Below are 57,671 nucleotides of genomic sequence, written 5' to 3'. Positions count from 1 at the left end.
GCATCATGCGCTCCGTCACTGACCTGCCTCCGTCCGGGTGTTGAGAATGTTGATGCCGCGCACCAAGATCGACGGGCAGCCGTGGCTGACCGCAGCGACCTGGCCGGGTTGGGCCTTACCGCAGTTGAACGCGCCGCCGAGGCGCCAGGTGGACGGACCGCCGACCGCCTCCATCGCACCCCAGAAGTCGGTGGTGGTGGCCTGGTAGGCGACATCGCGCAGCTGGCCGTCGAGTTCGCCGTCGCGAATGCGGAAGAACCGCTGGCCGGTGAACTGGAAGTTGTAGCGCTGCATATCGATCGACCACGACTTGTCGCCGACGATGTAGATGCCGTTTTCGACCCGGGAGATGAGTTCGGCCGTGCTGGTGTCGTTTTCGGGGTCCGGCTGCAATGAGACATTGGCCATGCGCTGGATCGGCACATGGTGCGGGGAGTCCGCGTAGGAGCAGCCGTTGGAGCGTGCCAGGCCCAGGCGCGGGGCGAATACGCGGTCGAGTTGGTAGCCGACCAGCACACCGTCGCGCACCAGATCCCAGCGCTGTCCGGCGACGCCGTCGTCGTCGTAGCCGACCGAGGCCAGACCGTGCACCTCGGTGCGATCACCGGTGACGTGCATGATCGGCGTCCCGTACCGGAGTGTGCCGAGCTGGTCCGGGGTCGCGAACGAGGTACCCGCATAGGCGGATTCGTAACCGATGGCCCGATCGTATTCGGTGGCGTGGCCGATGGATTCGTGGATGGTCAGCCACAGGTTGGTCGGGTCGATCACCAGGTCGGTGGGGCCCGCCTCGACGCTGGGCGCCTTCACCTTCTCCGCGAGCCACCCGGGGATCTGCGCGAGTTCTTCGTTCCAGTTCCAGATTCCGTCCGCGCCGGTGACGTACTCCCACCCGCGCCCGGCCGGGGCGGCCAGGGTGCGCATGGTCTCGAAAACACCCGCCGCGGAATCCACGGTGGTCGCCTCGAGCTGCGGGTGCAGGCGCACTCGCTGCTGGGTGATCACGGAGCCGGCGGTATCGGCGTAGAAGGTCTGCTCCTTGACCTGCAGCACCGAGGCGGTGACATGGTCGACGCCGTCGGCGGCGGACAGGCGGCCCGAATAGTCCTGCAGCAGTGCGACCTTGTCGGCGGTCGGCACCGTGAACGGATCCACCGCATAGGCCGAGACCCAGTGCGCATTGTCGTAGCGCGGTTCGTCGGCGAGTTCGACACGCTCGCGGTTGAGGGCGCGCAGCGTCGTCGCAACGGTGACCGCCCGGCGCGCCACCTCGGCTGCGGTATCCGGGGTGAGCGCGGCATGCGAGGCGAAACCCCAGGTCCCGTCGACGATCACGCGCACGGCGAAGCCGAGGTCGGTGGCATTGCTGATCGCCTCGACCCGGCCGTCGCGCAATCGGATCGACTGGGTGACCAGCCGATGCACCCGCAGATCCGCATGTTCGGCACCCGCCGCGCGCGCCGCGGACAGGGCGGCGTCGGCCAGCGCGTGCAGCGGTAACGCAAGGAACTCGGCGTCCACATCTTTGGAAGTCGCGATGCTCACCCGACCAAACCTAGTCGCTCCGGCGGGCGAGCGCCGCTCCCTGCGCACTGACGCACACCATATCGCTGCCACGCCGCACGAAATGCCCAGCGGCGCCGTGGCTTACACCATGGCCGCAGGCGTGGCGGCGACGAGGCCACCGTCGACGAGCAGGTCCTGTCCATTGACGTATGACGCCTCATCGGAGGCGAGGAAGGCCACCGCGGCGGCGACGTCCTCGGAGGTGCCGATGCGGCCCGCGGCCACCGATGCCACCGCGGCGGCCTGGACCTGCGCCGAAGCCTCGGCGTAGAACGCCGGTGTCGCGGTATAGCCCGGGCTCACGGAATTGACCCGAATTCCCCGTGGCGCCAGTTCGGCCGCCAGCGTGCGCGCCAGGTTGTGCACGGCCGCCTTGGTCGCCGAGTACAGGGCCGCGCCGGGCCCGCCGCGATGCAGTGCGAACGATGCGTTGATCACGATCGCGGCACCATCGGTCAGCAGCGGCAGGGACTTCTGGATGGTGAAATACGCGGCTTTGAAGTTGATATCGACGACGCGGTAGAACTCGGCCTCGGTGACCTCGGTCAGCGGCTGGAACGCGCCGACGCCCGCATTGGCGAACACCACATCCAGCCGTCCGAATCGGTCCTGGATCGCGGCCGTGAGCGCGTCGAGATCGGCCAGATCTGCGACGTCGCCCGGCACCGCGAGGACGCGGTCCCCGCTGTTGAGCTCCTCGACGGCGGCGTCTAGCCGGGTCTTATCGCGCCCGGTGATGACCACCCGCGCGCCCTCGTCGAGCAACCTGCGCGCGGTGGCCAGGCCCATACCGCTGGTGCCGCCGGTGATCAGCGCGATCTTGTCGTCGAATCGGGAATTGCTCGGCATGACACGACCTCTCATACAGTTGGATTGTTCAAATACTTACGTACAGTTCGACTGTATGTCAACAATCGAGCTATTCTGGTCCGTGTGATGACGGCACACCCCGAGCGGGATCGGATCCAGTTGGCGAATGTTTTTGCCGCCCTGGGGAACCCATTGCGACTGCAGATCGTCCGGGTGCTCGCCGACGGGGCCGAGCACACCTGCGGCTCGATCGTGGACGGTGTGCCCAAGTCGAATCTGACCCATCACTATCGGGTGCTGCGCGACGCCGGGATCATCTGGCAGCGACCGTCCGGTCGCGAGACGCTGCAGTCGTTGCGTCGCGACGATCTCGACGCCCGCTTTCCCGGCCTACTGGACTCGGTGATCGACGCGGCACGCCGCGATATCGCCGCGGACCAGCCCGGGGCGAGTCGGATTTGATCACGGTTCGGCCGCGCGGCGCGCGCGAAAGTGGTGCTTACCGTACCCAAGTCGCGTTATGCCGTACTGTGCCCGCGTGCCGCCATCCGCCCTCCGCGACCGCAAACGCGAACGTACCCGCCGTGCCCTCCTCCAGGCAGCCGTCGAACTTTTCGAGGGCAGAGGTTATGAGGAGACCACGGTGGCCGACATCGCCGCCGCCGCGGACGTGGGTACCCGAACGTTCTTCAACTACTTCGCCAGCAAGGAAGAATTGCTGTTTCCGGCGCAGGACGAACGGGTGCGCGCCGCGGTCGCGGCGATCGCCAGCCGTCGGCCCGGTGAGCGGCCGGTGGAGGTGCTGCTGCGGGCATTGCGGGCGGCCGGTGACAATCCGGGCGAGCACCTGGTCGACGATCTGAACGCGCGCATAGCCGCACTGCGCGCACAGGTTTCGCGCACGGTGCCCGCGGTGAGCGGACGTGCCGCGCACGCGCAGTTGGTGGCGCAGCGCGAGATCGCGCGCCAGTTGCATACGGCGTTTCCGGCCGAACTGGACGAGGTCGGCGCGGCCGCCCTGGTCGGTGCCGTGGTCGGCGCGGTATCCGGTGCGCTGACGGTGCTGTTCCAGAGTCCGGTGGCCGGAGTCGACGGTGAGCGACTGCATCGCCAGATCCACGAAACCACCTCGCGTGTGCTGCAGCCCTGGCTCGCGTCGAGTACCAAGATGCAGGTCGGACCCATGCATTGAGCGATCAGCCGAATTGCTGCCACCCCAAACGAATCACCATCCCGACGACCACCACCAGCAGCACGACCCGCACGAACCGCGCGCCATTGCGTAATGCCATGTGCGAGCCGAGAATCGCGCCCGCCACATTGCCGACCGCCATGGCCGCGCCGAGCGCGAACATGATGTGACCGGTGACGCCGAAGAAGATCAGCGCGCCGAAATTGGATCCGCAGTTGATCACCTTCGCCATCGCGGCCGCGCGCACGAATTCGGTGCCGAGCAGGGTGGCGAAGGTGATGATCAGGAAGGTGCCGGTGCCAGGGCCGAGCAGTCCGTCATAGAAGCCGATCAGCCCGGCGGCCATGGCGATCACGAGGACGACCTTGCGTCGCGTCGGCGGGTGCGTCGCCATGGTGATACCGATCGACGGGCGCAGCGTGACGAAGACGGCGACCCCGACCAGCACCACCATCACGATCGGGATGAACAGGTCACGGTCGATGAGCGATACCGCGGCCGCACCGGTCGCGGCGGTGCCCGCCGCAATCGCGGCCGCGGGCAGCAGCGTTCGCCATTGCATCGGGACCTTCCGCGCGAACGTCATGACCGATGCGGTGGTGCCCGAGACCGCGGCGAGTTTGTTGGTGCCGAGCGCGGTCTGCGGGGCGATGCCCGGCGCCACGAGGAACAGTGTCGGCAGGATGATCAATCCGCCGCCGCCGACCACCGCGTCCACCCAGCCTGCCGCGGTCGCGGCCGTCAATAAGGCCGCCCAGTCTGCGAAATCCACCCGGTCAGCCAACCAGACGGTTGGGTTCCGCGCCGGCGGCGGGTGCGGCCACTGCCGGTCCGGATCACACCTAGGCTGATGTCCGTGCGCCGGTTCAGTCTGTGGCTTCGCGGCAAGCCCCTCATCGCGGATTCGATCCTGGCCGCCGCGCTCATGCTGCTCGAGGTGCTCGGGGTCGGCAACTCCGATAGCAAGCTGGCCTATCTGGGAATCGGTGTACTGCTGCCGGGACCGCTGGCATTTCGGCGGCTGTACCCGCGCGCGATGGCCGCGGCGATGCTCGGACTCTCGATCGCATCGACGCTGGTGAGCTACGCGTCCGAGGACAAGGCCGACCATATCGGACTGCTCGGGCTCGGCATCATGCTCTATACCCTGGTCGCCTACGTCGGCCGCAAGGAAGCGCTGTGGTATGCGCTCGGATTGGTCGCCGACGGCACCATCTCATTGCTGCTGCTGCACAAGCCATCCGGTTCGGACCTGATCTTCATCGCGATGTTCTACGCGCTGTGCTGGACACTGGCCGAATTCATCGGCGCGCGTCACGCCTACGACCAGGAGGTGGCGGCACGGCTGGCGGTCGCCGATTACGACCGGGAACGCCGCGCACACGATGCCGTGGCCGCCGAACGCACCCGCATCGCCCGCGAACTGCACGATGTCGTCGCGCACGCGGTCAGCGTGATCATCGTCCAAGCCGACGGTGCGAAGTACACGCTGCGGCGCGATCCGGACGCCGCCGAACGCGCGCTGGCCACCATCGCGGGCACCGGCCGGGAGGCACTGCGCGAACTGCGCAGGACCGTCGCACTGCTGCGTATCGAACACGCACCGGATCAGTTGCCGCAGCACGGAACCGCCGGGCTGGCCAAGGTGGTCGAGATGATGCGCGACACCGGCCTGGCCGTGGAACTGGAAATGACCGGCGAACTCGACGACATCAACCCCGAGGTGAGTCTCGGCATGCACCGCATCGTCCAGGAATCGCTGACCAATACGCTCCGGCACGCGGGCTCGCATCCGAAGGCATGGGTGCGCGTGCAGCGCCGCGCGACCGACGTCGTCATCGAGGTCACCGACACCGGCGGGGTGCCGGTGCGGGCACAGGCCGCGAACCCGATCGAGGGCGGCGGCATGGGATTGGTCGGCATGCGCGAACGCATCGCCGTCCTCGGCGGCACGCTGGAGGCGGGGCGCACATCCGATGGCGCATGGCGGGTGTACGCGACCATTCCATTGCTGCGTGGCAACGAAACCTGTTAGCCGAGATGTCGTTTCGACCTCGCGCGCACGGTATCGAAAACGCGCTGGACGGTGCCGATAGATTAGGGACGTGCCGATTACCGTTCTCGTTGTCGACGACCAGGAACTCATGCGTATGGGATTGAAGATGGTGCTCGGCGCGCATCCGGATATCGAGGTGATCGGGGAGGCCGAGAACGGTGCCACCGCTATTACGCGGGCCAAGGAGTTGCGCCCGGATGTGGTGCTGATGGATGTGCGGATGCCAGTGGTCGACGGTGTCGCCGCGACACAGCGCATCGTCGAGGCGGGCGACGGCTGCAAGGTCCTGGTGATGACAACCTTCGATCTCGACGAACACGCACTCGGCGCGCTACGGGCCGGGGCGAGCGGATTCCTGCTGAAGGACACACCGCCCGAGGATCTGGTCTCGGCGATTCGGAGCGTTGCCGCCGGTGATGCGGTGGTGTCGCCCAAGGTGACCAAGCGACTGCTGGACCGGCTCATCGCCGATGATCCCGGCGGTATGCGGGATCCGGTGGTGCTCGAGGTATTGACCGCGCGCGAGCGCGAGGTGCTCGAGCAGATCGCCGCGGGGCGGTCCAATGCCGAGATCGCGGAGCAGTTGTATCTGTCCGAGGCGACCGTCAAGACGCACGTTGGCCGGGTACTGACGAAACTCGGTCTGCGCGACCGGGTTCAGGCGGTGGTGCTGGCCTACGAGACCGGGCTGGTTCGACCCGGCGGGTGAGATCTCAGCGAGCTATCAGGCTGGTTCGGGAGAAAAATCCGACCGCACGACGTTGAACCGGGTAGATCGTCCGAAAGGATCGCCATGCCCGCCATACTGTTCGTGCTCTACGTCATCGTGGAGATCGCCGCGCTGATCGGCGTCGGCCATCTCATCGGTGTAATGCCCACCATCCTGCTGCTGATCGCCGGATCCGCCGCGGGCATGCTGCTCATCGGCGCACAGGGCCGTCGCGTCTTCGAACAGTTCCGCCGCGCCGGTCGCGGGGAAATCAATCCGGGCACCGCGGTCGCAGATGGCGCGCTCGTCGCCGCTGGCGGATTCCTGATGTTCATCCCGGGCCTGGTCACCTCGTTCTTCGGGCTGCTTCTGCTGCTGCCGCCGACCCGCTTCCTGGTCCGTCCGCTGGTCGCGGCCTTCGCCGCGCGGCGGTTCAGCCGTCTGGCGGCCGCGATGCCCTATCGCGGCGTGGTCATCGATGGTGACGATGTGGTCGACGGTGTCGTGGTCACCGAGTGGTACGACGACCCGCGCCCGTCGACCCGACCCGCCCTGCCGTAGCAGTTGATCGCAGACCGATCGGGACCCTCGCGCATAAACCGTGCGAATTCTCACGGCCGTGCCCATTTCGTACGACGCCGCAAAGGACTAGGGTGGCCGGATGGCGACCGAAGAGCTCACCGTCACGGTGAGTGAGGAGCTGGCGGCGGCGGCCAGGCAGGCCGCAGCCGCTGCGGGACAGTCGATTTCCGGTTTCACGGCAGCGGCGCTGCGGCTGGAACTGATCGCGGTGGAGGCGGGCATGCGGGCCGCACCCGATCGCTGCGGAGCACCGCCGAGATATGCGGAGGTCATGGCGGTGCTGGCACAACCGGCGGACGTATCCCCGGCAACGCGGCTGTCCGACTCGAAGGACTGAAACGCCCATACGGCAGACTGGTCTCTCGTGAGTACCCAGTTGCTGATCGGCGGTCGTTTCTACAGCTCGAGTTCACCCGACGCGACGGCAATGGCCGTGACCGACGGCACCGTGGTGTGGCTGGGCGCCGAACAACCGGGACGCGCGCTGCATCCGGACGCGGAGATCATCGACTTGGCCGGGGCTTTCGTCGCGCCCGCGTTCGTCGATCCGCACGTCCATGTGACGGCGCTGGGGTTGAAGCTCACCGGACTCGATCTGTCGGCAGCGCGGTCGCTCGCGCACTGCCTGGAGCTGTTGCGCGCGTTCGCGGTGGCCCATCCCGATGGCGCGATCCTCGGCGACGGCTGGGATGAGACCGGATGGCCGGAGGGGCGGCCGCCGACGATCGAGGAGATCGATGCGGCGGTGCGGCCGGGCCGACAGGTGTACCTGTCGCGGGTGGACGCGCATTCGGCGGTGGTTTCCTCGGCACTGCTGAACGCAGCGGTCACTGCTGCGGACGGGTTCACCCGTGGTGAGCCGCTGCGTGCCGCGGCACACCATCTGGTGCGCGCCGAAGTTCTGGCGGGATCGGATCGCGCACAACGGGATCGGGCCCGCAAGGCGGCACTGGACGCAGCGGCCGCACGCGGCGTCGTCGCGGTGCACGAATGCGGCGGACCGGAGATCGCCGGGCGCACCGATATTCGTGAACTGCTCGAATTCGAGCACGGCGTCGAGGTGCGGGCCTATTGGGGTCAGGCCGTGCGCACCGCGGACGAGGCGCGGGCGCTGGTCGCCGAACTCGGGGTGCACGCGTTGGGGGGCGATCTGTTCGTCGACGGATCGATCGGCTCGCACAGCGCGCGGCTGCGCGCACCCTACGCCGATGACGGTGGAACCGGCCTCGGCTATCTCGATGCCGATACGATTGCCACGCATGTGCGCGCCTGCACCGAGGCGGGCATCCAGGCCGGGTTCCACGTCATCGGCGATGCCGCGATGGACGAGGTCATCGCAGGTTTCGGACAGGTCGTCGACGCACTCGGCGGGCCGGCCGTCGCGGCGCGCGGACACCGCGTCGAACATGCCGAGATGATCGACGCCGACCAGATCGCCCAACTCGGTGCCTGGGGTGTAATCGCCAGTGTCCAACCGGGTTTCGACGCGACCTGGGGCGGTCCCGACGGTATGTACGCCACCCGCCTCGGCCCCGAGCGCGCCGCCGCTCTCAATCCCTTCGCGGGAATGGCCGCCGCGGGTATTGCCCTGGCCATCGGCTCGGACGCCCCCGTCACCGCCCTCGACCCCTGGGCCGCGATCCGCGCTGCGGTCCACCATCGCACCCCCGGCCACGGCCTCTCACCCCGTGCCGCCTTCGCCGCCGCCACGCGGGGCGCCTGGCGTGCCGGTGGCATCCGCGATGGCCTGGCGGGCACGCTGGTCCCGGGAGCCCCCGCCTCCTACGCGATCTGGGACGCCGACGACCTCGTCGTCGCCGCAGCCGCCGACACCGTCCAACGCTGGTCCACCGACCCTCGCTCTCGGGTCCCCGGCCTCCCCCCACTCGACCCGGATGCGAAGCTGCCCACCTGCCTGCGCACCGTGCACCGCGGAGTGACCATCCATGAGGCCTGAAGCGTCCCGGATTCCCGGCCTACCCTCGCAGTCCTGGCGGGGCGAGGCCGAATTCATGCCGAAAGCGCCGAAAATGGACCTATTCGGGCGAGCGGTCGGGGAGCACCGATGACCGACGGTTCAACCGCGACGGCGCTTACCCGGATAGCCGCCGCGCTCGATCGTCATCCGGTGCTGAGTCGCGTCGTGGCGGCGGTGATCGCCGGGTTGCTGATCTTCGGGAGTTTTCCGCCGCGGCCGCTGTGGTTCCTCGCGCCGATCGGAATCGCGGTATTGACGCTGACCGTGCGTGGCGCCGGGCGGCTGCGGAGTGGATTCGGATACGGCATGCTGGCCGGGCTCGGATTCTTCGTGCCGCTGCTGCCGTGGACCGGGATCTATGTGGGGCCGGTGCCGTGGCTCGCGCTGTCGACGGTGTGTTCCTTATATATAGGACTTTTCGGGCTAGTGGCTGGGTTGCTGTTCGCGCTGCCGGGGTGGCCGCTGTGGGTGGCGCTGGCCTGGACGGCTACCGAGTGGCTGCGGTCGAGTTTTCCGTTCGGCGGATTCCCGTGGGGACGGCTGGCGTTCGGACAGGCCGACGGGTGGTACCTGTCGCTCGCCATGGTGGGCGGTGCGCCGCTCATCGGATTCGCGGTGGCGCTCACCGGAACCGCGGCGGCGGCACTGCTCGTACGCCTGTGGGTCCGGATGACGGCCGCGTCGACGACGGGCGGAAAATCCGGTGGTCCCGTCACCGGGACGCGCCTCGGAGTCATAGCCGCGGCAGCGACTCTGGCTGTCATCCCGATGACCGGGGTGATCCTGCGGGCGGCGCTGCCCGGCCCGGAGGAGGGCGACCGGACGATCACCGTCGCCGCCATCCAGGGCAGCGTGCCGCGGCTCGGTTTGGATTTCAATGCGCAGCGGCGCGCCGTGCTGGACAACCATGTCCGGCGCACCGAGGAATTGGCTCGCGACGTCGCGCAGGGCCGGGTCCGCAAGCCCGATGTGGTGATCTGGCCGGAGAACTCCTCCGATATCGATCCGCTGCGCAATGCCGACGCGGCCGCCGAGATCACCGCGGCCTCCGAGCATATCGGCGCGCCCATACTCGTCGGCGCGGTACTGGTGAACGGTGATCGCACGACGACGAACTCGGTGATCGTCTGGAATGGTGCAGTCGGGCCGGGGGAGCGCCACGACAAGAAGATCATCCAGCCGTTCGGCGAATACCTGCCCATGCGCGGCTTCTTCCGGCTGTTCTCCGAATACGCCGACCGCGCAGGATACTTCGTGCCGGGCGACGGCGACGGCACGGTCCACGCGGACGGCATCGACATCGGCGTCGCCACCTGCTACGAGGTCGCCTTCGACCGCGCCTTCCGCGACTCCATGCACGCGGGCGCGCAACTGCTGACCGTACCCACCAATAACGCAACCTTCGGCGACAGCGAGATGACCTACCAGCAGCTGGCCATGTCCCGGGTCCGCGCCGTCGAACACGGCCGTGCCCTGGTGGTCGCCGCCACCTCGGGCGTCAGTGCCATCATCACCGCGGACGGCGCGGTCCAGCAGCAGACCCCGAAATTCGTGCCCGCCGCACTGGTCGCCGAACTGCCGCTGCGCAGCACCACAACACTCGCGACCCGATTCGGCGCCGCTCCGGAGCTGTTGTCGGTTATCCTGACCGCTGCTGCTGTAGTGGTAGCAGCTATTCGTCAGCTAAATGCACGTGGCAGTAACCCGACCGACCGGGACGCCATCACGGACCAGCCGGTCGGTTGAGCACATCGGATCTGCTGAACACGGCGAACGAGTATTCCCTCTGACCGAACAATCGGTTTGTTCCGGGGCTGGTGTTACCGACGGTCGGCAAGCCCTGGGCGCTAGTCAGCCGTTTGCTGAGCCGTAACTAATGCCGTGGCGTGTCGCGATTCACGCCTCCCCTCTCTCGTTCTACCGCATAGGCCCAGCAAAAAGCTATATTTGCGGAGAAGTAGCTCGCGCAAGTGTGCTGCCGCGAACGGCGTTGGAAGTGACACAAATCCGCAACGCTGGCCATCCGCTACATCCGGTGCTCCGAATCAATGGGCGTGGATCACGTCCTACGGCTGGCGCATGCGCGCCTGCGGTGGCGGTGCTCGGGGAGATGCGCATCAACAGCGGCAGAAGGAGTGATTGATGAGTTCATTGGCCACGGATCGCGTCGACCAATGCTCTTCTGGTGAATTCTCGGCACAACCATTCGCACTGTCGCCTGCGCAAACAGCCTTGTGGTACGCCCAACGGATTCGCCCCGACGTTCCGCTTACCATCGCCCAGTATGTCGAGATCCACGGGGACCTGGATGTCGGCCGTCTGCTTTATTCGATCGAACGGTTCGGCGCCGAAACGCAGGTCGGACATGTACGCCTGGTGGAGATCGACGGCGTCCCGCATCAGGTGATCGACCACACCTTCCGCCCGGGCTGGGCCCGGATCGATCTGCGCGACGAGCCTGATCCACACGCTGCCGCGATGCGCTGGATGAACGAGCATGCCAGCTCGCCGATCGATCTCGAGAACGACCCGCTGACCACGAACATAGTGCTGCGGACCGGCGACACGGACTACATCTGGTACGCGCGTGCCCATCACATCGTGATCGACGGCTACGGCGCGATGAACGCACTCACCCGCACGGCCGAGATCTATACGGCGGTGGAGAACCGCACCGAACCGGCCAGCTCTCGCGCGACGCCGCTGGCCACTATCTATGCGGACGAATCCACCTATCGTGATTCCAGCCGGTTCCGCAACGACCGTGACTACTGGCTCGAGCAATTGGCGGACGCGGGTGGGCCGATGTCGTTGTCCAGTGTGAACGGCCTGACCGCCGCCCCCGACGCGGGGCGGCGTCGTGCTTGCGCGGTCTTGGACGAACGCGGCGAGGCGGCCATGACCGCGGCGACGGCCGCGCTCGAGACCCACAGCTCGACCATGTTCGCCGCGGCACTGGCCTGCTATGTGCGGTCGGTGACCGGCAATCCGGATGTGGTGCTGAGCCTGCCGGTTTCGGCGCGGACCACGGTCGCGCTGCGCCGTTCGGCCGGCGTGGTCTCCAATGTGGTGCCGATCCGGCTGCGGTTCGATGCCGAAACCACCGTCCGCGATGTGGTGCGCAACGCGGAATTGCAGATCACCGGCGCGCTGCGGCATCAGCGCTACCGCCATGACGACATCCGCCGCGACTGCGGCTACTCCCGCGACGCGCGCGGCTTCTTCGGCCCGATGGTCAACATCATGCTGTTCCATGACGAGCTGAAATTCGGCAGTCTGCTCGGCTCGCTGCACGTGCTCGCCACCGGCCCGGTCGAGGACCTCTCGATCAATCTGTACAACGGCGAGGGCGGCCGCATCCACATCGACTTCGAGGCCAACCCGCGGCTCTACACCGATACCGAGGTCACGGCGCACCACGCCCGGTTCCTGGACTTCCTGACCCGATTCCTCGCCGCCGACCTCGACACCAACGTCGAAGGCCTCGCCGCGATCACCGACGACGAGCGCGAGCGCGTACTACGCACCTGGAACGACACCGAGACGGCACTGCATCAGGGCACCCTGTCCGGTCTGTTCACCGATCGCGCGATGATCTGCCCGGATGCGGTCGCGCTCGAATTCGCCGAGGAGACACTGACTTACCGCGAACTCGACGAGCGGGCCAACCGGCTGGCCCGCCTGCTGATCGCCCGCGGGGCGGGCCCGGACACAGTGGTCGCCTTGTGCCTGCGACGCAGCATCGAACTCGTCGTCGGCATGTACGCGGTCATCAAGGCCGGTGCGGCCTACCTGCCCCTCGATACGGAGAACCCCGCCGAACGGATCGACCAGATCCTCGAGCAGGCCGAACCCGTGTGCGTATTGATCGCGGCCCGCGACGAACTCACGCTCCCGGAGCGCGCGGCCGTGCTGGCCATCGACACCGCCGACCTGTCGGAAGTCGACGCCGCCCCGATCACCGACAGCGATCGCCGCACCCCGCTTCGCGCCGACCATCTCGCCTACGTCATCTTCACCTCCGGCTCGACCGGAAAACCCAAGGGCGTCGCTGTAACCCACACCGCGATCGTCAACCGGCTGCGCTGGATGCAGCACGAATACCCCCTCGACGACACCGACGCCGTCCTGCAGAAGACCCCGGCCACCTTCGATGTCTCGGTCTGGGAATTCTTCTGGCCCTTGCAGATCGGCGCGCGACTGGTCATCGCCGAACCCGACGGGCACCGTGATCCGGCCTACCTGGCCCGGATCATCAGCGAAAAGTCCATCACCACGGCGCATTTCGTGCCGTCCATGCTGTCGGTGTTCGTCACCGACACCGATGTGCGCGATTGCGCCGGTCTGCGCCGGGTGTTCTGCAGCGGTGAAGCCTTGCCCGCGGCCACCGTTCGCGATTTCAGCGCCGCCCTGCACGGACCGGAACTGCACAATCTGTACGGACCGACCGAAGCCGCCGTCGACGTCACCTACTGGCCGTGCCCGGCCGAACCGGCCACCGTGCCCATCGGATCTCCGGTGTGGAACACCCAGACCTACGTCCTCGACTCGCTCCTGCGCCCGGTGCCGCCGGGGGTAGTGGGGGAGCTGTATCTTGCGGGCGTCCAACTGGCGCGCGGGTATCTCGGCCAATCCCAGCTCACCGCGGACCGTTTCGTGGCCAACCCGTTCACTCCCGGCGCTCGCATGTACCGCACCGGCGACTTGGCCCGCTGGCAGGGCGATCCGGATCTCGGCCGACACGAGGGTGATGCGGACCGCGGCGTGCTCGAATACCTGGGCCGCAGCGATTTCCAGGTCAAGATTCGTGGCCTGCGCATCGAACTCGGTGAGATCGAGGCGGCATTGCTGGCCGACGAGCGGGTCGCGCGCGCGGTGTGCGTGGCGCACGCCAGCCGAACCGGCGACGAGCTCGCCGCCTATGTTGTTGCCGCCCCGGCATTTACGGCGGACCTGGATACCACCACACTGCAGAATGCGTTGCGCCGTACCCTGCCCAGCTACATGGTTCCCGCCTCGCTGATGGTCCTCGATGAACTACCGCTCAGTGCCAACGGCAAGATCGACCGCAAGGCCCTGCCCGAACCCGTCATCGCCCGCCCGGTCGGGCCGGTCACCGCCGAACCGCGCAGCGAGGTGGAGCGGGTACTGGCCGGCATCTTCAGCGAAGTCCTGTGCGTCGACGAAATCGGTGTCGAGGACGGCTTTTTCGACCTGGGCGGCAATTCGCTCATCGCCGCACGCGCGGTGGCGCGGATCAACGCCACGCTCGGCGCCGGGCTGGCCATCCGCGACCTGTTCGAGGCATCGACCATCGCCGCGCTCAGTGAGCGCTTCGCCACACACAACCCGGACGCGTCCTCCCCGAAACTGGTCCCCGCCGAACGGCCGCGACGGATTCCGCTGTCGATGGCCCAGCAGCGGCTGTGGATCCTCAACCGTTTCGCCGAACACGCCGCCGCATACAACATGCCGCTGGCCGTCGAAATCGACGGGCCGATCGATCTCGTGGCGTTGCGGGCCGGGCTCGTCGATGTGATCGAACGCCACGAATCCCTGCGCACCACGTTTCCGGACGGGGCGGACGGCCCCTGCCAGCTGATACATCCTGCTACCGAGATTCCGCTGACCCTGGACCCGATCGACGCCATCGGCGCCGATGTGCGCGAACTCGCCGAGGAATTCGCCGGCTACGGTTTCGACCTGCGCAGCCAGGCCCCGATTCGGGTCGCGCTGTGGACCACTGCACCGGATCGGCACGTTTTCCTCATTGTGCTGCACCACATCTGCGGTGACGGCTGGTCGGTGGCGCCATTGGCCAGGGACCTGATGTTCGCCGTCACCGCGCGCGCGGAGGGCAGCACACCGGACTGGACGCCGCTGCCGGTGCAGTACGCCGATTTCGCACTGTGGCAACGGGAACTGCTGGGTGACGAAGCCGATCCGGCCAGTGCGCTGAGCCGTCAGCTCGCCTACTGGCGCTCGGCCCTGCGCGGTCTGCCCGACCAGCTCGACCTGCCGCTGGATCGTCCGCGCGCACTGCGCCGCTCGACCACCGGCGGCCGGGTCGCGTTCACCATCGCCCCCGAGATCCGGCGCGCCGCTGGTGAACTCGCCGCCAGCCGGGGCGTCAGCATGTTCATGGTGCTGCACGCGACACTGGCCACCCTGCTGGCGCGGCTGTGCGCGAGCACCGATGTCACCATCGGCACCCCGATCGCGGGTCGCTCCGATCCGGCGCTCGATGACCTGGTCGGCATGTTCGTCAATACTCTGGTGTTGCGGACCGAGGTCGACCCGGCAGCCGGATTCGACCAGATGCTCGACGTGGTCCGCGAAACCGATCTCAACGCCTTCGCCAATGCGGATGTGCCGTTCGAGCGGCTGGTCGAGCTCGTCAACCCGGAGCGTTCGGCCGCCAGGCACCCGCTGTTCCAGGTGATGTTGTCCTACGATCACGCACCCGATCTGAGCATCAATCTGCCCGGCGTGCAGGCGCGGGTGCTGCCGATCGCCGCCGATATCGCCAAATTCGATCTGCAGCTGGAGGTGCACGACGGCCTGTCCGACGGCCCGCTGCACGCCGAATTCGGCTATGCCACTGATGTTTTCGACCAGCGCACGATCGAATCGTTTGCCCATCGCTTCATCGCCGTACTCGGTGCCGTTGTCGCCGCGCCGAATATGCCGGTCGGTGATCTGGACATCCTGGACCGGCGCGAGACCGCGAAGCTGGTGCCGATCGCCGGCGCACCCGGCGAACCGTCGATCACACTGGCGCGGTTGCTCACCGACACCGCCGAGCGGGTGCCCGATGCCATCGCCGTGCGTTACAAGGACACCGACACCAGCTACCGCGAACTCGACGAGATGTCGAATCGCCTGGCGCGCACCCTGATCGAACACGGCGCCGGACCCGAGGTCGTGGTGGCGATCGCGCTACCGCGCAGCCTGGACTCGATCGCGGCCATCTGGGCGGTCGCGAAAACCGGTGCGGCGTATGTGCCGATCGATCCGAGCTACCCGGCCGAGCGGATCGGGCATATGATCGTCGATTCCGGCGCCATGCTCGGACTCACTGTGCCGAATTGCCTGGCCGCCATGCCCGCCTGGCCCGCCGCCCGCGGCAAACACCGCAAGCACTATGTCGACTGGCTGGTGCTCGGCTCCGACGAGCTGGCCACCGAATCCGTCCGTTACGGCACCGATCCGGTCACCGACGTGGATCGGCACTACCCGCTGCGCACCGCACATCCGGCCTACCTGATCTACACCTCGGGCTCCACTGGAAAGCCGAAGGCGGTCATCGTCACCCACGCCGGTATCGCCTCGCTCGCCAACGAGCAGATGCACCTGTTCGGCGTGACGGATTCGGCACGGACACTGCACTTCTCCTCGCCCAGTTTCGATGCGTCGGTGTTGGAGATGCTGCTCGGCTTCGCCGCGGGCGCGACCATCGTCGTCGCACCCGCTGGCATGTACGGCGGTGCCGAACTCGCCGAGTTGCTGCGCACGGAGCGGGTCACCCATGCCTTCATCACCCCGGCCGCGCTGGCCACCGTGCCGAACGAGGGACTCGACGAACTCGAGGCCGTCATCGTCGGCGGTGAGGCGTGCTCGGAGGAACTGGTCGAGCGCTGGTCGCGCGGGCATCGCATGCACAACATGTACGGGCCGTCGGAGGCGACCGTTGCCGCCACCGCCAGTGGTCCGATGCATGCGGGCCGTGCCGTACCGCTCGGCATGCCGGTGCGCGGCATGCGGCTGTTCGTACTCGATGGCCGACTGCATCCGGTGCCGCCGGGCACGCCAGGAGAGCTCTACCTGTCCGGTCCCGGTCTGGCGCGCGGCTATCTCGGCCGCTACAGCCTTTCCGCACAAAGCTTTCCGGCCAACCCGCTCGGCCGGCGCGGGGAGCGGATGTACCGCACCGGCGATCTCGTGGTCTCCGATCCGACCGGGCACCTGCGCTTTCTCGGCCGCGCCGACGACCAGATCAAGATTCGCGGCTTCCGCATCGAACTGCGGGAGATCGACCATGTACTTCGCGCGCACCCGGGAGTGCGGCGCGCGCTCACGGTCGTACACACCGACGATGAGGGCGAGACCCGCCTGGTCGCCTACGTGACCGCGGACGAGGTGATCGATGCCGCCGATATCACCGAGACCGCGCGGCAGCGGCTGCCCGGCTATATGGTGCCCGCCTCGATCACCGTACTCGACGAGATGCCGGTGACCCCGTCCGGCAAACTCGACCGAAAGGCCTTGCCCGCACCGGTTTTCGCGGCAGCGGGTACCTCGCGCGCACCGCGCACCGAGCTGGAGCGGCAGGTCGCCACCGTGTTCGGCGATATCCTCGGCCACCCGGTGACCGGCGCCGAGGACAGCTTCTTCGACGTGGGCGGCAATTCGCTGCTCGCCACCCGGCTCGCGGCCAGGCTGTACGAGGAGTTCGATGTCGACCTGCCGGTGCGGCTGATCTTCGAGACGCCGACGGTGGCCGGGATCGCGGCACGCATAACGGAAGCGCCCCGGACGCAACGGATGGCGCTGGCTGTGCATATCCCGCGTCCGGGACGCATTCCATTGTCGCTGCCCCAGCAGCGACTGTGGTTCCTCAATCGATTTTCACCCGAATCGAGTGCGTACAACATCGCATTCGTCATTCGAATCGACGGCGATCTGGATGTACCCGCACTGCGCGCGGCACTGACCGACCTGGTGGACCGACATGAGGTGCTGCGCACCGTATTTCCCGAGGACACCGCGGGCGCACAGCAATCGGTACTGCCCACCGCCCGGGCCGTGCCGGTGCTCGATGTGGTGCCGACCGACGAGGGTGCCGCCGAACAGGCGTTGCGGGCATTCGCGCGCACCGGATTCGATCTCACCAAGGACCTCCCGCTGCGGATCACCTTGCTGCGCACCGAAACTCGGCGGCACCTGCTCGGCATCGTGCTGCACCACATCGCCGCCGACGGCTGGTCGCTCGGGCCATTGACCAAGGATCTGGCGGCCGCCTATATGGCCAGACACGAGGGCGGTATACCCGCCTGGACACCACTCCCGGTGCAGTACGCCGACTTCGGGCTGTGGCAGCGCGCCTACCTGGGCGACGAGGCCGATCCGCGGAGCCTCGCGAGCGAACAGCTCGCGTACTGGCGCACCGTGCTGGCGGATCTGCCCGACGAACTGCCGCTGCCCTACGACCGGCCGCGTCCGGCCCAGCCGACACAGCAGGCGGGCACCGTGCGCTTCGGTGTGCCCGAGCCGGTGCAGCAGGCCCTCGCCGAACTTGCCCGCAAACAGGGCGTCAGTGCGTTCATGGTGCTGCGTTCGGCGCTCGCGGTCTTGCTGCGCTTCGTTACCGGCGGTCGCGATATCGTGATCGGCACGCCGGTCGCGGGCCGCAACGACACCAAGCTCGACGAGTTGGTCGGCATGTTCGTCAACACGCTGGTATTGCGTTCGGACGTCGATCCGGACATTTCGTTCGCGACGCTGTTGCGCGCGGATCGGGATACCGAGCTGGCCGCCATGGCGCACGGCGATATTCCGTTCGAGCGCATCGTCAAGGAACTGGGCCGCGGCGTCCGTGATGGCAGTCGCCATCCGCTGTTCCAGGTGGCGCTGACGGTGCAGGACGCGCCGGTGCCGTCGCTCGAACTGCCCGGCCTGGCACTGCGCGCCGAGGAACTGGATATCGCGCTGGCGAAATTCGACCTGGAGTTGCGGGTCGCGGCGATGTCCCGCGACACCGGTTCGGGCGAGGCTTGGCGTGCGTTCGAATTCGTCTACGCTGCAGAGCTATTCGATGCCGCAACGATCGAGACGCTGGCCGATCGGTTCCTGGCGGTGCTGGCGGCCATTTCCGGTACGCCACGGGTGCTGGTCCGAGATATCGACGCGCGCACCGAATTCGAGCGACGCATGCTCACCCCGGCCACCGGCACACCGACCACCCCGCAGCACACGCTGGCCGCGTACTTCACCGCCACCGCGCATGCGCACGCGCACCGCGTGGCCATCCGCTCGGGCGACACCACGCTGACCTACGCCGAGACCGACCGGCGCTCGAATCGCCTGGCGCGGGCGCTGATCGAACGCGGTGTCGGTCCGGGGGACCGGATAGCGCTCGGCCTGACGCGCTCGATCGAATCGGTCGTCACGATGCTCGCCGTGGCCAAATCCGGTGCGGCGTTCGTGCCGGTCGATCCGAACTACCCGGTCGACCGGGTGCGGCACATGTTGCTGGACTCCGTCTGCCGGGTCGGTATCACGGTGTCCGCACATGCCGATCGGCTGCGCGCTGCGGACGGGCCGGTCACCGACTGGCTGCTGCTGGATGATCCCGAATTCGCCGATGAGCTGGCCGAACTCGACGACAGCCGGATCGACGACCGCGAACTGCTGCGCAAAGTCGAAATCGCCGATCTGGCCTATGTGATCTATACCTCGGGCTCGACCGGAAAGCCGAAGGGCGTGGCCGTCACACACAGCGGCCTGTCGAATTTCGGTGACGAGGTCCGCGAGCGCATGGTGATCGACGAGAATTCGCGCACGCTGCACTTCTCCTCACCGAGCTTCGACGCGGCCATCTGCGACCTGCTGCTCGCGATCGGATCCGGTGCGTCCATGGTGATCTGCCCGCCGGATATCTACGGCGGCGACGAACTGGCCGAGCTGATCGAGCGCGAACGCGTCACCCACACGTTCATCACCCCGGCCGCGCTGTCCACCATTGATCGGGAACGGTGGTCACTGCCGAGCCTGCGCGCACTGATGGTGGGTGGCGAGCCCGTCGGTGCCGAGTTGGTGGCCCGCTGGGCGCCGGGACGGCAGATGCACAACGCTTACGGGCCGACCGAGACCACCATCATCATCACGATCTCCGATCCAATGGCGGTCGGCAAGCCGATCACCATCGGCACCCTGGTGCGCGGTGCGCGGGCGCTGGTCCTCGACGAGCGGATGCGCCCGGTTCCGGTCGGCGTGCCCGGCGATCTGTACCTCGGTGGATTCGGTATCACGCGTGGGTATCTCGACCGGTTCGAGCTCACCGCGACGCGGTTCGTCGCGGACCCCTACGGTCCCGCGGGTTCGCGGATGTACCGCAGCGGTGACGTGGTGCGCTGGAATGCCGCGGGCGAAATCGTCTACCTCGGGCGCAGCGACCATCAGGTGAAGGTGCGCGGCTTCCGAATCGAACTCGGCGAGATCACCAGTGTGCTCGTCGACCATCGAGATGTGCGGTTCGCGCACACCGAGGTGCGCCACATCGCGGGTGCGGACCGGATCGTCTCGTTCATTCAGCCCGCCGACGAAACGGGCACACCGGATACCGACGCGGTGCGCGCCCATGTTGCCGAAAAACTGCCCGCGCATATGGTTCCGGCCAGTATTACTGTGCTGGACGGGATTCCGCTGACCCCGACCGGCAAGTTGGATATCGCCGCACTTCCGGAACCACAGTTGATAGCGCGCGCCGCGCTGCGCGCACCCGAAACCGCCTCCGAGCGACTGGTCGCCGAGGTGATGGGCGAATTGCTCGGTCTCGAAACCGTTAGCGCCGACGAGAGCTTCTTCGATATCGGCGGAAACTCGCTGCTGGCAACACAACTCGTGACCCGCTTGGCCGCGGCGGCGAATACTCGGCTCGAGGTGCGCACGGTCTTCGCGGCGCCGACGGTTGCCGAGCTCGCGGCGGTGCTCGATTCCGGACCCGGTGCGAATACCGGGCTGGAACTGGTGCGCCGCGAGCGGCCGGAGCGGATTCCATTGTCGGCTGCCCAGTACCGGCTGTGGTTCCTGAACCGGTTCAACGAGATCGGTGCCGATGCCAGCTCTACCGCTGGTGCGTACAACGTTCCGGTCGTGCTGCGCCTGCACGGCGAACTCAATGTCGATGCGCTGGTGCGGGCGCTGCACGCGGTACAACGGCGGCACGAAACGCTGCGCACGGTGTTCCCCGAGATCGATGGGGCACCCGTGCAGCAGGTGCTCGATCCCGCCGACGCCGAGGTGGCGGTGTACGCCGTGACGATGCCGCCCGCGGAAGTTCCCGGCGCTGTCCAGGATTTCGCTATGCCGGGATTCGACCTGGCGACGACCGTGCCGATCCGCGCCGCGTTGATCACGGTCGATACAGCAGGAGCCGTCGACGCGCCGCCAGCGGCGTCGAGCGAGCACATCCTGGTCTTGGTCGTGCACCACATCGCCATCGACGGCTGGTCGCTGGAACCACTGGCCGCCGACGTGGCCGCCGCATATCGAGCGGCGTGTGGGGACAAGACCCCCGACTGGCCGGAATCGGAGGTCCAGTACGCGGATTACACACTGTGGCACCAGGACACGCTCGGCAGCGAGAACGAGCCGGATTCGGTGGTGAACCGCCAGCTCGACTACTGGCGGCGCACCCTGGACGGGATTCCGGAGCTGCTGAGCCTGCCCGCGGACCGGCCCCGTCCGCCCACACCGACCTACTGCGGTGGCACCGTCGAATGTGCCATCGGCCCGTTCGTCCATCGCGAACTGCACAAGATCGCCACCGGCCATAACGTCAGCATGTTCATGGTGCTGCACGCCGCGCTCGCGGTGCTGCTGCATCGAATGACCGCGACCGATGACATCGTGGTCGGCACCCCGATCGCCGGGCGCGGCCATCCCGCGCTGGATCGGATGGTCGGCATGTTCGTGAACACGCTGGTGCTGCGCACCCGGATCGATCCCGACGCCAGGTTCACCGATCTGCTGCACACCGTGCGCGATACCGATCTGGACGCGTTTTCGCACGCAGACCTGCCGTTCGAACGCCTCGTCGAGGTGCTGAATCCGGTTCGCTCGCAGGCCCATCACCCGATGTTCCAGGTGATGCTGTCGGTGCAGAACCATCCGGTGCGGGTGGTGGATCTGCCCGGGCTGCGAATCGAGGCGGAGGATGTCGATACCGGTATCGCGAAGTTCGATCTGCAGTTCACCCTGACCGAATCCCACACCGACACAAAGGAACCGGCCGGGATCACGCTGGCGGTCAATTACGCGAGCGATCTGTTCGACGAGCAGACCGCCGAGTGGCTCGGTACCCGACTGGTCCGGCTGCTCACCGCCATCGCCGTGAATCCGACCACCGCGGTGGGGGATCTGGAACTGCTCGATCCCGCCGAATGGTCCGGGCTGGCCCCGGTGTGCGGCGCGCGCGCGGACCGGCCGATCACCTTCCCGGAGCTGTTCGAGACCGCGGTGAATGTCGACCGCGAGGCCATCGCATTGCGCTCGGAAGACACCCAGGTGAGCTACGACGCGCTCGACCGGTGGACCAACCGGCTGGCGCGGGTGCTCATCGAACGTGGAGTCGGTCCGGAAACGCTGGTGGCGCTGGGTATTCCGCGTTCGGTCGAGTCGGTCGCGACCATGCTCGCAGTGGCCAAGGCGGGTGCGGCGTTCGTACCGGTCGATCCGATGTACCCCGCGGGGCGGATAAGTCATATGCTCACCGATTCCGGTGTGGCGCTGGGAATCACGCTTTTCGAACACCGCGATCAGCTCGGGCCTCTTTTCGGGCACGGCGATGCCGAGTGGATCGTGCTCGACGACGACGAATTCCGCCGTCGGGTGCTGGACGCATCCGATGACCGGATCGGGTCGGGAGAGCGGACCGCGCTGTTGCGATTGGACAATCCGGCGTACGTCATTTACACCTCCGGTTCTACCGGCACGCCCAAGGGGGTAGTGGTCACCCACGGTGGGTTGTCGAACTTCGCCGCGGAGACCGCGCAGCGCTTCGACGTCCACCCCGGTTGCCGGGTCCTGCATTTCGCGACGCCGAGCTTCGATGCCGCCATGCTCGACGTGCTGCTCGCACTGGGGGGCGCGGCGACGCTGGTGATCACGCCACCCGGTGTGGTCGGTGGGGCCGAACTGGGCAAGGTGTTCATCGACGAGGGGATCACGCACGCGTTCATCACCACCTCGGCGCTGGGCACGGTCGATCCGACCGGGGTCACCGAGTTTTCGCACGTGCTGGTCGGCGGCGAGGCGGTGCCGCCCGATCTGGTCAGTCGCTGGGCACCGGGGCGCAATCTGTACAACGTGTACGGGCCGACCGAGACCACCATCGTCACGGTGATCTCGCAGCCCATGACACCGGGCGGGCCGATCACCATCGGCGGCCCGATCCGCGGTGTCAACGCGACCATCCTCGACGCGCGCCTGCATCCAGCGCCGGTCGGGGTGGCCGGTGAATTGCATCTGGCGGGTAGTGCTCTGGCACGGGGCTACCTGAACCGACCCGGTCTGACGGCGCAGCGCTTCATCGCGAATCCGTACGGCAAGCCGGGTGAGCGCATGTATCGCACCGGCGATCTCGCGCGCTGGTTCGGCCGCAGCGCCGCCGGGGTCCGCGAGATCGAATACGTCGGCCGCACCGACCATCAGGTGAAGATCCGCGGCTTCCGCATCGAACTCGGCGAGATCGACGCCGCGCTCGCCCAGCATCACGCGGTGGAATTCTCGACCACCATTGGATACCGGACAGTCGCCGGTGCGACGGCGCTGGTGTCCTATGTGAAGGCGCGCAATGGAATCACGTTGAGCGCCGCGGAACTCACCGAGCATGTCGCCGCCCGGGTGCCGAATTACATGGTGCCGCAATCGATCATGCTGATCGACGAGATACCGCTCAGCCCGGTCGGCAAACTCGACCGAAACGCACTGCCGGAACCGGTCTTCAGTGCGAGCGAGGGCTACCGGGCGCCGACCACTCCGACCGAGGAGCAGCTGTGCGCCGCCTTCGCGACGGTGCTCGGTGTCGAAACGGTGGGTGTCGACGACGGGTTCTTCGAACTCGGCGGCAACTCACTGCTGGCTACGAAGGTAGTGGCGCAGCTGCGCGCCAACGGGATCGACATCCCGGTGCAGCTGATGTTCGGCGACTCCACTCCGGCCGCCATCGCGGCTCGGCTGGACGGCACCGGCGCCACGGGCGCGGCGATCGCCGCGACGCTGGAGCCGGTGCTGCCGATCCGTGCCCGCGCCGCCGCGAGCCGGGCCCCGCTGTTCTGCATCCATCCCGCGATCGGGCTGGCCTGGTGCTACTCGGGTCTGCTCGCGCATCTCGCACCGGACCGCCCAGTGTATGGACTTCAGGCGCCGCATGTCGCGGGCGAGGACGGGTTCGATTCGATCGGCGAGGCCGCGGAAAACTATGTGGCGCATATCAAGTCGATCCAGCCGCAGGGGCCCTACCACCTGCTCGGCTGGTCGCTGGGCGGCCTGATCGCGCACGAGGTCGCGATCCAGCTGCAGCAGGCCGGTGACGAGGTCGCGCTGCTGTCGATGATGGACAGCTACCAGCTCAGCGATGAATGGCTCGAGCACGCGATCCCGTCCGTCGCCGAGATCATCGGCGAATTCGGCAGCGACGCACTGGGTGGCGACGTGGAGTTCGACCAGCGTATGAGCCTGCGCGACGCCGCGGAACTGCTGCGGTCGCGCCCCGGCCCGTTCGCCGCACTGACGGTCGAACACCTGGAGCGCCTCTACGCGGGCTATGCCAACGGCACCGTCCTCGCCCACGGCTTCCGCCCCCGCACCTTCAATGGCGACCTGCTGTTCTTCACCGCGGGCGATGATGAAATCAACCGCACCGACCCCACCCGGTGCGCCGCCGCCTGGCAGCCCTTTGTCACCGGCACCATCCACAATCACGACCTGCGCTGCAAGCATTCGGCCATGACGACACCGGAGTCACTCGCCGTCATCGGTCCCGTGCTGAACGAACACCTCGAAGCAGCGGCACGTGCGCATGAGGCAAGACAGTGACCGTAGAGCGCGCGACAACCCGCTTGGTCCCCGGTGGTACCACGTGTGAGTGCGGTGGCGTCGTGCAAGGACGCGAGTCGGTCCCGTACACCGGGACCGGTTTCGGCGCGTACGGCAGTGCCCGCCGTCGCGGCGTCATGAATCAGGGGGTGTGGTCGTGCGAGAGCGTTTCGAACAATCCATCGACAGAGCGCCCGGACACTCGGACGGAACCTGGTGTTACCGAGGCAGATTCGCGCGAGATATCGCCAGCGATGTGCGGCCTGCGAAACCGGTGCCGAGGCCGGAGAAGGAGAGAGTCGTGAGTGAGCGAGGTGAGCAATTCATCGGCCGTGGCGAGCAATCCACGGTCAGGGCGGCGCTGGTGGAGACGCCGGAGTCGAGCGTCAGTGAGGGAGAGTCATGAGCGAGCGTCAGCGAGTGAATCGTGAGCACAGCGTGCCAAGGCGCACGACGGAGCCGAGCGCTAGCGAGGTGCGGTCATGAGCGAGCGTCAGCGAGTGAATCGTGAGCACAGCGCGCCGAGGCGCACGACGGAGCCGAGCGCTAGCGAGGCGCAGTCGTGAGCCTCGCGGTCGAGGTGCTGGGCCTGGTCAAGAATTACGGTCGGGTGCGGGTGCTGGACGAGATCGACCTGCAGATACCGGCGGGGACGGTCATGGGTCTGCTGGGCCCCAACGGTGCCGGCAAGACGACGACGGTGCGCATCGTGACCACCCTGCTGCGGCCGTGTGCCGGTTCGGTGCGGGTCGCGGGCATCGACGTCTTGCGTGATCCGGCGGCGGCACGGCGGCGAATCGGATTGTCCGGTCAGTACGCGGCGGTCGACGCCAATTTGACCGGCTATGAGAATCTGCGCATGGTGGCGCGGCTGTACGGAATGTCGCAGCGGCAGGCCACCTCGCGCGCATCCGAACTGTTGACCGCCTTCGGTCTGGACCATGCGGCGAATCGCCGTGCTGGCACCTACTCCGGCGGGATGGCGCGGCGCCTCGACCTGGCCGGGGCATTGGTCGCCCGGCCCGCGGTCGTGGTGCTCGATGAGCCGACCACCGGACTGGATCCGCGTGGGCGACTCGATATGTGGCGCGTCATCGGTGAGCTCGTCGACGACGGCACCACCGTGCTGCTCACCACCCAGTACTTGGAAGAGGCCGATATGCTCGCCGACCGCATCACGGTCATCGATCGCGGACGCGTCATCGCCAAGGGGTCGGCCGACGAGCTGAAAACCTCCATCGGCGGCGACCGGCTCACCGTCACCTTGGCCGCGGGGCAGGATGTCAAGCCGGCGCTGACGGTCTTGGACCAGGTCGGCATCGGCGAGCCGACCCACGATCCGGGTGCGGACGAAGTCTCGATCATGGTCGGCGACGGCTCGCGCACCATGGTCGAGGCGCTGCGCAGGCTCGACGACGCCGGGGTGTGCGTGGTCGACGCCAATGTGCACCGCCCCAGTCTCGACGACGTATTCCTGTCCCTCACCGGCACCGCCACGCGCGAACCCGAGCCGGAAACCGACGACGTACACGAGGAGATCTTGTCCTGATGAGCACCGCAGTCGCGCGCGCCGAAGCGGAACCGACCGGGAAAACCGAATCCCCCCAGGAGATTCCGGCGCCGCACGTCCGGGTGGTCCGGGACAGCGCGATCGTCGCCTACCGCAATCTGCTGACCATCCTGCGCGTCCCGACCCTGCTGGTGACCGCGACGATTCAGCCGTTGATGTTCGTCTTCCTCTTCGCCTACATCTTCGGCGCCTCACTCGGCGGCGGCCAATATCGGGAATTCCTGCTGGCCGGAATCTTCACCCAGACAGTCGCTTTCAATGCCGCCTTCACCACCGTCGGCCTGGCAGGCGACCTGGAGAAGGGCATTATCGACCGCATGCGCACCCTGCCCATGTCGCGGCTGGCGGTGCTGATGGGGCGCACACTGTCGGATCTGGTGGTGAACATCCTCAGTGTGGCCGTCATGGTCGGCTGCGGTTATGTGGTCGGGTGGCGGATCAACGGCGGCATAGCCGACGCCGTATTGGCGTTCGCGGTGATCCTGCTGTTCGCCTTTGCGATGTCCTGGGTAGGCGCGCTCACCGGCCTGCTCTCGCCCACCGTCGAAGTGGCTCAGAGCGCGGGCTTGATCTGGTTGTTCCCGCTGTCGTTCATCTCCTCGGCATTCATCTCCGCCGAGTCCCTCCCCGGCCCTATGCGCGCGGTTGCCGAATGGAATCCCATTACCGCGGTGTCTGCCGCGGGCCGCAAGCTGTTCGACAATGGCGCACCCCCCAGTTTCGGCACTCCCACCGGTTGGCCGGCCGACCACTGCATCGAATACGCCGTCGCCTGCTCTCTCGCCATCCTCATCGTGGTCGTACCACTGGCCCTGCTCCGCTACCGCAAGGTCGCCAGCAAGTAAGTAGCGCCGAGGTGACCCTGATCGCCGCCCGGATCGGCGGCGGGGAGGCGGTGATCGGGCGCATCGATGGCGCGTAGTTCGGCTGTCGGCCAGCGTTCATGGGCACGAGAAAGGCCGCTCGCATCGTTGGATGCAAGCGGCCTTTTCTGGTCTCGAAAGACTTCCGTCGGCGGCGCAGCTGGTTCCGAACACCGTCCGGCTCGGCGCCCTACACCCTGAACAGGAAACCTAGACCCGGCGCCGCGTCTTCAGCAGGTCGAGGCGCTCCTTGAGCAGTTCCTCCAGCTCCTCCTTGCTGCGACGCTCGAGCAGCATGTCCCAGTGGGTGCGGGGCGGCTTGACCTTCTTGGTCTCCTGAGTGGTGCCCTCCATGAGGGTGCCTTCCTGGCCGTTGCGGCAGAGCCAGGTCGGGGGGATCTCGGCATCGTCGGCAAACGGGACGTCGAATTCCTCGCCGTTATCGGTCCGGTACCGAGCGATCCGTCGCGGGGCCAGGTCGTGGTCGCGATCGGTTTCGTAGCTCACCGCTCCGAGCCGACTGCCCCGGAGTACGCGATCTGCCATGGTGTGCCTCTCCCTGTGTGCTCGAGTCTTGTTGCGCTGCGGCTGCGTCCGTTCGGTGGACGCAGCCGGACGAGCGCGTGACGCTCGCTGGACCTTAGGTGTAACGACCGTGCCTGCGCCGATAGTTCCCGACGCACGCTGACCCTTTCGAGTGCGCCGTGCGCCGTCTCTAGCGGCCGTGAACTGTTCCATTGTAGTGCGTGACACGGATGCGATCCGCCACGCCCGCGCCGCGGCGGCAATCCGGGGCCACGAGCCCCGTCCGGCCGCCGGAACGGTTAATGTTCTGCGTCATGTCGCGCCGCTTGCTGTCCTGCTGCCTGTGGTGTGGGCGGGAGATCGTCGAATCGGAGGCCGGTCGCCGTCGCCGGTACTGCCGTCAGTCCTGTCGCCAACGCGCCTACGAACACCGCAACAGCATGAAGGGAACCGGGATTCCCGACGATTCGGTGGTACTGAGCGCCCAGGAGGCGGCCGATCTGGCCGACCGCTGGTTCGCCGCCCGCTGCGCCGCCGAGGACGTCGCCACCGCCATCGGCGAAGGTGCGGACACCGAAGAGCTCAGGGCATTGAGCGCCACGTTGCTGACACTGGCCCGCGAGGCCGAACGACTGCGGTGAGCACGAACCGCGTCGCAGGCTATGCCAATCGGTGTTCTGCGACCGGTGTGCTCAGGTCCGTCCCGTTGAGGTCCAAGTACAGCAGTCGTTCGGTGATGGATATGGTGACGGTGTTGCGGCGTTCGATCGCGGCGACGGCGGCATCGATGAAACCCCGATCGAAGCTGTAGAGGGGAATCGCTGCGGCGCGGTGGATCCGCTTGCCGGTGAGCTGCGCCAGCACCTTGACCGGATCGCGGTGGGTGTAGATGGCAACGCGCTCAGCCATTTTGCTGCCGCGGTGCACGCGCTCGGCATCGGGTGCGCCGACTTCGATCCAGGCGGTGAGGCGTCCGGTCAGATCGCGCACCAGCACCGCGGGTTCGTCGGTGGCGGATACCCCGCCGTCACCGAAGGTGATGCCCTCTTCGTATTCGAGGCAGTAGGCGAGCAGTCGCGTCAGCATGAACTCGGCCGTTTCGGATGGGTGGCGTGCCACCCGCAAGTCCAACTCCTGATAGACACCGCGGTCGACGTCGGCCAGATGAACGGCAAAGTTGTGCAGTGTTGCGCTGAGGGCCATAGGAGCAGGAGCTTAGATGACTCCGGCTCGCGTGTTCCGCGGCGAGCCCATCGGATCACCCGCGGGGTCGGGCGCCCGCCGTGAACAACCGCGCGGCGCTGGAGGTGTTGTCCACTGCGGTCCGGGCCCGCCAGTACACGGCGAACGTCAGCAGGCCGATCACCCACACCAGCCCACCGAAGGCCAGCAGCGTGCTGCCATCCGGATGCACCAGTGACTGCGCCCGCATCGCCTGCCAGAACACGATCGCGAGCAGCCCGGCATAGCCGAGAGCGAGCACCCCGATCAGTGCGGCGCGGGTACGTTCGGCGCGCAGCCACGGATGGCGCGGCGCCAACCAGGCCAGCGCGACGACCGCGAGCAGCAGCACCTGGATAGCGTGCAGGCCCAGGAAATGCGGGATCCGTAGATCGCCGCCGATCGTGCTCCAATGTGTGATCGGCATAGCGCCGACCCCGTCCCGCGCGTCGAGCGACGGGTTGTTCAGCACTGTATGTCCCGCAACCAACTCCACTACGTTGCCGTCGGCGTCTCGCACCAACTGCTTGCCGGTGAACCCCATCAGATAGCCGAGTGCCATACCGACCACTGCGAGTCCGAGTCCGGCGTGAATGGCCCGCGCGGTCGGCCGGTCCACCAGCCGCTGCCACGAAAGGATGAGCACGATAATCAGATTCGCGAAGAACAGCCCGGGCACGCCGGAGGCGAACACCATCTGCCCGATCGAATTCACCGAATCGGTTTCGTGATTGAAATGGCTGTAGGTGCCGCGTGCGGCCTGCACCACGATGAATCCGACGTCGACAAATCCGGTGACCGCGAACACCGTCCCCAGCCACCAGGTGACCCGACTGCCCTTGTGCGGCAACGACAGCAACCAGGCCAGCGTGAACCCGTAGAGCACGAACGCGAGCCCGAACTTGAACGGTTTGAGCCAGACGGATTCGCCGAGCAGCATCCGATCGTCGAATGCCATGCCGCCCACGCAGAACAGCACGAGCGTGCCCATCGCGGCCACCATCCACACCAGCGGGCGATGTAGGCGACCCCCGCGTGGCAGATCGAATGCGGCAGGGTGACGGTGTCGAGGTGGCGTGGAATTGCCAGGGGCGGAAAGGGTGTCGATCGTCGGCATGATCCGAAGGTAGGAATCGATGGCACGTGACCACGTCCCGCTGCGGCGCCATTCGCGGGTAGTACCGGGGTATTAGAAATCGGCCACCGCGGTATCCGCGATCCCCTCATCGAATTGCGAAAACCGTGGTGGCCGAGTCCGATCCCGCCCGAATGCGAGGTGGGCAGAACCTCGAGTCGGTGGGATGTGTTGCGGGCCGGAGAGTCCGCTTACTCGGCAGCGATGCCGACGGCGATACCGCGCGCGTCGAGCCAGGGCATGGGATCGATCGGCGCGCCGTCGCCCTGGTGGACCTCGTAGTGCAGGTGCGGGCCGGTGGAGAAGCCGCGATTGCCCACGGTCGCGATGACGTCGCCCGCGCGCACCTGCTGGCCGACGGTGGCGAGGATGTCGTTGACGTGGCCGTAGATGCCGACGGTGCCGTCGTCCTGCTGTACCCGCACCCACAGGCCGAAGCCGGAGGCCGGGCCCGCCTCGATGACGGTGCCGTCGGTGACCGCGGCGATCGGGGTGCCTATGGGGTCGGCGAAGTCGAGGCCCGCATGCAGGGCGCCCCAGCGCATCCCGAAATTGGATGTCAGCACGCCGGCGATGGGGCGAACGGTGCGTGGCCGCGCTGCGGCGGCCAGCCGGTTCTGCTCCCAGACGACGGCCTCGGGGACGGTCTGCGGCACCTGCGCTTCAGGCGCGGTGAATGCGGTGAAGGCGACGGCGGCGCTGGCCGGATCGGTGGTCGACTGGTCGGTCTTCCCGGCGCTGACGCCGGGCAGTGCGTGGGGGTCCGCGGCGGCGAGCACGCCGAGGGAGGCGCTGACGACCGTGGCAACGGCAACCGCCCGGGTGGTGGTGCGGTTGCGGCGTGAACGGGTCGCGCCGCGACGGAAATGTAACGGTACGGTCACGGACATGGCATGAACGTACGGGACCGCGATCTTGGCTCTGCAATCATGTGGCAACCGTCACAGGCGGACAAAGGCTCACTTGATATGTAACAACTGCATAACGGAGCGGCGTTGACGCGCTGTTTACCTGGTGAAATGCCGCACAGCGCAGAATTGACCAGAAGGATGCCGGTCGACCACACTATTTCAGTGCCGACTAAAGGAGTTCGTGCGCTCGAGGCACTGGCCGACCCGACCCGAAGGGCCATCTTCGAGGCATTGCCGACCGCGCCGCTGGCCGTCGGCGACCTGGCGAAGCTCGTCGGGGTGACCAGCTCCGCGGTCTCCCAGCATCTGCGCGTACTGCGTGAGGCCCGGCTGGTCATGATGCGCCCGGACGGCAACCGGCACCTGTATTTCCTCGACCCGCGTGGACTCGGCGACGCGCGTGACTACCTGGAGCAGTTCTGGCCCAGCGCACTCGCGGCCTACGCCGCCGCGCTGAGCAGCGCCCGCACCGAGACAACGCCCGAAACGGATGCTCAACGCTCCACCGGCTGACTGTCCGCGGTAGGTCGGCCTGGCCGCCGGTGGAATCGCGTTACCGCCACGCGCCCTGCGCAGCGCGGGCGGTCACCCCACGCGGCGATACGTCGTTCGCCCGCGATTGTTTCCGCTGCCGGGCCATGCGCGTTTGGCGAGTTGCTTGTCGACGGCGGTGATCACGTCGGTGACGCCGATCCGCAGCAGTCCGGGATCGGGCGTATCGGCCATCGGGTCGCCGATCTGACCGGCCCACAGCACCGCATGCCTGCTGAGCAGATGCGGCGGTGGGCCGCCCCAGCGCGGCGGCGTCGGACCGAACAGCAATACGGTGCGGGTCCCGAAAGCGGTGGCCAGGTGCGCGACGCCGGTATCACCGGAGATGACCAGTGCGGCTTCGGCGACCGTGGCCGCGAGCTCGATGAGGTTCTGCTCGCCCGCCAAAACCCGGCCCACCGGTAGGCCCGCGCGCGCGGCGACATTCAGCGCGACATCGCGCTCGTATTCGTCACCGGTGAGTACCACCTCGCGACCGAGCACCAGCAGATGACGCACGACGGCGGCGAACCGGTCGGGCGGCCAGCGGCGCGCCGGCGCGCCCGCGCCGACATGTACGACGACGCAATCGCGGTGGCTGGTGGTGGCGACCGGCGGGACCAGTCCGAGATTGCGGCGGTCGGCGACGATGCCGTCGGATTCGAGCAGATGACACCAGCGTTCGACGTGATGCATATCGGTGTGCCACTCCGGGCCTTCCAACTCGGGAAAGGCCGGGTTGCGGTAGGACAGGATGCGACCGGGGTCGGTCTTGGTGAGCGCGACGATGCTCTCGGCGCTCGGATCGTGCAGATTCACCGCAAGTGCGGGTGGGGTGGCATCCCAGCGCAGGTCGCCGAGTTGGGCGGTCGGCATCATGGTGTCGACACAAGCGATGAGATCGACGATCGGTTTCAAGCGATGCGGAGCCGCCAGGACGATCTGATCGTGCGGCTTCGCCCGTCGCAACGCGCGCAACGCGGGAACCGCGGTGAGCAGATCACCGAGGCCACGTGCCTGCAGGACGAGAACAACAGCCACCCTCTTCTCCTAGCCACCCGAGATCGTGAACCCGACCCACCCGCTTCACCCCATAGGTGCACACGACGAGAGCCACTTAGGGATGACTACCCGAGCCCGATCGGCGATAAACGTGCGTGAGTAGCCCGTTGTCCGGGCCACAGGACTGACCTCGGCGAATGGCGGTACCCGCACCGAGGAGCGTCCCCATGGTCTCCAGGCTCAACCCGTACAACAGGTTTCGCAGGCACGGCGCGCGCCGCGCTCGGGTTCTCTCGGGACGTGTTCGACGGCACGCTCTCCATTCAGAACTTCGGGGATATGGGGGATAAGGACGCGCCAGGCGCGGATCTGGTCATGCACGGGATGCTGGAGACGTCGAACGGTTTCACATTGATGGCTTCGGATACCCCGCCCGGCATGGATGACAAACCTGGCAGCAGCATTTCGATCAGTCTCAGCGGTGACGACGTCGATGAGCTGTGCGGCTACTGGGACAAGCTGACCGCCGGTGGCACGATAACCGTGCCGTTGGAGAAGCAGATATGGGGTGACGAGTTCGGTATGTGCATGGACCGATTCGGCACCGCGCGGATGGTCGATATCAGCGCCTCCACCTAGCGTCGGCCGCTCAGCGCATTGTCTAGCAAATGTCCAGAAAACTGCTGACGCAAGGCATAGCATTTCGTTATGACGACAAACAGCGTGCTAGAGGGTCCTCTGCAGTCGCTTGCGCGCAGTGCGTGGCAGACAATTCTGGTCACCGGCATCCTGGCGGTGATCCTCGGTGTGATGATCCTGGTATGGCCGGATGTGACACTGGCGGCCGCGGGCATCATCTTCGGTATCTATCTGGTGGTGAGCGGCTTCCTGCAGTTGCTGGCCGCGTTCGGCACACTTGGCAGTACCGGAATGCGCGTGCTGGCGTTCATCAGTGGCGTGTTGTCGATCATCATCGGTGTCTTCTGTTTCCGTGACGAGCTGGCCTCGATTCTTTTGCTCGGTCTGTGGATCGGTATCGGCTGGCTGTTCCGCGGTATCGCGCTGCTGATGGCGGCGATCTCCGAGCCGGCGATGCCCGGCCGGGTCTGGCAGGGTGTCTTCGGTGTCATCACCGCGATCGGTGGTGTGGTGCTGATCGCGTGGCCGGTCCGTTCGGTGGCGACGCTGGCGTTGGTCGCGGGCTGGTGGCTGATCATCGTGGGGGTCATCGAGATCATCACCGCATTCGGCGTCCGCAGGGATATGAAAAAGCTCGCCGCGGGCTGAGGTCTTCGATTGCCTGCGGCCGTCGCTGTGTGCGGTGGCCGCGGGTGTCGTGCGGGGGGATGTTGTTGTGGCAGTAATGATTTAGGATCATCGCCGGCAAGGCTTTCGATATATGTCAAGATGGGAGCATGCCCAAGGCCCTGCCCGTGATCGATGTTTCCGCGCCGATCTGTTGTGCGCCGGTGGCGGCGGCGCCGGTCGATAACCGGGTCGCACTCGAGGTGGCATTGCGATTGAAGGCGCTTGCGGATCCGGTGCGGGTCACATTGATGTCATTGCTGCTCGCCGAGCGAGACGGCACGGTCAATACCCGTGATCTGGCCGCGGCGGTTGTGCTCGCGGAATCGACTGTCAGTCATCACCTGGGCCAGTTGCGCGCGGCCGGGCTGGTGGAATCGGTGCGTCGGGGGATGACCGTCCAGCATGCCGCACGCCGAGATGCGTTGTCCGCCTTGTGTTTTGTGCTCGATCCGGAGTGCTGCCGATAGGTTCGCTCGGTTGTCGGGAAGCGTGCCGTAGCGGTTGGCTCAACGCGGGTTCGCGGGCGCGCTCGGCAATAGGGGTTGGATGCCGTCGCTCGAGCGGGGGACCTGTTCTGATCGACACCCCTTGACCGACCGGCTCTGTATAACTGATGATTACATCAGTAATGTGAAGAGTCTCACCTTGGTGGTGTGGTTTGTGCAGCCCGAGTCGAAGGAGATGACCGATGACCGCCGCCCGCATCGATGTGCACCAGCACATCGTTCCACGTGACTATGCCGATTGGCTGCGCACGAAAGGCATCGTCGCTGCTGGTGGCCGCGAGCTGCCCGACTGGAGTCCAGAGAGCGCACTCGCGCTGATGGATCGGTATTCGATCGCCACGGCGATCTTGTCGCTGTCCACGCCCGGCACTCATCTCGGCGATGATGCCGAGGCGCGGAGGTGGGCGCGTCGGGTCAATGAGATCGGCGCGGATCTGGTGCGCGATCACCCCGATCGGTTCGGGCAGTTCGCCACTGTGCCGCTGCCCGATGTGGCGGGATCGGTCCAGGAGATCGCGCACGCATATGACGAACTGAACGCCGACGGTGTCGTGCTGCTGGCAAACGCGCATGGCCACTACCTGGGCGACGCGGCATTCGATCCGGTCATGGCCGAGCTGGATCGGCGGGCCGCCGTGGTCCTGGTGCACCCCTCGGAACTGCCGGGGCCAGCGGTGGCGGGGATTCCGCCGTTCGCGGCCGACTTTCTGCTCGACACCACGCGCGCCGCAACGAATTTGGTGCTGCGCGGCGTGCCGCGACGCTACCCGAACATTCGGTTCATCCTGTCGCATGCGGGCGGGTTCGTGCCCTACGCATCGCATCGCATCGCCGGCGCGATTACGGTCGAAACCGGCCGCAATGCCCTCGAGATCCTGGAAGAGCTCAGCGGCTTCTACTTCGATACCGCGCTGTCGGGCAGCCCGGCGGCGCTGCCGAGTCTGCTCGCCTTCGCCCGCCCCGGCCATGTGCTCTTCGGTAGCGACTGGCCGTTCGCACCCGAACTCGGTGTCGCGTACTTCACCGGCCAGTTCGATGCTTATCCCGGTCTCGATGACACCGGCCGGGCCGCGATCAACCGAGGAAACGCTCTAGAGCTGTTTCCCCGCCTGGCGAAGGAAGCGCTCCAATAGGATCCTCCTCGCTGGTCGCTGGTCGCTGGTCGCTGGTCGCTGGTCGCTGGTCGCTGGTCGCTGGTCGCGGTCGGCGTGCGGATCGATGACCGAGATCTATTGCGTACCTGTGCTTTCCGCGGTCAGGCGAGGGCGAGGAAGAGCTTCTCGAGTTCGGCTTCGGTCATCGGTTCGGAACCGTCGGCGGTGTCGCCGGTGAGGCATTCGCGCAGCCCAGTCGCGACGATCTTGAAGCCGGCGCGGTCCAGCGCGCGGGAGACGGCGGCGAGTTGGGTGACCACATCCTTGCAGTCGCGGCCCTGCTCGATCATGGAGATCACCCCGGCGAGCTGGCCGTGTGCACGACGCAGCCGATTGAGCACCAGGGCGATGGTCTCTTCGTTGCCGACCATGGGATATTCCTTTCATCGAGTAGATCACCAATCATACCCCCAGGGGTATCCAGGGGCTCGGTGTGTGCCGAGCCCCTGGAGGTGATTTCAGTGGTGGGCGAAGCTGATCGAGGGCAGTAGCCTGCGTAGCCAGGCCGGGGACCACCAGGCGGCGTGCCCGGTGAGCCGCAGCAGCACCGGCATCAGCACCAGGCGCACCGCGAATGCGTCCAGCAGGACGGCGACCCCGAGGATGATGCCCATCTCCTTCGGCGGCAGTGGGTCGGCGAGTGCGAAGGTGAAGAACACCGCGACCATGACCGCGGCGGCGGCGAAGATCACCCGACCGGAGTGCGACAGGCCGTCGACCTGTGCGGCCTTCGGGTCGCCGGAATGCTCGTAGTGCTCCTTGGCGGTGGCCAGCAGGAACACCGTGTAGTCCATGGCGATCGCGAAGATCATGGCGAAGAAGAACACCGGTCCCCAGCCGTCCAGGAAGCCCTGTGGGGTGAACCCGAGCAGGCTGGCGCCGTGGCCGTCCTGGAAGATCAGCTTCGCGACGCCGAAGGCCGCGGCCGTGGACAGCAGGCTGACCACGGTGCCGAGGGCGGCGATCAACGGCGCCTGCAGTGCGATCAGCAGTAGCGCGAATCCGAGTATCAGAATGATCCCGACGATGATCGGCAGATAGTCATCGAGTGCCTGCTGCAGGTCCAGGTTTTCCGCCGGAGCACCGCCGACCCATGCGGCCGAAGGCAATTCGGCGCGCAACCGGTCGAGGATCTCGCCCATGCGCGCGTCGGACGGATCGATGTCGGGGAGGGCCTGCATCATCACCAGCCCGCTGCCGTCGCGGGCGGGTTGGGCCGGGGTGACCATGCTGATCCCGTCGACCGCATTCGCGGCCGGCGCGACCTGGGTGGCCTCGTCGGTGGGGGCGATGATCTGCAGCATGCCCGGTGCGCCCTTGCCCATCTGGGCCTGCACCAGTTCGTAGCCCTGACGCACGGGTGCGTCCGACGGCACGACCTGGATGGACGGCATGGCCACGCGCAGCCCGAATACCGGAGCCGACAGGGCGATCAGCAGGATGCCCGCGCCGATCGCGAACGGCCACGGCTTATCGTGCAGCAGTCGGCCCCAAGCGGCGAACCGCGGAGAATGGTGCTGTTGCCGCTTGGCGCGCGGCAGTGCACCGGCATTGACCTTGTCGCCCAAGGCGCCCAACGCCGCGGGCAGCAGGGTCATGGTCGCCGCGAGTACGAAGGTCACCGCGAACATGATTCCGACCGCCATGGTCCGCACGGCGGGTGCGGGCACGATCAGTACCGCCGACAGACTGACCAGAACCGTAAGTCCGGACAGCACAACGGCTTTGCCCGCGGTATTCATCGTTTCGGCGACCGCGGCCCTGGTATTCGACGCGGTGGTGAGCGCGTCGCGGAAGCGGGCGACGATGAACAGCGCGTAGTCGATCCCCAGTGCGAGGGCGAACATCATCGCGAAGTTCATGGCCCACACCGAGATCGGCGTGACGTGGTTGAGCAGCACCAGACCACCGGCCGAGGTCACCAGTCCGGCCAGGGTGAGCAGAAGCGGCAGTCCGGCGGCGACCAGCGATCCGAAGGCCAGCACCATGATCGCCAAGGTGACCGGCCAGGAGAACATTTCGGCCTTGATCATGGCGTTGTGATCGGCCTCATTGAAATCGCTCCACAGCGCCGAAGTGCCGGTGGGGTAGACCTCGATGCCGTTGCCGGACAAGGCGGTCAGCGCCGCCTTGTGCTCGTCGACGGCCTTGACCATCTCGTCGGTGGTGGCATTCGCGCCCGCGATGAGGATGCCGGTGTGCCCGTCCGGACTGATCGACATGCTCGGCTGCGGCGCGATCACTTCGCCGAAGCGCGCATCGCCACGGAAGACGTCGCTGATCTCGCCGAGCAGCTGCGCCACCTGTGGGCTATCGATTGTCGCGGTGTCCGAATGAACGACCACCTGCACCGCCGCCGAGGAGTTTCCGCCGAAATGCTGCTGTGCCAGTTCACGCACGCGCACCGATTCCGAGCCGTTGGCCTGCCAGCCTGCCCCGGCCAGTGCGGTGAAGACGCTCGGAGCGGCGGCGCCGAGCGCGATCAGCACCACCAGCCAAATGCCGAACACGATCCGGGCGCGACCGGCCATCGCTGCCCCGAGTCGGCTGAGTGCGCCGGGGGACCGGTGCGGTGGCGAGGTGCCGCGAGCCGGGGAAACCGTCAACGAGTCGGTCATCACAATTCTCCTTCCATACCCTAGGGGGTATATTGAGGCTTCGAAGTGAAGATACCCCCAGGGGTATTTGATGTGAAGAGTGGCATCCGGCACATGCGGTGCCGTGGCCCGCTGGGAGGAGCGAGATGAAGGTTGTGATCGTCGGTGGAGTCGCCGGTGGTATGTCGGTCGCCACCCGTCTGCGGCGACTGAACGAATCGGCGGAAATCATCGTGCTGGAGCGCGGCGATCATGTGTCGTTCGCTAATTGCGGTCTGCCCTATTACGTCGGCGGAGTGATCCCGAAACGCGAATCGCTGCTGTTGCAGACGCCCGAGTCGCTCGCGGCGAGGTTCCAGCTGGACGTGCGAGTCCGGCACGAAGCGGTGGCCATCGACCCGGAGGGGCGCACGGTCACCGTGCGTGCGCTGGACTCGGGTCGTGAATATGTCGAAGCCTTCGACGAATTGGTGCTGAGCACCGGTGCCGCGGCGATCGTGCCGCCGCTGCCCGGTGTCGAGCGGGCGCTGGTACTGCGTGATGTCGCCGATGTGGACCGCCTGGTGGAAGCGGTGGCCGGGGTGCGGTCGGCGGTGGTGGTGGGGGCCGGGTTCATCGGTGTGGAGATGGTCGAAAATCTTGTGCGGCGCGGTATTTCGACCACCGTGGTCGAGCGCGCTCAGCAAGTGCTCGCACCGCTCGATGTCGAGATGGCCGCGCCGGTCGCCGCCGAAATGCGCGATCACGGGGCCCGGTTGGAGTTGGGTGCGGAGCTGATACGCGTCGACGGCGATACGGTGACGCTCTCGGATGGGCGCGTGGTCGCGGCCGAGCTGGTGGTCATGGCCATCGGGGTGCGTCCCGAGAGCGCGCTGGCCCGCGAGGCCGGATTGGCGCTCGGCCCGAGTGGTGGCATCGTGGTCGACGATCGTTTGCGCACGTCGGCGCCGCATATCTACGCGGTCGGCGATGTGGTGCAGAAGCGGGACGCGGTAACAGGGCAGTCGGCGCTCGTTGCGCTGGCCAATGCCGCGAATCGGCAGGGGCGGCTGGTCGCGGATGCGATCTCGGGTCTGTCGGTCACGGACCCGCCCGCGTGGGGCACCGCAATCGTCGGCGTCTTCGACCTGACGGTGGCGGTGACCGGATGGAGCGAGAAGCGACTGCGAGCCGCCGAGCGCCCGTTCCGCGTGCTGCATTCCCATCCGCTCGCCCATGCCGGGTACTACCCGGATGCGCGTGCGATGTCGGTGAAGCTGCTCGTCGATCCGGATACCGACGCGATACTCGGCGCGCAGGCGGTCGGTGGGGAAGGTGTCGACAAGCGCATCGATGTGCTGGCCACTGCGATGGCGGGCGGTATTCCGGCCTCGCGGTTGATGGACCTCGAGCTGGCGTACGCACCGCAGTTCGGTTCGGCCAAGGATCCGGTGAACATGTTGGGCTACATGGCCGATAATCTGCGCGTCGGCGCTATCCGCACGGTGCAGTGGCATGAAATCGGCGAGGCTATTGTGGCAGGAGCGCAGCTGGTCGACGTGCGATCGCGGGAGGAGTTCATCGCTGGTTCCATTCCCTGTGCAGTCAATATCCCCTTGGACGAGCTACGCGAACGGGTTGCCGAGATCCCGGCAGGTTCGGTTCTGGTGTTCTGTCAGGTGGGGCAGCGCGGTAACAGTGCGACGCGGTTGCTGACCCAGCTCGGCCGGGACGCCGTCAATCTCGACGGCGGGTACCGGACCTGGCGTGACGCATTCGCGGACCAGAACAGGTAATCCCGCGAGGGAGTCCGTTTCACCGAAAGGAAACAGCACAATGTGTCAACGAATTGTCTGCCGGACTTGCGGCAAGCCCGGCTACACCGGGTGCGGTGAGCATGTGGAGGAGGTGCTCGGCGATGTCCCACAGGCGCAACGGTGTGCGTGCGCCGATCAGCCGCCGACCCGCAGGCGCTGGTTCTCGGGCGCCTAGATGTAGTGCGGCGATCTGGTCGCGGTCCTTCGATGATCTCGGCCTTTGATGCTCGACATCGCACAGTTGCCCAACTTCATGGCGACCCGACGGACGAAATCGCGCACACGGCAGCCGAATTGGCGGCAAGCGACTGAACCGTCAGGGTCAGCGGTGCATGTATCCCAGTGTGAATGACGCATCGTCCAGCCGTGGGGAGATCGATTCCCCGCCGAGTGCCTGCCGCAGTATGGTCTGTTCGTCCTGGATGACGTGCATGACGGCGTTGATCAGCGCGAGGTGGGTGAACGCCTGGGGGAAGTTGCCCCAGTGCCGTCCGCTTCGGGGGTCGATCTCCTCGGCGTAGAGGCCGAGTGGGCTGGCGTAGGCGAGCAGTTTCTCGCACAGCTGTCTGGCTCGCTTCTTTTCCCCGATCTCCGACAGCGCCGAGACCAGCCAGAACGAGCAGATCGTGAAGGCGCCTTCTTCCCCTGCGCAGCCATCGTCGGTTTCACCGACGCGGTAGCGCAATACGAGGTCGTCCTCGGTCAATTCGTCGGCGATGGCCATCACCGTATTGCGTACCCGCTCGTCGTCGGGGGGCAGGAAACGAACCAGCGGAATGAGCAGGGTCGAAGCATCCAGCGCCGTGCTGCCGTAGTGCTGGGTGAACACCTGCCGGGAGTCGACCGCATGCGCGCAGATGTCGGCGTGGATTTCGTCCGCGGCCTCTTGCCAGCGATGCGCGCGTTCGAAGTCCTGGTGGATGCGGGCCAGCCGGGCGCCGCGATCGGCGGCAACCCAGCACATCACCTTGCTGGAGGTGAAGTGTTGGGGCTCCCCGCGGACTTCCCAGATGCCATGGTCGGGCTTGCGCCAGTAGGTGAGGGCGCTTTTGACCGCGCGGCTCAGCACCAGCCAGGCTCGCGCGTCGATCTGGTCTTGGTTGCGCGCGTAGAGATAGACCGCGTCCAGCGCAGCGCCCCACACATCGTGCTGACGTTGCTGGTACGCGTCGTTGCCGATGCGCACGGGTGCGGCATTTTCGTAGCCGCGCAGGTGGGTGAGGATCTGCTCGGTGAGGTCGCTTTCGCCGCTGATGCCGTAGACGATCTGCATGTCCCGGACGTTTTCGGTCAAGTTCATGATGTAGGAGAAGAAGTCGTTCGCCTCCCAGCTGAAGCCCAGTGTGTACAGACCCCACAGCGCGAAGGCGGAGTCGCGTATCCACGAGTAGCGATAGTCCCAATTGCGTTGTCCGCCTGGGGTTTCGGGTAACGAGGTGGTGGCGGCGGCGCTGATGGCGCCGGTGGGTGCGAAGGTCAGCCCCTTGAGGGTCAGCGCGCTGCGGGTGAGCTGGGCGGCCCACGGATGGTCCGGAAACCGCCCGCCGGCCAGCCAGTGCCGCCAGTGGTGGATCGTCTGCAGCAGCCGGTCATCGGCCTCGTCGACGGCGCGGGGTGCGTCGCGACTACCCCAGGAAAGCGCGCAGAAGCGGGTGTCGCCTGCCTTCAGCAGGGTGCGCGCAAGCGCGTGCGTACCTTCCAGCCCCAAGCGCATGTCGGTGCTGAGCGTCAGTTGCAGATCGATCCCGTCGGCGCTGGCCTGTGCGAGATGGTAGCTGTCGAGGTACTCCCAACGAGCACGATGCCGGCCGTAGTCGAAGCACGGCTGGCAGTCGAGCCCGAACTGGATTTGCCCGGTCTCACAGCGCACCGTCCGCAGCAGAATGTGCTCGGCGTCGTAGTCGGTGGGGGTTCGACGATGGGCACTGCGGCCGGGTAGCTGGTGCCGCCACGGCCCGACCAGCAGCACATCGCGAACCGTCGCCCACCCTTCGCCACTGCGCCAACTCGTCTCCATGACCATCGTGCCGGGGACGTAGCGGCGATCGGTGGGCACCATCAGGTCGGCCGGGGCGAACCGGAACGAACCGGCGGAACGATCGAGTATGGCTGCGAAGACGCTGGGGGAGTCCATGCGGGGCAGACACATCCACTCGATGGTTCCGCTGGGGGCGATGAGTGCGGTGACCTCGCAGTCGGAGATGAAACCGTAGTCGTCGATGCGCGGGAACGCCGTGAGCCGCGGCGTGCGTTCGGTCTCGTCGTCCATGTGCTGCTCCCCTCGTCATCTCGGCGCTGAAATCCGGCCGGCTACTCCACGCGATTGCCTGGTAGACCGCCTTCCTTCGCGACCGAACGGCGAACGGGATCGGGGACGTGAGTGTTATGGCGTTTCCGAATAGCCCACCACCTCGGTGGTCGTGTCGGCAAGCCCGGAATTTGCTGCAACGTGAGGAGGGAGGGGGAGTCGTCCCGGATCCGGTGCAGACCCTGCCCTCTCGCTCGGTGGAGAACGCCCCGGTTCATCGAAACCGGGATCCGCAAGCTCATCGACTCGGTCGGCGACAGATGTCGTCGCCGCAGATGCACGATCCGACAAGGCAGATCTGTATCAGGCCGTCGAACTCCGCCTACGAACAGTCCACCCTTGGCGACGTTATGCCAATGTCTGCTTTCTGGCCGACAGCGGCAGCGGCGGAATGAGTTTCGTCCAGAATTCGCGGCGGACCGCATCCCATAGCTTCGCCAGTTCCGGGAAGAGTTCTCGCGCCCGCGCGAGATCCGGGTAGTTGCTCGGGCAGAAGGAAGCGACCTGCGAAGCATTGGATGCATTGCCCACGGCGATAATTGCGATCAGATGATGCTGAACCAAGCGCCACGTCACACAGAATCCATCGACTTCCGTTCGACGAAGATCCTCATCCATCTTCGACCCCCCGCCGCCGCACGCTCACCTTGTGCACTTGGTGACCGCTGTCAACCGGCCGCAGTCGACTATGCGCCGCCGTCTCGGCCGGCGCCTCAGCGTGGCCGCGGGTGCGCCGCCGGAGGTGCTCCGTGGGCCAGGTCGGATTCTCGGACATGGGGGAATTCCTGCTTCGATCGTGACGTCGGCGCGTCAAGGTGTCGGGTGGGGCAATTCACATGACGTTTAACATAAGATATTAGAGGTCATAGTTCAAGCTGTCGTCGGTAAAGATCGCATTAAGGTCCGGTGTTCCATCTAGCTCGCGCTTCATCGGCTGACAGTTCGGCCAGTAGCGGCGGTCGGATAGCCGAAGCCGAGGGGCGACATGCGGGGTCTTCCGCACCTGCGGTGGGGCAGGTCGGCGCTGGCTGGCTGCCTGCATCCACCGCCTCGGCGCCTCATGGTTGCCAATGTGGCCAGTGTGCCCCGAGTGCGCGGCAGAACCAGGGTACATCTAACTTTATAGTTCATATTTCAAGTGTTAGTGGCTAGAATTGTGTTGTGTTCACGTCATCCGAGGAGTCGTGTTGCCCCAGCAGAAGAGGATCGGATTGACCGCGCTCGGTGCCGTGCTGTCACCGCTCGAGGGTGGCGGTCCGAAGACCGAGGCTGTGGTGCAGCGGTTGTCTGCGGCGATCAGTCTCGGTGTGATGGTCGACGGCCAGCAGTTGCCGAGTGAGACCGATCTCGCCAACCAGCTGGGGGTATCGACAATGACTCTGCGGGAGGCGCTGGTCGTACTTCGGCAGCAGGGCATCGTCCACACCAAGCGCGGGCGTGGGGGCGGCAGCTTCATCAGCGCTTCGGCGGAGGTCTTCGAGAACACCTCGCTGGCGCGGTTGCAACAGATGAGCATCCAGGAACTGCGCGATCTGGGGGACGAGCATTTCGCCGTCGCCGGAGCGGTCGCGGTATTCGCCGCGCGCCGCGGGTTGCAGGCCGATATAGCCCGGCTTCGGGCCCTGGCCGACCGGCTGAAGGACAGCGTCGACCTCGTCTCTGCACGCCGGGCCGACAGCCGCTTTCACATCGAGATGGCGGTGTGCGCGCAGTCCACCCGGCTGACCCGCGCCGAGGTCGGGCTGCAGGCCGAGCTCTCCGCCCTGCTCTGGCTGCCGCGGCTGGAACTGGATCCGGCGGCCGAGGCGACCGTCCATCGTGATCTGGTGGACGCGATCGAACGAGAGGACGATGCCCGGGCGCGAGAACTGGCAGAATCGCAGACGGAATCACGCATCCGCCGCCTCGTCGCCTTACGCTTGGAGCTCAGTGATCGATGAGGGATACCGATAACGTTCCGGCCCCGGCGACCATCGAGTCGCTCGGTGATTCCGTCGCGAAACTGGCCCACGAGGTCTACCTGTCGCTGACAACCATCGGGACCGCGCTGACAACCCTGTGGGATCGTCTCACCGAGGAGCCGCGGTCCGCTCTCCGGTCGACCGATCTGGCATTGCTGCGCGAGATCATTCTCGGCGAAATCGAGCGGCACGGAAGACTGTTCAACGGAGCAGGCGTCGTGATGGCCGACGGCGTTCTCGCCGATTGCCCCCGACACCTGGAATGGTGGCTTCCGGACGCGCAGCGCCTGATCCTGGAATTGAATCCCGATAGTGAATACTTCTACGACTACACCAAAATGGAGTGGTTCACGGTTCCGCGCGACCAGGGTCGGCGCTGGGTACAGGGCCCGCACCTCGATTACGCGTGCACCGATGAGTACGTCTGCACATTCTCGATACCGGTCACCATCATGTCGGGAACATTTCTCGGCATTGCCGGTGCCGATGTGCCGGTTGCCGCGATCGAGGAGGTCTTGCTTCCGCGATTCCAGGCATTCGGTCAGCGGGTAGTGCTGGTCAATAGCGAAGGCCGCGTCATTATCGGGACCGATCCCGAATTCACGACCGGATCCAAGACGAGCCGGATGGACAGATCCGCGGCGACAGTCCCGGTCGAGGTGGTGCCTTGGTCGTTGCGTCCGTTGGGACCCACGACATCCCACTGAGCCTGTCCGGATAGCGATCCTGCCGCGTGCTCCCGGTACGCGCGGGCACCGAGTTGCACCTGGCGATCAGGCATCGTGGAATACCACGTTCTCATCGATGGCGCGGCGGCCGATGCGCAGATCATTCGCGGGGAAGGACGGGTCGGGGTAGCCGACCGCCAGACCGCACAGGACCGAAAGCTCCGTCGGGATAGCGAGCTGTGCATGGACGATCTCGGGATACCCCGCGATCGAGACCTGAACGCAAGTTCCCAGGCCGCGTGCCGTCAGGGCCAGGAGCAATGTCTGCAGGAACATCCCTACGCCGAGGGCATCGACACTGCCGAGGTCGTGGTGCATGCAGACGATACCGGCCAACGGCGCGCGGAAGAACTCCCAGTTGCGCAGCACCGCGACCCGTCTGGCCTCGATGTCTTCGCGAGCGATGCCCATCGACCCATAGACTTGGGCGCCCAGTTCCCGGCGCAGGTGCGCGAACGCATGGGGCAGGGGCGGGATTTTGGGCGGCCGGCTGCGGGCTTCGTGTAGTAAGGCGGCCACGAGACGGTCCCGGACAGCTCCGGAGGCGACACGGCTGGATATTGGAGTTCGATGGCGCACGGACCGCAAGGGCGAGCGCTTCATCCACCAATCTTCTCGGCACTGGTCGATCCGGCAAGAACATCCGCGTCGAATGGCGCTCCCTGATCGCTTCCTCGAGGTCGAACATGAGCTTGTCTCCCAGCATGGGCACCGATAGCGGTTCGTCGGTGGACTCCGTGGGGCCGAATACCGCGTTCAACTCCACAGCGTCACATGCACTTTCGGGCGGAACCGGGTGACGCCGACCCCGGACCCGCGGATCATCGCCTGGGTGCATCGCGGGGTGGTGATGAAGCGCAGCAGTTCCGACACCGCGGGCTGGCGGGTGTCGGGTGGCAGGGTGGTCGCGCACCACTCATCGGATACCTGAAGCCCGGCTCCTTTGATGTGGCTCAACCGACCGGCCGCGAGGTCGGAGGAGACGGCGAAGCCGATCGTCAGGGTGATGCCCCCGACCCGGCGGACCTCTTCGAGGGCGGCGGCGTCGCTCTGGAAGATCCGCTGGTGTGATTCGGGAATGGCCAACTCGCGCAGCATTGTCGCGATATGCCCGTCGACACTGCCGGCACCGGGGCCCAGCATCCACTGCTGCTCCCGCAGCTGCGCCGGATGCGGCGCGATATCCGCCAGTGGGCTGTCGGGGCGCGCGACCGAAATGATCTGATACTTCAGGAACGGCCGGGTGGTGATAGTCGTGTCGGTGTCGTCCTGCCCGGGACCCAGCGCGATGTCCACCGCACGAGTCTCGATCAAGCTGCGGAACTGGCTGGTGGGATGAACGCTCAGTTCGACCGACAGATCCTTGGCCCGCGCCGCGAACAGGTCGATGAGGCCGGGCGCGGCATGTTCGGCGAATGCGCTCGATGCCGCGATGCGCAGCAGCCGGCGGCCGTGCGCTGCCTCGCTCACCTCGATGGCGGTCTGGCGCTGCAGTCCGAGAATCTCGATCGCCCGGCTGGCCAGCCGCAATCCACCTGGCGTGAAGGCCAGACCGGCCGCCGTGCGGGTGAACAGCGGGTCGTCGAGCTCTTTACGCAGCTGGGCGATGTGCGTCGAGACACCGGCATCCGACATCCCCAGCTCTCTGGCCGCCGCATGGACGGAGCCGAGCCGCACCACGGTCGAGTAGGCCCGAAGCTGGGCGGGCGTCACAATCCGAGTCTAGTTTGGAGGTGGACGCGGCGCCCACAGCCGCATCGCGCCCGGAGGACGCACCATGCAGGACGTGCTCACGGATCTGATGACAACTTGGAATGCCGGGGGCACGGCTGGGGTCGCGACGGTCGTGCGGACCTTTCGTTCGGCGCCGCGACCGCCCGGCGCGGCCATGGTCGTCGCCCCGGACGGGACGGTCGGCGGTTCGGTTTCCGGTGGCTGCGTCGAAGGCGCGGTCTACGAACTCGCCACCGACGTCATCCGGACCGGTCGTCCGGTGCTGGAGCGGTTCGGCTTCTCCGATGACGACGCCTTCGCCGTCGGCCTCACCTGCGGCGGCATCATCGACATCTTCGTCGAGGCGATCTCGCGGGAATCGTTTCCGGACCTCGGCGAGGTCGCCGCGGACATCGCCGCCGACCGGCCGGTCGCGATCGCGACCGTCATCGAGCACCCCGACGCCGCCTGGGTAGGGCGACGGCTGCTGATCCGGCCGGGCACCGCACACGGCACCTTGGGGTCGGTGCGCGCCGACGATGCGGTGATCGATGATGCGCGCGGGCTGCTCGCGGCGGGCCGCAGCGAGGTGCTGTCCTACGGTCCGGACGGGCAGCGTCGCGGCGAGGGCATGGCGGTTTTCGTCGCCAGCTATGCCCGGCAGCCGCGGATGCTGGTATTCGGGGCGATCGATTTCGCCGCCGCCGTCGCACAGCAGGGATCGTTCCTCGGGTACCGGGTGACGGTGTGCGATGCGCGGCCGGTCTTCGCCACCTCCGCTCGATTCCCGACCGCCGATGAGGTCGTCGTCGACTGGCCGCACCGCTACCTGGCCGCGCAGATCGCGGCGGGTGCGATCGATTCGCAGACCGTTGTCTGCGTGCTGACCCACGATCCCAAGTTCGACGTTCCGCTGCTCGAGGTGGCGCTACGCGCGCCGGAGATCGGCTATGTCGGTGCCATGGGGTCGCGCCGCACGCACGACGAGCGCCTGACCCGGCTGCGAGAGGCCGGTCTCACCGACGAGCAACTCGCCCGGCTGGCCAGCCCGATCGGCCTGGATCTGGGCGGCCGGACACCCGAAGAGACGGCGGTGTCCATCGCGGCCGAGATCATCGCGCGCCGCTGGGGCGGACATGGCCGCTCACTGACCCGGACCGGCGGCCGCATTCACCACCGGGCGCAAACAGCGAGTTAAGTGATTGCTTAATTCGGGCTTGACGATCGCATCAGCGGGGCAGAGGCTGATCTTCTTCCCATTGATGTGAGGTAGATCACATGCAAGTTCCTGGGCCATTCGAATATGAGCGCGCAACGGGCGTGGATCACGCCATCGGACTACTGGACCGGCTCGGCGAAGAGGCGCGCATCGTCGCGGGCGGGCACAGCCTGCTTCCGATGATGAAGCTGCGTCTGGCCAATCCGGAATATCTCATCGACATCAACGACCTGGCTGCCGAACTGGGATACATCGTTACCGATCCGACCCTGGTTCGCATCGGTGCGATGGTCCGGCATCGGCATTTGCTCGAGTCCGACGATCTCGCCGTGGTGTGCCCGATCTTCCGTGACGCCGAGCGCGTGATCGCCGATCCGGTGGTGCGCAACCGCGGCACCATCGGCGGCTCGCTGTGCCAGGCCGATCCCGCCGAAGACCTCTGCACGGTCTGCACGGTCCTCGGTGCGACCTGCCTGGTGCGCGGCCCGTCCGGCGACCGGGAGATCGCGATGGACGAGTTCCTGGTCGGTCCGTACGAAACCGCGATGTCGCACAACGAACTTCTGATCGAGATCCGAATTCCGGTGCGGCATCGGACATCGAGTGCCTACGTGAAGGTAGAGCGCCGGGTCGGCGACTGGGCGATCGCGGCGGCAGGTGCGACCGTGACACTGCACGGCGAGGCGATAGCGGCCGCACGGATCGGTCTGACGGCGGTCAACCCCGATCCGGCGGCGGTCGCTGCCGCGGTGGACGCGCTCATCGGTGAGCCGCCCACCGAAGAGGTTTTCGCGGAGGCGGGCCGCCGGGCGAGCGCAGCGTGCTCACCTGTCTCCGATGCGCGCGGCAGCGCGGACTACAAGCTCCATCTCGCCTCCGAACTGACGATTCGCGCGCTGCGCACCGCGGTTGAGCGCGTACTGAATGAATCTGCGCTGGAAGGGAATTAGCCATGCAGGTAACCATGACCGTCAACGGTGAGCCGGTGACCGCGGAGGTCGAGCCACGCACCCTGCTCGTGCATTTTCTGCGAGATCAGTTGCGGCTCACCGGAACCCACTGGGGCTGTGACACCAGCAACTGCGGCACCTGTGTGGTGGAGGTCGACGGCGAACCGGTGAAGTCGTGCACGATGCTGGCCGTCATGGCGGGCGGCCGTTCGGTGCGCACCGTCGAGGGGCTCGAGGTGGACGGCCAACTCGACCCCGTGCAGGAGGGCTTCATGCAGTGTCACGGGTTGCAGTGCGGATTCTGCACGCCCGGAATGATGATCACCGCCCGCGCCCTGCTCGACCGCAATCCGAATCCCGACGAGCAGACCATCCGGGAGGCGATCTCCGGCCAGATCTGCCGCTGCACCGGATATACCACCATCGTGCGGTCGATCCAGTGGGCCGCGGCGAAGCAACGAGGCGAAGCGGCCGAGCCCGAGCCCGCCGCCACGCCGACGCCGGTAGGGAGCACATCATGACCACCGTCGAATCCCGGCCCGAAGACCGAGTCGACAACGACCGCAAGCCGTGCGGTCACGGCAGGATGCTCCGCAAAGAGGATCCGCGGTTCATTCGCGGACGCGGCAACTACGTCGACGACGTGCAGTTGCCCGGCATGCTGCATATGGCGATCCTGCGTTCCCCGTTCGCGCACGCGCGGATCGTGAGCGTCGATGTCTCAGCGGCGCAGGCACATCCGAAGGTCAAGGCGGTCGTCACCGGTGCGGATCTGGCGGCTAAGGGACTGGCCTGGATGCCGACGCTGTCCAACGATGTGCAGGCGGTGCTGGCGACGGACAAGGTCCGGTTCCAGGGCCAGGAGGTGGCCTTCGTCGTCGCCGAGGATCGCTACTCCGCGCGTGATGCGTTGGAGCTGATCAATGTCGAGTACGAGATGGTCGATCCGGTGATCGACGCCCGGACCGCACTGGCACCCGATACGCCGGTGATCCGCGATGACCTCGAAGGCAAGCGGGACAACCACTGCTTCGACTGGGAGACCGGCGACGCCGCCGCGACCGAGGCGGTGTTCGCGCGCGCCGATGTCATCGTCAAGCAGGAGATCGTCTATCCACGAGTGCATCCCGCCCCGATGGAAACCTGCGGCGCCGTCGCGGATCTCGATCCCGTGACGGGCAAGCTCACGCTGTGGTCGACGAGCCAGGCCCCGCATGCCCACCGCACGATCTACGCGATGGTGGCCGGACTACCCGAACACAAGATCCGGGTGATCTCACCCGATATCGGCGGTGGCTTCGGCAACAAGGTGCCCATCTATCCGGGATATGTCTGCGCCATCGTCGGGTCGCTTTTGCTGGGCAAACCGGTGAAATGGATGGAGGATCGCAGCGAGAATCTCACCAGCACCGGGTTCGCCCGCGACTACATCATGCTCGGTGAGATCGCGGCCACCACCGAGGGAAAGATCCTGGCCATCCGGTCGACCGTGCTCGCCGATCACGGCGCCTTCAACGGCACGGCCGCGCCGTTGAAGTATCCGGCAGGCTTCTTCGGCGTCTTCACCGGTAGCTACGATATCGAGGCCGCCTACTGCAAGATGACCGCGGTCTACACCAATAAGGCCCCCGGCGGTGTCGCCTACGCGTGCTCGTTCCGGATCACCGAGGCCGTCTACTTCGTCGAGCGGCTGGTGGACTGCCTCGCTTACGAGCTGAAGATGGATCCCGCCGAGCTGCGGCTGCGGAATCTCCTTCGCGCCGAACAGTTCCCGTACACCAGCAAGACCGGCTGGGTCTACGACTCCGGCGACTACGAGAAGACCCTGCGCCTGGCGATGGACATGATCGGCTACGACGCCCTGCGCAAGGAACAGCGGGATAAGCGCGCTCGCGGCGAATTGATGGGCATCGGGATGTCCTTTTTCACCGAGGCTGCGGGTGCGGGTCCGCGCAAGGATATGGACATCCTCGGACTCGGCATGGCCGACGGGTGCGAGCTGCGCGTGCATCCGACCGGCAAAGCCGTTGTGCGGCTATCGGTTCAGACCCAGGGGCAGGGGCACGAGACGACGTTCGCCCAGATCGTCGCCGAGGAACTCGGCATACCGCCCGACGATATCGATGTCGTGCACGGTGACACCGATCAGACACCGTTCGGCCTGGGCACCTATGGCAGTCGGTCGACACCGGTCTCGGGCGCCGCTGCCGCGCTGGTGGCGCGGAAGGTGCGCGACAAGGCGAGGATCATCGCGTCCGGCATGCTCGAGGTCTCCGTCGCCGACCTCGAGTGGGAGAAGGGCTCGTTCCACGTCACGGGCGATCCGTCCGCGGCCGTGACGATCCAGCAGATCGCGATGCGCGCACACGGCGCCGGTGATCTGCCCGAGGGCATCGAGGGCGGACTCGACGCGCAGATCTGTTACAACCCGGAGAATCTCACCTTCCCGTATGGTGCGTACTTCTGCGTCGTCGACATCGACCCTGGGACGGCCGTGGTGAAAGTGCGGCGCTTCCTCGCCGTCGACGACTGCGGCACCCGGATCAACCCGATGATCATCGAGGGCCAGGTGCACGGCGGTCTCACCGACGGCATCGGCATGGCGCTGATGGAGATCATGGCCTTCGATGAGGACGGCAACTGCCTCGGCGGATCCCTGATGGACTACCTCATCCCGACCGCACTCGAGGTTCCGCATTTCGAGACCGGGTACACCGTCACCCCCTCGCCGCACCACCCGATCGGTGCGAAAGGCATCGGCGAATCGGCCACGGTCGGATCACCGCCCGCGGTGGTCAATGCGGTGGTGGATGCGTTGGCGCCGTTCGGAGTTCGGCACGCCGATATGCCGCTGACGCCGTCGCGGGTGTGGGAGGCGATGCAGGGCCGGGCCACACCGCCGATCTGAGTGGGTGCGAGCGATGGGATCACCGATGAAGATGACGGAGCGCGCACAGCAGCTGGTCCGAACCCGGACGCCGTTCGTGCACGCGACCGTCGTGCGCGCGCAGCAGCCGACCTCGGCGCACGCCGGGGACGAGGCGATCCTGTTGCAGGACGGGACGATCGAAGGATTCGTCGGCGGCCAGTGCGCCCAGAACTCGGTCCGCAAGGCGGCGCTGGGTGCCCTGCAGTCGCACGAGAGTGTGCTGCTGCGCGTGCTGCCCGACGGCGATCTGCATTTTCCCGAAGCGCCGGGCGCGGCGGTGGTGGTGAATCCCTGTCTGTCCGGCGGCGCGTTGGAGATATTCCTCGAGCCGCAGATCCCGGCGCCGCTGATGCGCATCTGCGGCGCGACACCCATCGCCGACGCCTTGGCCGACGCGTGCGAACTGGTGGGTTTCGGGGTGCAGCGCAGTGCTGCCGAAGTCGACTCGCTGGATTCGCTGGCCGATACGACGGCGGTGGTGATCGCCAGCCATGGTGGCCCGGAAGCCGAGATGATCCGCGTCGCGCTCGACGCGGGTGTGGGGTATGTCGGGCTGGTGGCCAGCAGGATTCGGGGCGCGTCGATCCTCGACGAACTCGAATTGACCGACGCCGAGCGGGCTCGTGTGCGCACCCCGGTGGGTTTGCCGATCGGCGCGAAGACGTCGGCGGAGATAGCCGTCTCGATTGTCGCGGAAGTGATCCAGGCCGTCCGCAAGGGTGGCTTGGCCGTCACGCCCCACGCGGCGAATGTCGCTGTCGAGGTGCTCGATCCAGTGTGCGGCATGACCGTGGCGGTCGGGCCGGACACACCACATCTCACCATCGACGATGTCGACTACTGGTTCTGCGGCTCCGGCTGCCGCAATTCCTTCGCAGCGACGAAGACGGGCTCATGACCAACGGGGTCGTCACCGGAGTGGTACTCGCCGCTGGAACCTCACGGCGTCTCGGCACCGCGAAACAGGTGCTGTCGTACCGGAATACGACGGTTCTCGGCGCGACCCTCGACGTGGTGCGATCCTGCGCCTTCGATCAGATCATCGTCACGCTCGGCGGCGCGGCGGCGGCGGTGCGCCAGCAGGTCGATCTCACCGGGGTGGAGGTTGTCATGGCCGATGACTTCGATTCTGGCTGTGCGTCGTCGTTGCGTTCGGCCCTGAGTTCGGTGCATCCCCAGGCCGCTGGAATCGTGCTGATGCTCGGTGATCAACCGGGTCTGTCGGCGGCGACCGTCGACCGACTGATCGCCGAGGGAACGTCCACCGCGATCACGGTCTGCCGCTACCACGACGGCATCGGGCATCCATTCTGGCTGAGTCGCAGCATATTCGGCGAGTTGGCCCGATTGCACGGCGACAAGGCCGTGTGGAAGATCATCGAGTCGGGTCGCGTCCCGGTGTCGCGGCTCGACATCGACGCACCGATGCCCTTGGACGTCGACACCTGGGACGACTACGAGCGCCTGCGCGCCGCGACGTCGCCATGATGTCGCCGTTCGACGATATCGAGGACGTGGTGCGCCGATTCGACGCCGACGACTACCTGCTCGATATCGGAACCGCCACCGCCTTCTATCTGGCCACCACGTTGGGGCGGCCACTGCTGCTGGAAGGCGAACCGGGAGTGGGCAAGACGACGGCGGCGAAGACGCTGGCCACCGTGCTCGGTGCACCGCTGATCCGCCTGCAATGCTACGAGGGCCTGACCGTCAGCGAATCGCTGTACGACTGGAATTATCAGCGTCAGCTGCTCAGCATCCGGCTCGCCGAGGCGCGCGGCGCCGACCTCACCGAAGCCGACCTGTTCACCGAGGCATTTCTGGTCGACCGCCCGATCCTGCGCTGTGCACGATATCGCGGCCCGACGCCCCCGGTGCTGTTGATCGATGAAATCGACCGTGCCGATGACGAATTCGAAGCCCTGCTGCTCGAATTCCTCGGTGAGGCCACGGTGACCGTTCCCGAACTCGGGACCTTTGTCGCCGAGCACCCGCCGCTCGCGGTGCTGACCTCGAACCGCAGTCGCGATCTGCACGACGCGTTGCGGCGGCGCTGCCTCTATCACTGGATCGACTATCCGGAACCGGCCCGTGCGGTGGCGATCGTGCGACGCACCGTGCCCGGAGCCACCGACGCGCTGATCGAGCACGCCACCCAATTCGTCGGCCGCGCCCGCGATCTCGATCTCGACAAGCCGCCCGGCGTCGCCGAGACCATCGATTGGATCGCCGCGCTGGTGACGCTCGGCGTCGCCGATCTCACCGCGCCAGCCGCGGTCGCCGCACTGAGCGCGCTGGCGAAGACACCCGACGACCGCGCCACCGTCCACGAGGCATTTGTCGAATACACCCAAGGCCTGGCTACCGGATGAGAGGGATGCTCCGATGAAAATCGCCAATGAGTTCACCGTCCACGCACCCGTCGAGCGGGCATGGGCGGTGCTGACCGATCTCGAACAGGTGGTTCCGCTCATGCCCGGCGCACAGATGGTCGGCTGGGAGGGCGAGGACTTCCTCGGCAAACTGAAGGTCAAAGTCGGCCCGGTGACCAGCGAATTCACCGGGAAGGCGAATTTCGTCGAGCGCGACGAACACGACCATCGCGCCGTCATCAACGGCAGCGGCCGGGATTCACGCGGATCCGGAAACGCAGCGGCGACCATCACCACCCAACTGCGCGAAGACGGCGACAGGACCCGGGTCACCGTGGACACCGACCTCAAGATCGTCGGCAAGCTCGCCCAGTTCGGCAGTGGGATGTTGCAGCAGGTGTCCGAGAAGATGATGGGTCAATTCGTCGCATCTCTGGAAGAGAAACTCGCAGCGGGCGATTCGGTCGCCGCGGCAGCGGCGGCCGGGCCGGACAGCCGAGAGGCGCGGCCGCAACCGGTCGCGCAAACCGAGCCCGAGCCACTCGATCTCGTCGAACTCGTCGGGCCCGCGATGATCAAGAAGTATGCACCCGCGATCGCGTTCGTCCTCGCGTTCGTGCTCGGAATCATCCTGGTGCGCAGGCGGATGCGCGGGAAGCGATGACGCGGGCGGCACTGCTGCGCGGCGTCGATCTGGCGGCATTCGCTGTCGCGGTGGTCGCGCGGCTGCGGCGCGGTGGCGTTGCGGTGGCGCCGAGCGGGCCTGCGCTGTTCGTGCAGGCCTTGCGTCGCATGGTGCCGCGCTCGCGCACCGAACTCTACTGGGCCGCGCGACTCACGCTGGTCGATCGCATGCAGGATCTCGCCGCCTTCGACGCGGTCTTCGCGGCGGTATTCGCCGACGCGGTGCTGGGGGTGGACCCGCCGAGCCGAACGCACGGACTGGCGACCGAACGCGCATCGGCACCGAGCACGGGCGGACCGGGACAGCCTCGGCAAGGCGGTGAAGTCCCTTGGGCGACACTGCAATCAGCGACGGGTGCCGACCACGCCACCGACCAGGGGGTGGCGCTGCCGGACGTGCTGCCGAGCCGGTTCGCGGCACGGGAACAGGAGCCGTTCGATCGCTTCGATCCGGACGATCTGCGGACGGTCGGCACCTGGCTGGAGCAGGCGTCGGCGCGCTGGCCGCAGCGCCGCAGCGGGCGCTACGCGAACCATCCGCACGGTAAGCGAATCGACTTCCGGGCGACGATGAACAACTCCCGCCGCACCGGCTGGGAGTCGGCGGTGCTGGTCCGCACTCGTCCCCGCCGCCGCCCGCGTCGAATCGTCATGATCTGCGACGTCAGCCGCTCGATGCAGCCGTATTCGACGATCTATCTGCATCTGATGCGGGCCGCGATGCAGCGCCGTTCGCCCGATCGCCCCGAGGTGTTCGCCTTCTCCACCTCGCTGACCAGGTTGACCTCAATGCTTGCGCACCGCTCCCCGGATGTCGCGGTGGCCCGGGCCAACGACAAGGTGGTCGACCGCTACGGCGGCACGCATATCGGCCGGTGCCTCGGCACGCTGCTCGCGACTCCGTCCGGCAACGCGGTGCGTGGCGCCGTCGTCGTGATCGCATCCGACGGCTGGGACAGCGACACGCCCGATGTCCTCGCCCGTGCGATGGCCCGGGTCCGGCGTCGGGCTTGGCGGGTCATCTGGCTCAATCCCCGCGCGGGCGACTCCCGATTCCAGCCGACCACCGGTGCGATGGCGGCGGCCCTGCCGTACTGCGACATGATGATGCCCGCACACACGCTGGCGGGTATGCACGCGTTCATGCAAGCCCTGGCATCGACGATCGTCACCTGATGGCAGGGCCGATTCGTCGACGGTACCGCTCGGCGAACGTATGATTCTCACGGCATCGTTTTGGACCGGTGCCTTGTGCACTGGGGCGTGCGATGCCCCGCAGAATCGATGACGACCCCGTCGGCTGGCCATTGCAAAGTGGGACGACCAGCCCGTGACAACTGTTGTTTCATCTGGTGCCCGATACCGTTTCGAGAATTCCCGGCGCCGCTGCCCTCGATCCCGCTGCGGTGAGGTCGCCGACGCCGCCGCTCTCCAAGGAAAGCGAGGATACCGATGTCCACTCATCAGGCTGTGCACGTGGAGTCCGCCGGTGCGGCGTTGAAGCTGGTCGATGTCGAAACCACCGCCCCGCCTCGCGACCATGTGCGCCTCGCGGTCTCAGCGTGCGGGATCTGCGGCACCGACCGTGCGTTCGTCGGCGGCGGGTTCCCGAATATGTCGTGGCCGCTGACACCGGGGCATGAGATCGCGGGCACGATCGCCGAACTCGGCGCCGGTGTCGACAACTACGCCGTCGGAGACCGTGTCGCTGTGGGCTGGTTCGGTGGGTATTGCGGCAAGTGCGTCCCATGCCGGAAAGGCGATTTCATCCACTGCCGGAAAATGCAGGTCCCCAGCTGGCAGTATCCGGGCGGATATGCCGAGTCGGTGACCGTACCGGCCAATGCGCTAGCCCGCATCCCTGACGAACTTTCCCTGACCGAGGCCGCTCCGATGGGTTGTGCCGGAGTCACTACCTACCACGCACTTCGCGAAACCAGGGCGGTGCCCGGCGACCGCGTCGCCGTTCTGGGGCTCGGCGGCTTGGGCCACCTCGGTGTGCAGTTCGCCCGGGCGATGGGCTTCGAGACGATCGCGATCGCTCGCGGCGCGGACAAGGCCGAGGACGCCCACGCGCTCGGTGCCCACCACTACATCGACTCGACCGCCGGCGACGTCGGCAAAGCGATGCGCGGGCTCGGCGGTGCGTCGGCCGTTCTGGGGACCGTGGGCAACGCCGCGGCCATGGCCGAAACGGTCGGTGGACTGCTTCCGCGCGGTGAGCTGATCGCCATCGGCGTCAGCGGCGAGCCATTGCCGATCAGCCCGATGCAGCTGATCGGGCCCGGACTCAGCGTCACCGGCCACGCCTCCGGCACCGCGCGCGATATCGAGGAAACGATGCAATTCGCGGTCCTATCCGGCGTGCGCACGCGAATCCAGGAACGGCCACTGGATCAAGCCGCCGAGGCATATGCCGCAATGGAACAGGGACGGGCCCGATACCGCATGGTCCTCACGGTCTGACCCCATCGGGGTCGGCCGCAGCACAGGCTGATCCGACAGCGGCTGATCGCCTGGGCCCCGCATCCGCACGGCCTGTCTCGATCTGGGGTGCTCGAGTGTGGTCCCGCTCAGGAATCACGTTGGGCGGCGCGAAGTTTCGCTAGCAGCGGCGCGGCCGCTTCGGCGAGGAACCGGTCCTGCTGCTCGTCGCCGACCTGCACCAGGGCGATATCGGTGAACCCCGCGTCCTGAAAGGGCCGCATCGCCGACACGATGGCATCGAGGTCGGGACCGCAGGCGATCGTCTCGGCGATGTCCTGCGGGCGCACGAACTGCGTAACGGCCGCGAAACCCGCGGGTGTGGGTAGGTTCGAGTTGACGTCCCAGCCGCTCGCCGACCATCGGAACTGCTCGTGAGCACGCCCAACAGCCTTGTCGCGGTCGGTGTCCCAACTGATGGGCAGTTGCCCTGTCACGCGCGACGCTGGCGCACCGGAGTTGTTCGCGCGCACGCTATGCCACGATCGGACC

General features: G+C 66.7%; 44 protein-coding genes and 2 pseudogenes (2 of these 46 only partly in view). 30 read left to right on the top strand and 16 right to left on the bottom strand.

Annotated features, from left to right (window positions below):
- From ACQP0C_RS23000 to ACQP0C_RS22990, 3 genes are all read right to left on the bottom strand, one after another.
- On the bottom strand, window positions 1-7 hold the 5' end (the start) of the coding sequence (locus ACQP0C_RS23000; RefSeq protein ID WP_433734629.1) for a metallopeptidase TldD-related protein. 1,391 nt of this gene lie to the left of the window's left edge; 7 of the gene's 1,398 nt are visible here — the first part of the coding sequence; it begins with the start codon at window positions 5-7; its stop codon lies off the left edge, out of view.
- Window positions 8-15: 8 nt separating this feature from the next.
- Window positions 16-1,545 carry a TldD/PmbA family protein gene (locus tag ACQP0C_RS22995; RefSeq protein ID WP_433722943.1) on the bottom strand — a complete coding sequence of 510 codons (1,530 nt, stop codon included), beginning with the start codon at window positions 1,543-1,545 and terminating at the stop codon, window positions 16-18.
- A gap of 102 nt (window positions 1,546-1,647) precedes the next feature.
- Complete coding sequence (locus ACQP0C_RS22990; RefSeq protein WP_433722941.1) at window positions 1,648-2,415, bottom strand: glucose 1-dehydrogenase; 768 nt, start codon at window positions 2,413-2,415, stop codon at window positions 1,648-1,650.
- Window positions 2,416-2,502: 87 nt separating this feature from the next.
- Between ACQP0C_RS22990 and ACQP0C_RS22985 the strand changes: the two genes are divergently transcribed.
- Both ACQP0C_RS22985 and ACQP0C_RS22980 read left to right on the top strand, forming a co-directional pair.
- Window positions 2,503-2,838, top strand: a complete 336-nt coding sequence (locus tag ACQP0C_RS22985) for an ArsR/SmtB family transcription factor (protein WP_433734628.1) — start codon at window positions 2,503-2,505, stop codon at window positions 2,836-2,838.
- Window positions 2,839-2,914: 76 nt separating this feature from the next.
- Window positions 2,915-3,568 carry a TetR/AcrR family transcriptional regulator gene (locus ACQP0C_RS22980; protein WP_433722939.1) on the top strand — a complete coding sequence of 218 codons (654 nt, stop codon included), beginning with the start codon at window positions 2,915-2,917 and terminating at the stop codon, window positions 3,566-3,568.
- A 4-nt stretch (window positions 3,569-3,572) separates the two neighbouring features.
- Here ACQP0C_RS22980 and ACQP0C_RS22975 read toward each other — a convergent pair whose 3' ends face one another.
- On the bottom strand, window positions 3,573-4,340 hold the full coding sequence (locus ACQP0C_RS22975) for a TSUP family transporter (RefSeq protein WP_433722937.1): 768 nt from the start codon (window positions 4,338-4,340) through the stop codon (window positions 3,573-3,575).
- An 84-nt stretch (window positions 4,341-4,424) separates the two neighbouring features.
- On the opposite strand from ACQP0C_RS22975, the gene ACQP0C_RS22970 reads away from it, so the two are divergent.
- The 9 genes from ACQP0C_RS22970 (at window position 4,425) to ACQP0C_RS22930 (ending at window position 27,127) form a co-directional block, all read left to right on the top strand.
- Entirely contained in the window at window positions 4,425-5,603 is a 1,179-nt protein-coding gene (locus ACQP0C_RS22970; RefSeq protein WP_433722935.1) for a sensor histidine kinase, read from the top strand.
- Between the two features lie 70 nt (window positions 5,604-5,673).
- Window positions 5,674-6,333: a response regulator gene (locus tag ACQP0C_RS22965; protein ID WP_433722933.1), complete on the top strand. Its 660-nt coding sequence runs from the start codon at window positions 5,674-5,676 to the stop codon at window positions 6,331-6,333.
- A gap of 84 nt (window positions 6,334-6,417) precedes the next feature.
- Complete coding sequence (locus tag ACQP0C_RS22960) at window positions 6,418-6,894, top strand: FxsA family protein (RefSeq protein ID WP_433722931.1); 477 nt, start codon at window positions 6,418-6,420, stop codon at window positions 6,892-6,894.
- A gap of 100 nt (window positions 6,895-6,994) precedes the next feature.
- Window positions 6,995-7,252 (top strand): hypothetical protein, encoded by a 258-nt coding sequence (locus ACQP0C_RS22955; protein ID WP_433722929.1) that lies wholly within the window; start codon window positions 6,995-6,997, stop codon window positions 7,250-7,252.
- Window positions 7,253-7,279: 27 nt separating this feature from the next.
- Entirely contained in the window at window positions 7,280-8,872 is a 1,593-nt protein-coding gene (locus ACQP0C_RS22950; protein WP_433722927.1) for an amidohydrolase, read from the top strand.
- Window positions 8,873-8,980: 108 nt separating this feature from the next.
- Window positions 8,981-10,639: an apolipoprotein N-acyltransferase gene (lnt, locus tag ACQP0C_RS22945; protein WP_433722925.1), complete on the top strand. Its 1,659-nt coding sequence runs from the start codon at window positions 8,981-8,983 to the stop codon at window positions 10,637-10,639.
- 396 nt (window positions 10,640-11,035) lie between these two features.
- On the top strand, window positions 11,036-24,712 hold the full coding sequence (locus ACQP0C_RS22940) for an amino acid adenylation domain-containing protein (RefSeq protein WP_433722923.1): 13,677 nt from the start codon (window positions 11,036-11,038) through the stop codon (window positions 24,710-24,712).
- A gap of 562 nt (window positions 24,713-25,274) precedes the next feature.
- On the top strand, window positions 25,275-26,261 hold the full coding sequence (locus ACQP0C_RS22935) for an ATP-binding cassette domain-containing protein (RefSeq protein WP_433722921.1): 987 nt from the start codon (window positions 25,275-25,277) through the stop codon (window positions 26,259-26,261).
- 83 nt (window positions 26,262-26,344) lie between these two features.
- Window positions 26,345-27,127 (top strand): ABC transporter permease, encoded by a 783-nt coding sequence (locus tag ACQP0C_RS22930; protein WP_433734627.1) that lies wholly within the window; start codon window positions 26,345-26,347, stop codon window positions 27,125-27,127.
- Window positions 27,128-27,355: 228 nt separating this feature from the next.
- On the opposite strand, the gene ACQP0C_RS22925 is transcribed toward ACQP0C_RS22930, so the two are convergent.
- The gene (locus ACQP0C_RS22925; protein ID WP_040691372.1) at window positions 27,356-27,691 is read right to left on the bottom strand and encodes an RNA polymerase-binding protein RbpA; all 336 of its coding nucleotides are present in this window, start codon (window positions 27,689-27,691) and stop codon (window positions 27,356-27,358) included.
- 293 nt (window positions 27,692-27,984) lie between these two features.
- Here ACQP0C_RS22925 and ACQP0C_RS22920 point away from each other — a divergent pair, with 293 nt between their 5' ends.
- Window positions 27,985-28,311: a hypothetical protein gene (locus tag ACQP0C_RS22920; RefSeq protein ID WP_433722919.1), complete on the top strand. Its 327-nt coding sequence runs from the start codon at window positions 27,985-27,987 to the stop codon at window positions 28,309-28,311.
- Between the two features lie 19 nt (window positions 28,312-28,330).
- Here the strand turns inward: ACQP0C_RS22920 and ACQP0C_RS22915 are convergent, their stop codons facing one another.
- From ACQP0C_RS22915 to ACQP0C_RS22905, 3 genes are all read right to left on the bottom strand, one after another.
- On the bottom strand, window positions 28,331-28,873 hold the full coding sequence (locus tag ACQP0C_RS22915; RefSeq protein ID WP_433722918.1) for a YaeQ family protein: 543 nt from the start codon (window positions 28,871-28,873) through the stop codon (window positions 28,331-28,333).
- Window positions 28,874-28,928: 55 nt separating this feature from the next.
- On the bottom strand, window positions 28,929-29,882 hold the full coding sequence (locus ACQP0C_RS22910) for a hypothetical protein (RefSeq protein WP_433722917.1): 954 nt from the start codon (window positions 29,880-29,882) through the stop codon (window positions 28,929-28,931).
- A gap of 335 nt (window positions 29,883-30,217) precedes the next feature.
- Complete coding sequence (locus ACQP0C_RS22905) at window positions 30,218-30,916, bottom strand: M23 family metallopeptidase (protein WP_433722915.1); 699 nt, start codon at window positions 30,914-30,916, stop codon at window positions 30,218-30,220.
- 183 nt (window positions 30,917-31,099) lie between these two features.
- Between ACQP0C_RS22905 and ACQP0C_RS22900 the strand changes: the two genes are divergently transcribed.
- Window positions 31,100-31,450, top strand: coding sequence for an ArsR/SmtB family transcription factor (locus ACQP0C_RS22900; RefSeq protein ID WP_433722913.1), 351 nt, complete (start codon window positions 31,100-31,102; stop codon window positions 31,448-31,450).
- A gap of 72 nt (window positions 31,451-31,522) precedes the next feature.
- Here the strand turns inward: ACQP0C_RS22900 and ACQP0C_RS22895 are convergent, their stop codons facing one another.
- The gene (locus ACQP0C_RS22895) at window positions 31,523-32,509 is read right to left on the bottom strand and encodes a glycosyltransferase family 9 protein (protein WP_433722911.1); all 987 of its coding nucleotides are present in this window, start codon (window positions 32,507-32,509) and stop codon (window positions 31,523-31,525) included.
- A gap of 188 nt (window positions 32,510-32,697) precedes the next feature.
- On the opposite strand from ACQP0C_RS22895, the pseudogene ACQP0C_RS22890 reads away from it, so the two are divergent.
- The 4 genes and pseudogenes from ACQP0C_RS22890 (at window position 32,698) to ACQP0C_RS22875 (ending at window position 35,417) form a co-directional block, all read left to right on the top strand.
- Window positions 32,698-33,109 (top strand): annotated as a pseudogene (locus ACQP0C_RS22890) (VOC family protein).
- Between the two features lie 69 nt (window positions 33,110-33,178).
- Complete coding sequence (locus ACQP0C_RS22885) at window positions 33,179-33,757, top strand: HdeD family acid-resistance protein (protein ID WP_433722909.1); 579 nt, start codon at window positions 33,179-33,181, stop codon at window positions 33,755-33,757.
- Window positions 33,758-33,885: 128 nt separating this feature from the next.
- Window positions 33,886-34,245 (top strand): Rv2640c family ArsR-like transcriptional regulator, encoded by a 360-nt coding sequence (locus ACQP0C_RS22880; RefSeq protein ID WP_433722907.1) that lies wholly within the window; start codon window positions 33,886-33,888, stop codon window positions 34,243-34,245.
- A gap of 221 nt (window positions 34,246-34,466) precedes the next feature.
- Window positions 34,467-35,417 carry an amidohydrolase family protein gene (locus ACQP0C_RS22875; RefSeq protein ID WP_433722906.1) on the top strand — a complete coding sequence of 317 codons (951 nt, stop codon included), beginning with the start codon at window positions 34,467-34,469 and terminating at the stop codon, window positions 35,415-35,417.
- Window positions 35,418-35,539: 122 nt separating this feature from the next.
- Here the strand turns inward: ACQP0C_RS22875 and ACQP0C_RS22870 are convergent, their stop codons facing one another.
- Both ACQP0C_RS22870 and ACQP0C_RS22865 read right to left on the bottom strand, forming a co-directional pair.
- Window positions 35,540-35,809, bottom strand: coding sequence for a metal-sensitive transcriptional regulator (locus ACQP0C_RS22870; protein ID WP_357311671.1), 270 nt, complete (start codon window positions 35,807-35,809; stop codon window positions 35,540-35,542).
- A gap of 87 nt (window positions 35,810-35,896) precedes the next feature.
- Window positions 35,897-38,056: an MMPL family transporter gene (locus ACQP0C_RS22865; RefSeq protein ID WP_433722904.1), complete on the bottom strand. Its 2,160-nt coding sequence runs from the start codon at window positions 38,054-38,056 to the stop codon at window positions 35,897-35,899.
- Window positions 38,057-38,181: 125 nt separating this feature from the next.
- Between ACQP0C_RS22865 and ACQP0C_RS22860 the strand changes: the two genes are divergently transcribed.
- Window positions 38,182-39,810: an FAD-dependent oxidoreductase gene (locus tag ACQP0C_RS22860; protein WP_433722902.1), complete on the top strand. Its 1,629-nt coding sequence runs from the start codon at window positions 38,182-38,184 to the stop codon at window positions 39,808-39,810.
- A 343-nt stretch (window positions 39,811-40,153) separates the two neighbouring features.
- Here the strand turns inward: ACQP0C_RS22860 and ACQP0C_RS22855 are convergent, their stop codons facing one another.
- Complete coding sequence (locus tag ACQP0C_RS22855; RefSeq protein WP_433722900.1) at window positions 40,154-42,100, bottom strand: glycoside hydrolase family 15 protein; 1,947 nt, start codon at window positions 42,098-42,100, stop codon at window positions 40,154-40,156.
- Between the two features lie 387 nt (window positions 42,101-42,487).
- The gene (locus tag ACQP0C_RS22850) at window positions 42,488-42,757 is read right to left on the bottom strand and encodes a hypothetical protein (protein WP_433722898.1); all 270 of its coding nucleotides are present in this window, start codon (window positions 42,755-42,757) and stop codon (window positions 42,488-42,490) included.
- 569 nt (window positions 42,758-43,326) lie between these two features.
- Here ACQP0C_RS22850 and ACQP0C_RS22845 point away from each other — a divergent pair.
- On the top strand, window positions 43,327-44,079 hold the full coding sequence (locus ACQP0C_RS22845) for a FadR/GntR family transcriptional regulator (protein WP_433722896.1): 753 nt from the start codon (window positions 43,327-43,329) through the stop codon (window positions 44,077-44,079).
- Window positions 44,076-44,807 (top strand): cache domain-containing protein, encoded by a 732-nt coding sequence (locus ACQP0C_RS22840; protein ID WP_433722894.1) that lies wholly within the window; start codon window positions 44,076-44,078, stop codon window positions 44,805-44,807. The genes ACQP0C_RS22845 and ACQP0C_RS22840 overlap by 4 nt, the downstream gene beginning before the upstream one ends.
- Before the next feature lie 66 nt (window positions 44,808-44,873).
- Here the strand turns inward: ACQP0C_RS22840 and ACQP0C_RS22835 are convergent.
- Window positions 44,874-45,516, bottom strand: a pseudogene (locus ACQP0C_RS22835) (nitroreductase).
- A 68-nt stretch (window positions 45,517-45,584) separates the two neighbouring features.
- The gene (locus ACQP0C_RS22830) at window positions 45,585-46,541 is read right to left on the bottom strand and encodes a LysR family transcriptional regulator (RefSeq protein WP_433722892.1); all 957 of its coding nucleotides are present in this window, start codon (window positions 46,539-46,541) and stop codon (window positions 45,585-45,587) included.
- A 64-nt stretch (window positions 46,542-46,605) separates the two neighbouring features.
- On the opposite strand from ACQP0C_RS22830, the gene ACQP0C_RS22825 reads away from it, so the two are divergent.
- From ACQP0C_RS22825 to ACQP0C_RS22780, 10 genes are all read left to right on the top strand, one after another.
- The gene (locus ACQP0C_RS22825; protein ID WP_433722890.1) at window positions 46,606-47,739 is read left to right on the top strand and encodes an XdhC family protein; all 1,134 of its coding nucleotides are present in this window, start codon (window positions 46,606-46,608) and stop codon (window positions 47,737-47,739) included.
- An 80-nt stretch (window positions 47,740-47,819) separates the two neighbouring features.
- The gene (locus ACQP0C_RS22820; protein ID WP_433722888.1) at window positions 47,820-48,710 is read left to right on the top strand and encodes an FAD binding domain-containing protein; all 891 of its coding nucleotides are present in this window, start codon (window positions 47,820-47,822) and stop codon (window positions 48,708-48,710) included.
- Window positions 48,711-48,712: 2 nt separating this feature from the next.
- Window positions 48,713-49,231 carry a (2Fe-2S)-binding protein gene (locus ACQP0C_RS22815; protein ID WP_433722886.1) on the top strand — a complete coding sequence of 173 codons (519 nt, stop codon included), beginning with the start codon at window positions 48,713-48,715 and terminating at the stop codon, window positions 49,229-49,231.
- Window positions 49,228-51,618 carry an aerobic carbon-monoxide dehydrogenase large subunit gene (locus ACQP0C_RS22810; RefSeq protein ID WP_433722884.1) on the top strand — a complete coding sequence of 797 codons (2,391 nt, stop codon included), beginning with the start codon at window positions 49,228-49,230 and terminating at the stop codon, window positions 51,616-51,618. The genes ACQP0C_RS22815 and ACQP0C_RS22810 overlap by 4 nt, the downstream gene beginning before the upstream one ends.
- A 25-nt stretch (window positions 51,619-51,643) precedes the next feature.
- Window positions 51,644-52,537 carry an XdhC family protein gene (locus tag ACQP0C_RS22805; RefSeq protein ID WP_433722883.1) on the top strand — a complete coding sequence of 298 codons (894 nt, stop codon included), beginning with the start codon at window positions 51,644-51,646 and terminating at the stop codon, window positions 52,535-52,537.
- Window positions 52,534-53,127, top strand: coding sequence for a nucleotidyltransferase family protein (locus ACQP0C_RS22800; protein WP_433722881.1), 594 nt, complete (start codon window positions 52,534-52,536; stop codon window positions 53,125-53,127). The genes ACQP0C_RS22805 and ACQP0C_RS22800 overlap by 4 nt, the downstream gene beginning before the upstream one ends.
- The gene (locus ACQP0C_RS22795; protein WP_433734626.1) at window positions 53,127-54,011 is read left to right on the top strand and encodes an AAA family ATPase; all 885 of its coding nucleotides are present in this window, start codon (window positions 53,127-53,129) and stop codon (window positions 54,009-54,011) included. The genes ACQP0C_RS22800 and ACQP0C_RS22795 overlap by 1 nt, the downstream gene beginning before the upstream one ends.
- Before the next feature lie 13 nt (window positions 54,012-54,024).
- The gene (locus ACQP0C_RS22790; protein WP_433722879.1) at window positions 54,025-54,675 is read left to right on the top strand and encodes an SRPBCC family protein; all 651 of its coding nucleotides are present in this window, start codon (window positions 54,025-54,027) and stop codon (window positions 54,673-54,675) included.
- On the top strand, window positions 54,672-55,871 hold the full coding sequence (locus tag ACQP0C_RS22785; RefSeq protein ID WP_433722877.1) for a vWA domain-containing protein: 1,200 nt from the start codon (window positions 54,672-54,674) through the stop codon (window positions 55,869-55,871). The genes ACQP0C_RS22790 and ACQP0C_RS22785 overlap by 4 nt, the downstream gene beginning before the upstream one ends.
- A gap of 276 nt (window positions 55,872-56,147) precedes the next feature.
- Window positions 56,148-57,161, top strand: a complete 1,014-nt coding sequence (locus ACQP0C_RS22780; protein WP_433722875.1) for an alcohol dehydrogenase catalytic domain-containing protein — start codon at window positions 56,148-56,150, stop codon at window positions 57,159-57,161.
- A gap of 107 nt (window positions 57,162-57,268) precedes the next feature.
- Here ACQP0C_RS22780 and ACQP0C_RS22775 read toward each other — a convergent pair whose 3' ends face one another.
- Window positions 57,269-57,671, bottom strand: the 3' portion of a protein-coding gene (locus tag ACQP0C_RS22775) for a TIGR03557 family F420-dependent LLM class oxidoreductase (protein ID WP_433722873.1). The gene runs 590 nt beyond the window's last position; the window shows 403 of its 993 coding nt (coding positions 591-993); the start codon falls outside the window, past its right edge; it ends in the stop codon at window positions 57,269-57,271.

This window comes from Nocardia sp. CA-129566, from assembly GCF_050956075.1.
Lineage (GTDB): Bacteria > Actinomycetota > Actinomycetes > Mycobacteriales > Mycobacteriaceae > Nocardia.
Note: the sequence above shows the minus strand (reverse complement) of the source record. Positions and strands in the feature narration are given on the sequence as shown.

What these genes read in the sequence shown, in the direction of transcription:
- ACQP0C_RS22820 (WP_433722888.1), top strand. Translation starts at nt 47,820, where the DNA reads ATGCAAGTTCCTGGGCCATTCGAATATGAGCGCGCAACGGGCGTGGAT.
- ACQP0C_RS22925 (WP_040691372.1), bottom strand. Translation starts at nt 27,691, where the DNA reads ATGGCAGATCGCGTACTCCGGGGCAGTCGGCTCGGAGCGGTGAGCTAC.
- ACQP0C_RS22790 (WP_433722879.1), top strand. Translation starts at nt 54,025, where the DNA reads ATGAAAATCGCCAATGAGTTCACCGTCCACGCACCCGTCGAGCGGGCA.
- ACQP0C_RS22860 (WP_433722902.1), top strand. Translation starts at nt 38,182, where the DNA reads ATGAAGGTTGTGATCGTCGGTGGAGTCGCCGGTGGTATGTCGGTCGCC.
- ACQP0C_RS22805 (WP_433722883.1), top strand. Translation starts at nt 51,644, where the DNA reads ATGAAGATGACGGAGCGCGCACAGCAGCTGGTCCGAACCCGGACGCCG.
- ACQP0C_RS22990 (WP_433722941.1), bottom strand. Translation starts at nt 2,415, where the DNA reads ATGCCGAGCAATTCCCGATTCGACGACAAGATCGCGCTGATCACCGGC.
- ACQP0C_RS22800 (WP_433722881.1), top strand. Translation starts at nt 52,534, where the DNA reads ATGACCAACGGGGTCGTCACCGGAGTGGTACTCGCCGCTGGAACCTCA.
- lnt (WP_433722925.1), top strand. Translation starts at nt 8,981, where the DNA reads ATGACCGACGGTTCAACCGCGACGGCGCTTACCCGGATAGCCGCCGCG.
- ACQP0C_RS22865 (WP_433722904.1), bottom strand. Translation starts at nt 38,056, where the DNA reads ATGACCGACTCGTTGACGGTTTCCCCGGCTCGCGGCACCTCGCCACCG.
- ACQP0C_RS22795 (WP_433734626.1), top strand. Translation starts at nt 53,127, where the DNA reads ATGTCGCCGTTCGACGATATCGAGGACGTGGTGCGCCGATTCGACGCC.
- ACQP0C_RS22875 (WP_433722906.1), top strand. Translation starts at nt 34,467, where the DNA reads ATGACCGCCGCCCGCATCGATGTGCACCAGCACATCGTTCCACGTGAC.
- ACQP0C_RS22855 (WP_433722900.1), bottom strand. Translation starts at nt 42,100, where the DNA reads ATGGACGACGAGACCGAACGCACGCCGCGGCTCACGGCGTTCCCGCGC.
- ACQP0C_RS22870 (WP_357311671.1), bottom strand. Translation starts at nt 35,809, where the DNA reads ATGGTCGGCAACGAAGAGACCATCGCCCTGGTGCTCAATCGGCTGCGT.
- ACQP0C_RS22850 (WP_433722898.1), bottom strand. Translation starts at nt 42,757, where the DNA reads ATGGATGAGGATCTTCGTCGAACGGAAGTCGATGGATTCTGTGTGACG.
- ACQP0C_RS22885 (WP_433722909.1), top strand. Translation starts at nt 33,179, where the DNA reads ATGACGACAAACAGCGTGCTAGAGGGTCCTCTGCAGTCGCTTGCGCGC.
- ACQP0C_RS22960 (WP_433722931.1), top strand. Translation starts at nt 6,418, where the DNA reads ATGCCCGCCATACTGTTCGTGCTCTACGTCATCGTGGAGATCGCCGCG.
- ACQP0C_RS22985 (WP_433734628.1), top strand. Translation starts at nt 2,503, where the DNA reads ATGACGGCACACCCCGAGCGGGATCGGATCCAGTTGGCGAATGTTTTT.
- ACQP0C_RS22915 (WP_433722918.1), bottom strand. Translation starts at nt 28,873, where the DNA reads ATGGCCCTCAGCGCAACACTGCACAACTTTGCCGTTCATCTGGCCGAC.
- ACQP0C_RS22940 (WP_433722923.1), top strand. Translation starts at nt 11,036, where the DNA reads ATGAGTTCATTGGCCACGGATCGCGTCGACCAATGCTCTTCTGGTGAA.
- ACQP0C_RS22780 (WP_433722875.1), top strand. Translation starts at nt 56,148, where the DNA reads ATGTCCACTCATCAGGCTGTGCACGTGGAGTCCGCCGGTGCGGCGTTG.
- ACQP0C_RS22825 (WP_433722890.1), top strand. Translation starts at nt 46,606, where the DNA reads ATGCAGGACGTGCTCACGGATCTGATGACAACTTGGAATGCCGGGGGC.
- ACQP0C_RS22815 (WP_433722886.1), top strand. Translation starts at nt 48,713, where the DNA reads ATGCAGGTAACCATGACCGTCAACGGTGAGCCGGTGACCGCGGAGGTC.
- ACQP0C_RS22955 (WP_433722929.1), top strand. Translation starts at nt 6,995, where the DNA reads ATGGCGACCGAAGAGCTCACCGTCACGGTGAGTGAGGAGCTGGCGGCG.
- ACQP0C_RS22910 (WP_433722917.1), bottom strand. Translation starts at nt 29,882, where the DNA reads ATGGGCACGCTCGTGCTGTTCTGCGTGGGCGGCATGGCATTCGACGAT.
- ACQP0C_RS22840 (WP_433722894.1), top strand. Translation starts at nt 44,076, where the DNA reads ATGAGGGATACCGATAACGTTCCGGCCCCGGCGACCATCGAGTCGCTC.
- ACQP0C_RS22905 (WP_433722915.1), bottom strand. Translation starts at nt 30,916, where the DNA reads ATGTCCGTGACCGTACCGTTACATTTCCGTCGCGGCGCGACCCGTTCA.
- ACQP0C_RS22920 (WP_433722919.1), top strand. Translation starts at nt 27,985, where the DNA reads ATGTCGCGCCGCTTGCTGTCCTGCTGCCTGTGGTGTGGGCGGGAGATC.
- ACQP0C_RS22880 (WP_433722907.1), top strand. Translation starts at nt 33,886, where the DNA reads ATGCCCAAGGCCCTGCCCGTGATCGATGTTTCCGCGCCGATCTGTTGT.
- ACQP0C_RS22810 (WP_433722884.1), top strand. Translation starts at nt 49,228, where the DNA reads ATGACCACCGTCGAATCCCGGCCCGAAGACCGAGTCGACAACGACCGC.
- ACQP0C_RS22785 (WP_433722877.1), top strand. Translation starts at nt 54,672, where the DNA reads ATGACGCGGGCGGCACTGCTGCGCGGCGTCGATCTGGCGGCATTCGCT.